The organism is Silvimonas iriomotensis (genome assembly GCF_014645535.1).
Lineage (GTDB): Bacteria > Pseudomonadota > Gammaproteobacteria > Burkholderiales > Chitinibacteraceae > Silvimonas > Silvimonas iriomotensis.
Genome location: NZ_BMLX01000006.1, coordinates 57,010 through 113,715 on the forward strand (window position 1 = coordinate 57,010; position 56,706 = coordinate 113,715).

Sequence of the window (56,706 nt, forward strand, 5' to 3'; positions counted from 1 at the left end):
ACAACACTGTTTTGTTGTGTTCACGCACATCAACGCCATCCAGCCTGACCTGCAAGGTGAACGGATTGAATGCCATGCCGGCCACGGTGGTGGGCCGGTGCAAGGCGCTGCTGAGCGCTTTTTCAAGTTGCGGGCGTGCCAGCCACGGCAAGAGCAAAAAACCGATAATGGATATCGCGACCAGGAATACCGCCAGCCACGTAAGCCAGCGCATGATACGGCCCGGGGTCTTGAGAAAATGGGACATCCTTGCTGGCAGGGCGGGCATTCAGGGCAATTCCGTAGAGGGCTGGACAGAAATCCGGACTATGGTTATTAAACGGGCGCCCATCACGCGTCGCACCGTGTATATCTAAGGTATAGGCGTATTCTTACGACTGAGCCAGGTGAGGCACCGGGGGGATGAAATGTCGCTTGCAGACCGGCCTTGTACGCCGCTGATACAAATCAAACCGGCATTCTGGCAGTCCAGACTTGTAAGCAGGCTTCCCGCAGACGAGCCTTACCGCTTAAAATCATGATTATCAGAAAGATATGTGCCGCCCGTTCAGGTGCCCGCAACACGCACGGAACCCGGTCGGCATTGCAAATGTCATTAACGGGCGGCCATTATGGCGGCTCGAATATGCTTGTGCCATGTCGTATTTCACTTGATCGGGCTTAGCTCAAACCCGACCAGATTTTGAATTCAGACCCGGATTAATCAACGTGGTTTTTTCGTTTTTCAAGAAAAAAGAAGGTGATGGCAAGCCGGAGTCGCAAACCAGCGGCCCGGTCACGTCACCACGTGCGCCCGCGCCGGCCCCGGCAACGGGTGCGCCTGCGGCCGCGCCAGCCAGCGCGCCTGCGCCTACAGCGGCGGCCCCCAAGGCCCCTGCCGCACCTGGCAAAGCGCCTGCGCCCGCTGCTGCGGCACCGGCGCCAGAGCCTTCCAGCTACAACCTGCAGGAACTCACCATTGAAGTGGCCGATACCGGCACGCACCTGACGGCGGAAGAAGAAGAAGCCGTGGTGTTGTACGCCAATGGCCAGACTGCCGCTGCGGCCACCGGCCTGCGCAACGCATTGCAAGGCATTACCGGCCAGCGCCGGCACGAAAGCTGGGCCATGTTGTTTGAGCTTTATCAGCAACTGAACAAACGTGCCGAGTTTGATGAACTGGCGCTGATGTATGTGGTGGAGTTTGAATCGACACCGCCGCTGTGGCGTGAAGGTGTGGCTGCGGCCACCGCCGCGCCGCGTCCGGCTGCCGCTGGCGCCGCCGGCGGTGCTGGTTATATCTCTTTGCCTGCCTCGCTCAATGGCGACAACACCTCCAAAGAAGTCGATCGCCTGGTCAAAACCTGCAAGGCCGGCACCCAGGTCAAGCTGGATATGGCCAAGGTCACCGCGATTGACAGCATGGCCGCAGCCGAACTGCTGTTTGGCTGGCAAAGCGTGCGCAAGGTCGGTGGCGTGGTGCAGATTGCCGGCGCCGAAACCATGATCAAGCTTTTGAGCAGCAAGATTGAAACCGGCCGCACCGCCCCGGCAGAAGCGCCCTACTGGCTGCTGCTGCTGGAAACCACCCAGGCCACCGGCAATCAGGAAGCCTTTGAAAACCTGGCCATTGATTACGCCGTGACCTACGAAGTGTCGCCGCCGTCGTGGGATGGCTCTGCCGTGTTTACCGCGCCAGCCCCAAAAGTGGCCGCGCCCAAACCGGACACCGCTGCCACCCCCACGCCGTCGGCCCATTCGCCTGATCGCCTTGTGCTGACCGGCGCCTTGTTGCAAGGGGCTGCGGCGCAAATCCAGAGCATTCGCGACTTTGCCAGCAAGCAAGGCAAGCCGGTGCTCGATTTCCGTGATGTCACCCGCGTGGACTTTGAAACCGCCGGCCAGTTGCTGAACCTGGCCATGGAACTGGTGCAGACCGGTGCCGTAGTCCGCATTGCCAGCGCCAACGCACTGGTGGCCGGCATGCTGCATTTGATGGGTGTTGGCGAGCTGATCGAGATCGGCGGCAACTAAACGCGCGCACTGATCGCCCCCGCAAGCCCGGCCCTTATGCCGGGCTTGTTGCTTTGTGCCGCTTGAACAGACCCGCAAACGTCCCCACTTGCTCTTCAACAACCTTTGATGGCAGGAAGCATTCATGGAGCAATTTGACGGAACAACCATCGTCTCGGTCCGCCGGGGCAGTGATGTAGCGGTCGGTGGCGATGGCCAGGTGACCCTGGGCAATGTGGTTATCAAGGGCACCGCGCGCAAGGTCCGCAAGCTGTACAACGACAAGGTGATTGTCGGTTTTGCTGGCGGCACGGCCGATGCGTTCACGCTGTTTGAGCGGTTTGAATCCAAGCTGGAAAAACACCAGGGCAACCTGACCCGCGCCGCGGTGGAACTGGCCAAAGACTGGCGGACCGACCGCATGCTGCGCCGGCTGGAAGCCATGCTGATCGTGGCTGATCCGACCGCAACGCTGGTCATTACCGGTAATGGCGATGTACTTGAACCTGAGCAAGGTATTGCGGCGATTGGTTCTGGCGGCGCCTACGCCCAGGCCGCCGCACGGGCCTTGCTGGAACACACCGACCTGCCACCCGCGACCATCGTCAAAAAGGCGCTGGAAATCGCCGGCGATATTTGTATCTATACCAACCAGAACCACGTGGTTGAGACGTTTGAAGCTGCACGCTGACCCGCAGACAGCGTGGACTGGACAGCCGGCGCAAGCCGGCTTTTTTACGCCTGGCGCCATCGGGCAAGGAAACAACACCGCCCGCCGCACCAATATCAGCACCTCCGCACATTGTGCGGCGGCTGCGCTAAAATCTGCGCCATGAACCATACCCTTGCCTGTTTGCGGCACTTGAATGCCGAAAGCTACGTGTCTGGCGCCTTGATTGCCCAGCAACTGGATTTGTCCCGTGCCAGCGTATCCACCGCGCTGGCGCTGGCAGAAAACTATGGCGTCACGCTGGAACGCAAACATGGCGTGGGCTATCGCCTCTCTGAACCGATCGACTGGCTTGATGCGCGCGAAATCCAGCGCTTGTTGCCGCGCCACGGCGTCTTGCATGTCGATGTGGCTGACCGGACTGACTCGACCAACCGCCAGTTGCTGGCTGCACCGGCACATGGTCTGGCGCTGGCGGCAGAATGGCAGGAACAAGGCCGTGGCCGCATGGGTCGCCGCTGGCAAGGGCGGCTGGGCGCCAGCCTGATGTTCTCGCTGGCCTGGTCTTTTCCGGGCGGTGCCACCACGCTGGCCGGCCTGCCGCTGGCGGTGGGCAGCATCGTGGCCGAAACGCTGGCCGAATGCGGCGTGAATGACATCGCGCTCAAATGGCCCAATGACCTGCTGATTGGCAACGCCAAAACCGGCGGTATCCTGATCGAACTGACTGGCGATGCCCTTGGGCCCGCCTGGGCGGTGATCGGCATTGGCCTGAACCTGCTGCCGCCCGCCGTGGAGGTCAACCAGGTGGCCACCGGCCTGCTGGCACATGGCCTGAGCGTAACGCGCAACGATTTGCTGGCGCGTTTGCTGGAAAAACTGGAACACGGTCTGGAACGCTTTGCCCGCAACGGCTTTGGCGATTTTCGCCAGGCCTGGGAGAACCGCCACGCCTGGCAAGGCCTGCCCGTCACCCTCAGCCGCCCGGACGGGCAGCACCAGGCGGGTATCGCCACGGGCGTCACGGCAGACGGCGCGCTGCGTCTGGCAGATGCGGCCGGCACTGAAACGCTGATCCACGCGGGTGATGTCAGCCTGCGCCTGGCGGGCAACTGACCATGGTCCTGCTGCTTGATCTGGGCAATACCCGCCTGAAATGGGTGCACGCACACACGCGCAATGACTGGCGCGACCTGGTTGAAGTCGAAGCCGCCGAGAACACCGCCTGGCACCAGACTTTCTACGCCCTGCCCCGCCCTGAACGCGTGCTGGCCTGCAGTGTCGGCCAGCCCCATATCCGTGATTTCCTGGACCGCGCCGTGCTTGATCTGTGGGGTTTGCAGATTGAATGGCTGAGCGTCACTCGCGAAGCACTGGGCATTGAAAACCGTTACCGCGTACTGACCCAGCAAGGGCCGGACCGTTGGGCATCAGTGCTGGGCGCGCGCAGCCTGTTTCCGGATGAAGCGCTGGTGGTCGCCAACGCCGGCACCGCACTGACCGTTGAAGCCGTCACGGCTGACGGCGTTTATCTGGGTGGCAGCATCCAGCCCGGCTACCGCCTGATGAAGCAATCCCTGTTTCAGGGCACCGCCCGGCTGCCACTGGCCGATGGCCATGTGCACGACTATCCGACCTCAACCGAAGACGCGATCGAAAGCGGTTGCATCAGCGCGCTGACCGGCAGCATCGACGCCATGTTCAAACGCCTGACCGGCCGCGCTGAAGAACCGCGCCTGTTGCTCACCGGCGGGGATGCCGAGCGGCTGTCCGGCTATATCAGCACGCCGCATCAACGCGTAGAGAATCTGGTCCTGCACGGCCTTGCCGCGCTGGCATTCAGCGCCCACCCTATCCGCACGGAACCTGACGCATGAAATGGATTCTGGCCATTCTGGTCCTCGCCAACGTCGCTTTTTTTGCGCTGGACCGGGCCTTGCCCAATGCCTTGCCGCCCAGCCTGCCCCTGCATGAAGTCAATGCCGACAAAGTCCATATCGTGACCGGGAATGCCGGCTTTGCCAGCCAGCCCGCGGCCACACCGACGCCGGCTGCAGATACGGCATCCAGCGCCAGCACCGCGACGCCCGTGCCCACGCCCACCGCAACGCCGGTCGCGACACCCGCACCGACGCCAACACCGACCCCGGTCAAGGCCACGCCAGCGCCGACGTCGACGCCTGTGCCGCAAACCCAGGCCAGCACCGCGCCACAGGCGTGCCTGCGCTGGACCGGGCTGACCGGCGATCAAGCCGATACCGCCCGTTCACGACTGAAGACCCTGAAGATTGCCGCCAGCGAGCAAAACCTGGGCGCCAACGCCAAGGTGTGGGTGTATATCCCGCCGCAACCAGATCTGGATGCCGCCAAGCGCAAGGCCGAGCAACTGGCTGAGCTGGAAATTGATGATTACTTTGTGGTCAACAACGGCAGCAAGTGGCAGAACGCGATTTCACTGGGCGTCTATTCAACGCATGAAGCGGGCGAGCGACGCCTGGCTGATCTGCGTGCCAAGGGTGTGAAGTCGGCCGTGCTGCGCGACAAGGACGACACGCTGCGCCACACCAGCTTTGTCTTCAAATCCGTAACGGATGCCCAGCGAGACGCCCTGCAAAAAGCCAGCGCCACGCTCAAGGGCACCGTCCTGGAACCCACGCCCTGCACCTAAGCACGCGCCAGTCAGGGCTCAGGGGTTGAGCTTTCTGACTTCCACCCCGTTGGGATCAGGTTGCGGCGCCGTATCAGCCGCAGTCTGATCCGGTGCGGCCGGCTGGCTGAGTGGTTTGGGCGCATAACGCACAAAGTCGCCAGGTTGCGCCTGGTTTTTATCGATGGCGATCGCTGAAAACTGCGCCTGCACTTGCCGCACGGTCACCGTGCCGGCGCGGTCTTCCGGCAGGCCAAAGCCGTAACCGGGATTGGAACCGGGCGGCTCGATAAACTGCATCCCGGCTTTCTGGCGATAGAACTGGAAGCGGTCGCCCGCCGCAATGCCGCTGAGCGCGCCGGCATCGACATACGCAATGCCGTTGTCGACCCGCGTCACGCGCGCGGAGAACGGCACGCAAGCCGCATCGGCCTGCATGGCGGCCACCAGCTGGTCTGCCACCTTGCCCAGCGCCTTGCCGAAATCCGTCTTCATGAACCCGGCCGAGCCCACGGGCTGGCTGTCCCGCGCCAGAATTTCGCCAGTGACTTCGGCCTGCACCCGGCGCTGGGTAATCAGCGAGCCAGAGATCGCATCAAACAGGAAGACCTCGATATCGGCGTGGCGCAAAGACGGTGTGGATTTGAGCCCCAGCCCGAAAAAACCAATGATCGGGCCGTCTGCTTCCAGCTTGCGCTCCCCCGGCCGCGTGTCGGTGCCGTGGGTGAAGCGATAGGTTTCGCCTTCGGTGGAAATATCATGCACGATGCCGCCGAGCACCATCTGCGTGCCAAACTGGCGCCCCAGCAAACGCACCTGGTTGGGCAGGAACACCGGCGCATCGTAACGCGGCAGCAGATCAAACGGGACTTCCTGCTTGCTGGCACTGGTGAGCCAGCCGCCGGCCCGCGTCAGCCGCTGCTGGAAGATATCCTGCATGCCGCCCTGCATTTGCCGCAGATCAACCGCCTGTGAAGGCTGGCTCAGCCAGAACGGCGTCACCAGTACCTTGCGCTTGTACGGCATGGCGGCACAACGCGGTGGTGCCACCTGATCGCCCGCCATGGCCATGGCGTCGTCCTGGCTGGCCGCACCGGCTGCTGCCGCCCCACTCCCACCCGCCGCGCTGGCTGTGCTGGCAGCACTGGCGGGGCGCCCTGGATAACCGGAATAACCCGGCCCGGGCGATTGGGCATCGGCCAGACTGGCTGTCGGCAACGCGCAAGCAAGCATGCCCAGCGTCAACAGGCAGCGACAGATCGGACTCAAGTTCAAAGGCATGTGCAGCATCCGCAATGGGCGACATCGCCATGATATATCGATAAACGCAGCCCGGCCGATCCGGCGTACAGCGTGATCAGCGAACCTTGAACACCAGATCCCACACGCCGTGGCCCAGGTTGATACCGCGCTGCTCAAACTTGGTCAGCGGACGGTATTCAGGGCGCGGCGCGTAACCTTCTGCCGTGTTCTGCAGCGCGCTTTCCGCGCTCAGCACTTCCAGCATCTGGATGGCGTAGTCTTCCCAGTCCGTCGCCAGATGCACGTAGCCGCCTTGTTTGATGCGGCTGACCAGCAGCTTGAGGAAGCCAGGCTGGATCAGGCGGCGCTTGTTATGGCGCTTTTTGTGCCACGGGTCCGGGAAGAACACGTGCACGCCATCCAGCGCGGCCGGGGCGATCATGTGTTCCAGAACGTCGACCACGTCATGCTGCACGATGCGGATATTGGTCAGGTTTTGCTCGCCCACAAACTTGAGCAGACTGCCCACGCCCGGGGTGTGCACTTCGCAACCCAGAAAATCCTGTTCCGGCGCGTTGCCGGCAATCTGCGCCGTGGCCTGGCCCATGCCAAAGCCGATCTCCAGAATACGCGGCGCATGGCGGCCAAAGGCGGCGTCCAGATCCAGCGGCTCTGGCTTGTATTCAATCAGGTACTTGGGGCCGAACTCGGCAATGGCGCGTTCCTGGCCAGTCGACAAATGCCCTTGCCGCAGCACAAAGCTGCGGATGCGGCGCATGTAATGAGGGTTATCCATAAAAACTCGGTGTACTCGGAATCAACATCAATCAGGTATTCAAATATCGTAGCCCGTCTGCGCCAGCCAGGCACGGCCAGGTGGCGCGGGGCAAACAAAACGCCGCACAAACCGTGCGGCGTTTTGATCAACTGGCGGGCATGTTAAAGCCTGCACCCGCTTTGCGCCACACTTGGGGATCAGCGGGCCAGCGGCAAGCTGTAATAGCGGTAGGTCTGGTCCAGCTGATAACCCAGCGACTCATACAACGCCTGCGCCGTGGTATTGGTGTGGGCAGTCGATAAATCCAGCCGGTCCGCACCGGTTGCGATCGCATGCTCGCGCGCTTTGTCCATCAAGGCCCGCGCCACACCGTGGCCACGCGCGGCCGGGCTCACATACAGATCATTGAGCAACCAGTACGGCGCGGCCGCCAGCGAACAAAATCCCGGGTAAAGCTGGATAAACCCCACGGCCACGCCATCAAGTTCAGCCAGCAAAACCACGCTTTGCAAGTTGGCCAGCCGCTCGGCCAGATAGGTCCGCGCCAGCGCCGGGTCAGAGGCCAGCTGGTAAAACACCCGGTAGTCGTTGAACAGCGGCGCAACAGCGTCCAGATCATCCAGCGCGGCGTAACGGATCACCAGCGCCATGCTTATTTGGCCCCGATCAGGCCAGAGATCGGGCTGGACGGATCAGCGCTGTACAGCTTGCGCGGCATGCGGCCCGCCAGGAAGGATTCGCGGCCGGCTTCTACCGCCAGCTTCATGGCGCGCGCCATGCGCACCGGGTCTTTGGCGCCGGCAATGGCGGTGTTCATCAGCACGCCGTCGCAACCCAGTTCCATGGCAATAGCGGCATCGCTGGCCGTGCCGACGCCGGCATCCACCAGTACCGGTACGTTAGCGTTTTCAATGATCAGGCGCAGGTTCCACGGGTTCAGAATGCCCATGCCCGAGCCAATCAGTGACGCCAGCGGCATGACCGCCACGCAGCCAATCTGTTCCAGTTCTTTGGCAATGATCGGGTCGTCCGAGGTGTACACCATGACATCAAACCCGTCCTTGACCAGCGTTTCCGCGGCTTTGAGGGTTTCGCGCACGTTGGGGTACAGCGTGGAGGAATCACCCAGCACTTCCAGCTTGACCAGCTTGTGGCCATCAAGCAGCTCACGCGCCAGGCGCAGCGTGCGCACGGCATCGTCCGCGCTGTAGCAACCGGCGGTATTGGGCAGATAGGTGTATTTGCTGGGCGGCACGGCATCAAGCAAGGACGGCTGGCTTGGGTCCTGGCCGATGTTCACGCGGCGGATGGCCACGGTGATGATCTCTGCGCCCGAGGCTTCAATGGCCAGCCGCGTCTCTTCAAAGTCCTTGTATTTACCCGTGCCCACCAGCAGACGCGATGAATAGGTTTTGCCGGCAATCTGGAAAATATCGGACATGAGCGACCTCGCAAAGAAATGAAAACAGATAAAGCGGGAAAGAAAGTCAGACAGAACGCGGTTTAACCGCCACCGACAGCCACAACGATTTCTAGCGCATCGCCAGTGGCCAGCGACGTATCGGCAAAAGTGCTGCGCGGCACGATCTCGCCATTGCGTTCGATCGCGACACGCTTGCCGGCCAAAGCGAGTTCCTGCACCAGATCAGCCACTGTCAGCACGGCAGCAAATTCGCGCGGCTGGCCGTTGATGGAAAGCTTGAGCATAAAAAATATCCGTGGCCGAACAGAAAGATGCGCAGTTTAACATGGGCCAACCGGCGGATTGCCGTCAGGCTTTGCATTGTTTGCCTGGAACAAGGGGTTGGTGGGGGCATAACAGCTTCGTCTTTTCGGTGTCGGCCGGAATCCCGTTCTGAACAACTGAGCCGCAGACGCTAACGCTCAGGTGCTTGCCCAGGAAAGCCCACCTGCAGTGGGCGGGCTGGATTCCTGCCTGCGCAGGAATGACGAGCCGGGGGTATGCACGTTTTTTCCGTCCCTCACGCCTCACGCCTCACGCCTCACGCCTCACGCCTCACGCCTCACGCCTCACGCCTCACGCCTCACGCCTCACGCCTCACGCCTCACGCCTCACGCCTCACGCCTCACGCCTCACGCCTNNNGCCTCACGCCTCACGCCTCACGCCTCACGCCGCCTCAATCCGTCAGCCTGAACTCCACCGGCTGCACAATCTCCCCTGCCACCTTGCGTCCGTCCCGCGTGGCCGGGACGAAGCGCCAGGTTTGCTGGGCAGTGCTACGCGCCGATTCGTCCAGCCTGGCTGATCCGCTGGACTGCAACACACCGACGTCCGCCACACCTTGTTCATTCACCCGGATGCGCAACACCACGGTCCCTGTTTCGCCCCGGCGGCGCGCAGCGTCGGGCAATGGGGGTTTGGGGGAATACACGATACGGGCCGATTCGGTCGGGCCTGTCGGGGCGGTTTCTCCGGGTGCCTCAGCATTGCCATGCGCGCTGCCAGCGGTGGCCGTTTGCGCCGTCACGGCTTCTGCGGCAGTTGTCTGGCCGCCCTGGGGGATTGCCGGGGTGGCTTGCGGCTGCGGTCTGCTCTGCGGCGCGGCTTGCACTAGCGGGGCGGACTGGTTTTTGGGCGATGGTTTTGGCGGTGCCGGTTTTGCGGGTGGCATCGCCGGGGCTGCGGTGGGCGCGGCTGAGGGTGCGACGGCAGGTTTGCCTGGTGCCTGCGCCAGGTGCACGGTCATCCGTTCTGCCGGCACCACGCCCTGCCCGACAAGGCCGCGCCAGAGCAGCAGGCAGCCGTGCGCCAGCAAGGCGCAAAGCAGCGCCAGCAGCAAGGTTCGACGGGACGAGAGTGGGGTTTTCACAAGCCAGATTATACGGGCGACCACAAAGAAAAACGGGCACCCGCGGGCGCCCGTTTTTTCATGACCACATGCATGTGATCAAAGAACTTCAACTTACTTGATGATCGCCTTGGCCTTGGCCACAGCGTTTTCAACGGTAAAGCCGAATTCCTTGAACAGCAGCGGTGCCGGTGCGGATTCGCCGAAGCGGTCCATACCCAGCACGTCGCCTTCCAGGCCCACGTACTTGCGCCAGAAGTCGGACACGCCCACTTCGATCGCCAGACGCGGCACGCCAGCCGGCAGGACGCTGGCTTGATAAGCCTTGTCTTGCTTGTCGAACACGTTGGTCGACGGCATGGAGACCACGCGCGATGCAACGCCTTCAGCGGCCAGGGCTTCGTGTGCCTTCACAGCCAGGTCCAGTTCGGAACCGGTAGCGATGAACACAACCTTCGGGTTGGCTGCATCACGCAGGACGTAACCGCCCTTGGCGATGTTGGCGATCTGCTCGTCAGAACGGGTCTGGAATTGCAGGTTCTGGCGGGTGAAGATCAGGGTCGACGGAGTCTTGGTCTGCTCGATGGAGTGAGCCCACGCCACCATGCTTTCCACGGTGTCGGCCGGACGCCATACGTTCATGTTCGGGATGTAACGCAGGGTGGCGGTCTGTTCCACCGGCTGGTGGGTCGGGCCGTCTTCGCCTACGCCGATCGAGTCATGGGTGAACACGAACAGTTGCGGGATCTTCATCAGGGCAGCCATACGCAGCGCATTGCGGGCGTATTCGCTGAACATCAGGAAGGTTGCGCCGTACGGACGGAAACCGCCGTGCAGCAAGATACCGTTCATGATGGCGCTCATACCGAACTCGCGCACACCGTAGCTGATGTAGTTACCCGACAGCGTGTTGTCGCTTTCGCGGGTCAGTTGCACGCTGGCCTTGACGTTGGTCAGGTTGGAACCGGTCAAGTCAGCAGAGCCGCCCAGCATTTCCGGCAGGGCCGGCACGAAGGCGTTCAGGGCGTTTTGCGAGGCCTTGCGGGTCGCGATGGTTTCAGCCTTGCCGTTGGCATCAGCCACGGCAGTCTTCACCACTTGCGCCCAGTCAGCGGTCAGGCGACCTGCGTTACGGCGTTCGAACTCGGCAGCCAGTTCCGGGTGGGTCTTGGCGTATTCGCGGTACAGCTGGTTCCAGGAGGATTCCCACTTTTCGCCAGCTTCTTTCTTGTCCCAGCCAGCGTACACGTCGGCCGGAATTTCGAACGGGCCGTGGTTCCAGCCAATGGCAGCGCGGGTAGCCGCGATTTCAGCGTCGCCCAGCGGGGAGCCGTGGCTGTCGTGGCTGTCGGCCTTGTTCGGGGAGCCCTTGCCGATGATGGTCTTGCAGCAGATCAGCGTCGGACGGTCGGTGATGGTCTTGGCTTCTTCGATGGCTTTCAGGACAGCTTCAACGCTGTGGCCGTCGATCGGGCGGATCACGTGCCAGCCGTAGGCTTCAAAGCGGCCCGGGATGTCTTCGGTGAACCACTTGTCGGTGTGGCCGTCGATGGAGATGTTGTTGTCATCCCAGAAGGCAACCAGCTTGTTCAGGCCCCAGGTAGCGGCCAGTGCGCAAGCTTCGTGGCTGACGCCTTCCATCATGCAACCGTCGCCCAGGAAAACCCAGGTGCGGTGGTTCACGACGTCAAAACCCGGACGGTTGAATTCTTGACCCAGCAGCTTTTCAGCCAGGGCAAAACCGACGGCGTTGGCAATACCCTGACCCAGCGGACCCGTGGTGGTTTCAATGCCTTCGGTGTAGCCGTATTCCGGGTGGCCCGGGGTCTGGCTGTGCAGTTGGCGGAACTGCTTGAGTTGTTCGATCGGCAGGTTGTAGCCGGTCAGGTGCAGCAGTGCGTACTGCAGCATGGAACCGTGGCCGTTAGAGAGGATAAAGCGATCGCGGTTAGCCCAATGCGGGTTCTGCGGGTTGTGGCGATAGTTGCCTTCGCCCCACAACGCTACAGCGATTTCCGCCATGCCCATCGGCATGCCCGGGTGACCGGAGTTGGCTTTTTGAACAGCATCCATCGCCAGGGCGCGGATGGCATTAGCGAGATCGGCACGCGTTGCCATATTGAGAATTCCTCTCGTAAATGATTCGAAACAACTTCGAGTTGTGGAAATGAAATGAGCGCGAACGGTTCGGAACGCGCCTTCGCACTGGCCGACATTATCCCCGAGTCATGCCCCTGGGGACAACCCGTAGCCATAGCAATTCTCGTTACGTTTTAAACACAAAGGCCCAAACCGGCAAATCAGGCGGCCAGACGCACCAGAACAGGTCGTTTTACGGCGTTTTCACAGCCGGTTGAACGGTGTTTCCAGGGCCTGGCCGCCTAAAAGGTAAGGTCATTCCATTACATATTGACCTGGCGCAGACATGATCCGCGCATATTGCCGGTTGGAAAGTTTGGGTTTGACCTTGTTGCCGCTCTGAGGTTGCAGCCATTGTGACCAGGAGGGCCACCAGGAACCTGCCACCTTCTGTAGAGGTTCAACCCAGTCTTCCGGCGCCTGACCGCGCGTCACCGTGGCCTGGCGATAGGTGCGCTTGGAGGTGGGCGTGGGCGGGTTGACGATGCCCAGGATATGCCCGGAACTGGACAGGGTGAACGTCACCGGCCCCTTGGCCAGCCGGGTGAGCGCCCAGGTTTGTTGCCACGGGGCAATGTGGTCTTCTTCGGTCGAGACCATAAACAGCGGCGTTTCAATGCGCGACAGATCAATCGTCTGCCCGGCAATGGTCAGCACGTCAGATTTGATCAGCCGGTTGTGGAAATAGAACTCGCGCAGGTAATAGCAATGCATTTTCTGCGGCATGCGGGTGGTGTCCATATTCCAGAACAGCACGTCGAACGCCATGGGCGTCTCACCCAGCAGGTAGTTGCTGACCCAGTAATTCCACACCAGGCTGTTGGGCCGCAGCATGCGAAAACTCGACGCCATCTCGCGACCATCCAGATACCCTTTTTGCGCGATGGTGCGCTCGACAAACGCCAGCCCTTCTTCATCCAGGAAAATGTCGATATCGCCGGGCTTGGAGAAATCCGTCAGCGAAGTCAGCAAGGTGGCACTGTTGACCTTGCCGGCTTCACCACGTCTGGCCAGCCACGCCAGGTAAGTGGCCACCAGGGTGCCGCCGATACAGTAACCGGTCAGGTTGACGGTATCGCTGCCGGAAATCGACTGCGCAACTTCAACAATCTTGTCGATGCCATCGGTGATGTAATCATCAAAGCTGACGTCGGCAGCCTCCGGGCCGGGGTTGACCCAACTGGCGATGAACACCGAAAACCCTTGCTCGGTCAGGTATTTGACCATGCTCTTTTTGGCGTCCAGATCCAGCACGTAGTACTTGTTGATCCACGGCGGCACGATCACCAGCGGGATTTTGTACACGTCCAGCGTGACTGCATCGTAATGTATGACTTCCAGCAACGGCCCGCGATACACCACCGATCCTGGCGTCAGCGCCAGGTTTTCGCCGACCTTGAAGGCATCCGGGTCGGTCATGGAAATCTCGCCGCGCTGGGCGTCCCGCGCCAGGTTTTGCAAACCCTTGACCAGCGATTCGCCGCGGGTTTCCAGCGCACGGCTCATGGCCACGGGGTTGAGGAAGAAATAATTGTTGGGCGCCACCGCGTTAAGCCATTGCCGCAACCAGAAGGCGGAGCGATTGCGCTCGCTCTGGGTCAGGCCGGGCGTGGCAAACAATGAATCTTGCAGCCAGCGGGTATTGAAGAGATACCACTCTTTCAGACTGTCCCAGGCGGGGTGCTCGGTCCAGTCCGGCGCGGCAAAGCGGGCGTCATCGGGATGCGCTTCGAAAACATCACCGACCGGCTGCCCCAGCCAGCGCCGCCAGGTGTAGTCGCCCCACTGTTTGAAATCGTCGTACCAGAAGGCCAGCGCGCCGGCCAGTTCCGTCGGGTGCGTCAACCAGGCATTTTGTGCCTTGAGCGTGGTCGCCACGAGTCCGAACGGGTCGAAAGCGTGTCGCAGATCGCGTTGCAGTGTGTTCAGACGGGCTGTCTGGTCCTGCAACAATGCACGTGTATTCATGATAACTCCGTGATCTGACAGGTCTTTCAGATTACGGTGCGCTGCAGCAAAAAACAATGCAGGATTTGGCGGGGAACTGACGAAGCGCGATCCGGTCGGCGCAGACAACAACAGCGCACGGCCATCGCCAGTGCGCTGTGCAGGGGAGGTGTGCGCCGATCAGGCGCTGGTATTGAGTACGCTGCCCGGTGCATAAGGCAGTGTTTGCGACTGGCCGTTGGCACCCGGGATGATGATGTTGAGGTTGTTGCTGGCGTCCGGTTGCAGAGTCCAGGTGGTGCTGCCCGTGGTTTCGGCGGTTTGGTCTGCCGCCACGGCCATATAAATCTTCATGCTGGTTTCGGCGGTTTTGCCCAGGTACAGCGTGCTGGCGATATCTTTTTGCGTATCGGAGAGCTTGTTCTGCGTCTGGCCAGAAATATCGCCATTTGCCGGCGGCTGCGTGGCACCGTTGGTGGTATCGGCAGGCAGTTGTGTCGGGCTATTGGCACTGTCTGCCGGCAACTGGGTGGCGCTATTGCCACCTGCGGGCAACTGGTTTGCGCTACGCGCTTGTTGCAGTGATTGCAGGCTTGCTGCCTGATTTACTGAGCCGACTTGCATGACACACCTCCACCTGAATGCTTTCGATAGCCATCAGAATACCAATGGCATTAAAGCATGCTAAGTGAATAATGCTCAGTAAAATCAGGCAGTTTTACCGACGACCTGTCGATTGCGACTTAACGCCCGGCCACCCGCACCAATTCATTTGCCGTCGTCAGCCGCTCCACCGTCCCGACGTCCAGCCACTGGCCAGAAAAGACCTCGGCCGTCATGTGCTGCGCGCTCATGGCATGCAGGAAATGCGGCAACAATGGCGAGGGCGCGTTACGCGGTACGTCGGCAAAAAACGCCGGGGCATACGCCGCCACCCCGGCAAACGTCATGGGGACATCACCCGCTTCGCTGACTTTGGCAAAGCCGGCCGGATCAATCGCCAGATCACGCCCAGTCGGGTAATCGGCTTTGGGCATCAGCACCAGGTGGCCGGTACGCTGCGGATTGCGCGCCATATCGGCCAGCACCGGTTGCAGGCGGCCAAAATCGTAATCCGTAAAGATATCGCCATTGACCACCAAGAACGGCGCGTTGCCCAGCAAGGGCAAGGCATGGGCGATACCGCCCGCCGTTTCCAGCGCCATGGTTTCCGGCGAGTACTGAATCCGTACGCCCCACTGGCTGCCATCGCCCAGGCGCTGTTCGACCAGATGGCCCAGCCACGCATGATTGATGACCAGATCAGTGACGCCGGCCGCAGCCAGGCGCTCGATATGCCAGACGATCAACGGTTTGCCGCCGACTTCCAGCAAGGGTTTGGGACAAGCATCGGTCAGCGGCCGCATGCGCTCGCCGCGCCCGGCCGCCAGGATCATGGCATGCATAGATGTGTGAGGAGTCTGGTACAAGAGGTAAGGAGCAAAACAGGAGTGAGGTGCGGGTTTTGAATCTTCACCGCCCCCTCTCCCATTACGCTAGAACGTAAAGCCGCTTTCGATTTTCTCGCCCTGGGCGTTGAGCAGGATGCGATACAGCCCGGTCAGCTCATCGTAACGCTGGCACACCTTGCGCATGTAACCCAGTACGCGCGGCAGATCATCCAGATACCGGTCTTTGCCATCGCGCAGGTGCAGACGGGCAAACAGACCCAGCACTTTCAGGTGTCGTTGCAGGCCTTGCCACTCGAACGCTTTGTAGAAGTCGCCAAAGTCCGGGTTGACCGGCACACCGGCAGCGCGGGCCTTTTCCCAGTAGCGGATTACCAGATCGAGCACGAAACCTTCATCCCACTCGACATACGCATCGCGGAACAGACTGACCACGTCGTAACAGAGCGGGCCTTTGACGGCGTCCTGGAAGTCGATGACATAGAGATCATCGTTTTTGAGCATCAGATTGCGCGAGTGATAGTCGCGCAGCATGAAGCCCATGGGTTGCGACATGCACTGGGCGACGATCAGCGCGGTGCTGCGCTCCCAGACCTGCAGCGCCTTGCCTTCCAGTTCAACGCCCAGATACTTGCCCAGATACCACTCACGGCCAATGTCCATCTCGCGGCGCAGGAACGCAGCGTCGAACACCGGCAGGTGGTCAAACGTCATGTTTTTCTGGATATCCACCAGGGTGTCGATCGCGCGCAGATACCAGGCTTTGGCTGCGGCTTCGCTCGTCAGCAGGTCGGCCAGCAGCACATCACCCAGATCATCCAGCAAGGTCAGACCCAGCGCTTCATCATGGGCGATCACGGCCGGCACATGAATGCCGCCTGCCGCCAGTTGTTGCCCGATGGCCAGGAACGGTTGCACGTTGAACGCTTGCGGATCGGCATCCATCACGATCAGCGTGCGATCAGGCCAGGTGGCGCGCCAGTACACGCGTACGCTGGCATCAGAGCCGCCGGGCCTGAGGGTTTGCGGCTCGGTCAGCGTGACTGTCCTGAGCCAGGATTTGATTTGATCAGCGCGTTCCGGCGTTCCGGGCGCTGCAATGTGAACGGTTTGCTGCATGATAGGCACTGCATTGCGGTAGAATCCGGCAATTCTATCAGCACGTCGCCCCGGCCCGCATGTTTGCCACTCCTCCCTTTCGCTGCTCAGTCTTGATGTTTGCACTCTTCAGCGCGCTTGCACACGCTGCTGATGACGCTTCGACCCAAGAGGTGCCGATCTCGATCGAGGCCGATCACGTCGAGGGTCAGCAACCGGATAACGCCAAAGCCACGGGCGATGTGCAGATCACCAAGGGTGACGAGTACTACTACGCCGACTGGGCCACCTACGATCAGAACGACCAGCATCTGAAAGCCGGCGACAACGTGCGCATGGAGCATCAGGGCGATGTCATGAAGGGTCACGAGCTTGACTACTACATGGATCGCAAGGAAGGCTCGATGTCCGATCCGGACTATCAGATCGCCCAGGGTCTGGGACGTGGCGATGCGGTGACCCTGCTGTTTGAAGGCGACAAGCAGTACCACCTGCAAAAGAGTCGCTTCACCACCTGCCCGGTGGGCAATGATGACTGGTTTATCCACGCCAACAATATGTGGCTGGACTACAACACGAACAAAGGCGAGGCGACCAACGCCTGGATCACGTTCTACGACACGCCGATCCTGTACATGCCGTACATCAATTTCCCGTTGAGCGACGCGCGCCAATCCGGCTTCCTGGCCCCGGCGCTGGCGTTGAACAACCGGAACGGTCTTGACCTGACCCTCCCGTATTACTGGAATATCGCGCCCAACATGGACGCCACCTTCTACCCGCGCTATTTCAGCCGCCGGGGTCTGATGGTTGGCGCCGAGTTCCGTTATCTGGAACCTACTTACAACGGCATCCTGCGCACCGACGCGTTGCAGGATAAAGAAGCCGACATGACGCGCTACGATATTTTCTGGAAACACTCGCAGAACCTGACCGATCGCCTGCATCTGTCGCTGGATATCGAAAAGGTCTCGGACGACAACTACTTCAACGACTTTGGCGACCGTGCCGCAGTCGCCTCGCAGACCAACCTGCCCCGCCAGGGTGTGCTGAGCTACGGCGGCGACGGCTGGGGCGCGTCGGTCAACTGGTTGCACTATCAGACGCTGCAAAGCACCGTCAATCCGATTGCCATTCCGTATGCCTTGTCGCCGCAGGTTTCGTTTGGCACATCGCCCACGTTCATGGACGGCCGGATCCAGACCAACGTCCAGGCCGAATTCACCAACTTCACGCATCCAAGCGAAACCAACGGGTATCGCACCTGGGTTTACCCCAGCGTGTCCGTGCCGTTCCTGACGTCGTACAGCTTTATCACGCCCAAGATTGGCGTGCATGCGACCAACTATCAGTTGTCTGACCCGGACGGCACCAGCCTTGGCAGCGAAAACCGCGTGCTGCCGATCATGAGTCTTGATAGCGGCCTTGTGTTCGAGCGTGATCTGGATATCCAGGGCGACAGCTTTACCCAGACGCTGGAACCGCGCGCCTACTATCTGTATATCCCGTACAAAGACCAGTCCAACCTGCCTAATTTCGATTCGGCACTGACGGACTTCTCGTACTCGCAGATGTTCTCGGAAAACCGCTACACCGGTAACGACCGGATCAACGATGCCAACCAGATCACGGTGGCGCTGACCTCGCGGATTTTTGAATCCGATACGGGTATTGAGCGCTTGAACGCCACCATCGGCCAGCGCTTTTATTTCCAGAGCCCGCGCGTCTCGCTGGATAACAGTGAACTGCCCAACAGCAGCAAGTCTGACCTTCTGGTCTCGCTGGGTGGCGAAGTCATCCGCAAGCTCAATGCGCAGTACGAAATCCAGTACAACCTGCAGGATCACACCACCTCGTACAATTCGTTCGGCCTGCAATGGCGCCCGGATACGGCCAAGGTGTTCAACCTGCGTTACATCTACAGCACGTATACCAACCCGCTGACCAAACAGATTGATCTGTCCGGCCAGTGGCCGCTGGGTGCCGGCTGGTACGGCATCGGCCACGTCAACTATTCACTCATCCAGTCTGACCCGAACCGTTTTCTGGATACGCTGGCCGGGGTTGAATACAATGCGGGCTGCTGGGCGCTGCGACTGGCAGCGCAACGTTATGTCACGACTGACGGCGGCACCAGCAACACGTACTATGTCCTGCTTCAACTGGGCGCGCTGGGCGGGCTGGGCACCAACCCGACTTCTGCGCTGCGGACGGCTATTCCGGGTTATTCCGATATCTTTAGTAGTTCTAACAAGTGATCGACTTTATGAAGCTGAGCTCTATTTTCGCGCTGGTTGCTCTGGTGTTCTCTGTTGCAGCACCGGTCTCCCGCGCGGTCGAGGTCCAGACCGTGGACCGCATCGTCGCAGTGGTCAATCACGATGTCATTACGGCGAACGAACTCTCTGCCCGGGTCGCCCAGGTCAAACAGAATCTGAAGCAACAGAACATTCCGGAACCGCCGACCGACATCCTGCAACACCAGGTGCTCGAACGGATGGTCAACGAACAGGTGCAAGTGCAGTTTGCCGCCTCGACCGGCATGAAGGTCGACGACGCCCAGCTCGATCAGGCGACCGCCGCACTGGCCAAACAGAACAAGATGAGCCTGCCGGAATTCCGTACCGCACTGACAGGTCAAGGCATTCCCTGGGCGCAGTTCCGCAAGGAAATCCGTACCGAGATGATCCTGCAGCGTCTGCGTCAGCGTGAAGTGGACAACCGTGTGTCGGTGTCGGATGCCGAGGTCAACGAATACCTCAAGCTGAACGCCAACAAGCCGCAAATGGATTATCGTCTGGCCCATATCCAGATTTCCGTGCCGGAAAACGCCACGCCCGATGAAGTCCAGGCCCGTCGCAACAAGATTGTTGCCGCCCGCCAGGCCGTTAATTCCGGTCAGGATTTCGGTACCGTTGCCGCGCAATACTCCACCGCCAAAGACGCCACCGAAGGTGGTCAACTGGGCTGGTATGCCGCAGGTAGCCTGCCGGAGCAAATGGTCGCCCTGTTGCAACAAATGCAACCGGGCCAGATTACCGACATCATCCGCAGCCCGTCCGGGTTCGAGCTTGTGAAACTGATGGAAGTGCGCAAGCAGGAAAACCATCAAGTGGTGCAACAAACCCACGTGCGCCACATCCTGATCCGCCCGACCGAACTGGTGTCTGAAGGCGAAGCCCAGGCCAAGCTCAAGCAGATTCGTGACCGCATCATGCAAGGCGCCAAGTTTGAAGACATGGCCCGTGCGTTCTCTGAAGACGGCAGCGCCAGCAAGGGTGGTGATCTGGGCTGGATCAACCCGGGCGAGACCGTACCCGAGTTTGAACAAGTCATGAACGCACTCAAGCCGGGCGAACTGAGCCAGGTGGTGCATACCCAGTTTGGCTACCACCTGATCCAGGTGATCGAACGCCGTGATCAGGATGTCACCGAAGATCGTGAACGCCTGTCCGTGCGCAACGAGTTGCGCAAGCGCAAGGCCGACGAACAGTACGAAAACTGGGCTCGTCAGATGCGTGATAGCGCGTATGTCGATATCCGCCTGAAAGACGAATAAACCCAAGCCGGGATTGACGCCACGCATGTCTAATCTGCCCCGCATTGCCGTCACCAGTGGCGAGCCCGCCGGCATTGGCCCGGAGTTGCTCGCCGCGCTGGGGCAGATGAACCTGCCGGCGCAACTGGTACTGCTGGGCGACCGGGACCTGCTGCAAGCGCGCGCGGCCTGCGTGGGTAGCGCGGGCCAATGGCCGGCCTACACGCCAGAAGGCAACGCGCCGGTCTCGGTACTGCATGTACCGGTGGCCGCTCCGGTTACTGCCGGCCAGCTTGATACCCGCAATGCCCAGCATGTGCTTGATCTGCTGGATCGCGCGGTCGATGGCTGCATGGCGGGCGAGTTCGCCGCCATCGTGACTGCGCCGCTGCACAAGGGCGTGATCAACGAGGGGCAAACCAGCCAGAGTGGCAAGTTCTTCTACGGCCACACCGAATACCTGGCCGAGCGCACCCACACGCCGCGCGTGGTCATGATGCTCACGTGCGAGCAAATGCGCGTCGCGCTGGCGACAACGCATCTGCCACTCAAGGACGTGCCAGCGGCCATTACGGCACAAAGCCTGACCGAAACGCTGCGCATCCTGCACGCGGATCTGACCCACAAATTCGGCATTGCCCAGCCGCGCATCCTGGTCGCCGGCCTGAACCCGCACGCGGGTGAGTCCGGGCATCTGGGCCATGAAGAAATCGACATCATCACGCCGACGCTGGAAAAACTGCGGGCCGAGGGCATGCTGCTGATCGGCCCCCTGCCCGCCGACACCCTGTTCAACCCGGCGCAGCTGCAACGCGGCGATGCCGTGCTGGCCATGTATCACGACCAGGGCTTGCCGGTGCTCAAGTTCGCCAGTTTCGGCAGCGGCATCAACGTCACGCTGGGTCTGCCCATCATTCGTACTTCGGTCGATCACGGCACTGCGCTGGATCTGGCCGGGACCGGCAAGGCCGATGCGGGCAGCCTCGTGGCCGCAACGCAACTGGCCATCGAACTGGCCCACGCAAAGAGCCGGGCTGCCCCATAATCACTGAGCAGACACCCCTGACGCATGCTGGCCGCGCCAGTCATGCCGGATCGGGTATTTGCCTTTTTCACGCTTTCAGGTAACCGCATGGGCCATATTCCACGCAAACGCTTTGGGCAGAATTTTCTGCAAGACCAGGGCGTGATCTACGACATCGTCAACTGTATTGATCCCAAACCGGGCGAGCCCCTGGTGGAGATCGGCCCCGGTCTGGCCGCGCTGACCGAGCCCCTGATGGCGCGCGCCGGTCATTTGCATGTGGTGGAAATCGACCGCGATATCGTCAGCCACCTGCAGCAGCGCTTCAAGCCCGAACAACTGACCATCCATAATGTGGATGCCTTGCAGTTCGACTTCGGCACCCTGGCGCGGGAAATCGCACCGGGTTCACGCATCCGGCTGGCCGGCAACCTGCCGTACAACATTTCGACGCCGCTGCTGTTTCACCTGGCCGAGTTTGGCGATGCCATTGCCGACATGCACTTCATGCTGCAAAAAGAAGTGGTTGAACGCATCGCCGCCGAGCCTGGCACGGCCGATTACGGTCGTCTTTCGATCATGCTGCAAGTGCGCTTTGCCACCGAATACATGCTGGATGTGCCCCCGGGCGCGTTCTACCCGCCGCCCAAGGTTGACTCCGCTGTCATCCGCATGATCCCGTGGCCGACACCGCCCTGGCCGGTTGACGATATGCCGACGCTGGAAAAACTGGTGCAGACCGCCTTTGCCGCGCGCCGCAAAACCCTGCGCAATAACCTGCGCGGTGTGGTCGATGACGCCCAGTTGCTGGCGCTTGAACTTGATCCGGCCCAGCGCCCGGAACAGATCACGGTGGAGCAATATGTGCGTCTGGCCAACTGGCTGTTTGCCCAGCGCGGCAACACTGCTGCGTAAGCGATAACCCGCGTGGTCAAAGCGTCTGGATTGCCGTAAATTCAGTCACTTCCAGTCATGAACCGGCCGGTGCTTCCGGCCACTGAACCCAATATCAACCGGGCATCGCCAATGAACGCTGAAGACAGCACCATGATCCGCTTCAACCAGGTCAACAAGTGGTATGGCCGCGATCACCATGTGCTCAAGAACATCAGCCTTGAAGTGAAAAAGGGCGAAGTCGTGGTGGTGTGCGGCCCGTCGGGTTCGGGCAAGTCCACGCTGATCCGCACCATCAACCAGCTCGAAGCCATCAACGATGGCGAAATCTGGGTTGACGGCGTTCAGGTCAACAGCCCGAAGACCGATATCAACCGCCTGCGCGAAGAAGTCGGCTTCGTCTTCCAGCATTTCAATCTTTACCCGCACTTGTCAGTGCTGGAAAACATCACGCTGGCGCCGATCCGTGTCCGCAAGATGAGCAAAAGCGATGCCGACCAGCGCGCCATGGAGTTGCTCGAACGCGTGGGCCTGGCGAACAAACGCGATGCCTACCCCAGCCAGTTGTCCGGCGGCCAGCAACAGCGCGTGGCCATTGCCCGCGGCCTGGCCATGCAACCCAAGGTCATGTTGTTTGATGAACCGACCAGCGCGCTGGACCCGGAAATGATCGGTGAAGTGCTCAAAGTGATGCAGGGTCTGGCCGAATCAGGCATGACCATGATGGTTGTGACACACGAAATGGGCTTTGCCCGCGAAGTCGCCGACCGGGTGATTTTTCTGGATCACGGCGAGATGCTCGAACAAGGTGCGCCAGAAACTTTCTTCCAGCATCCGCAACACGAGCGCACGCGCCAGTTCCTGCGACAGATCCTGGCCCCCATGCACGGATAAGGTGCGCTCATGCACTTTCAGGGGGCCGGCCAACCGCTGGCCCTTCGCTTTTTCATTAGTAAAATCCGCAAGTTGCAGCTATATCAAGACCAAAAGAAACTGTGTCCACGCAACGCTGCAAACCCCCTTTGCAATTCAGGGATATCACCAAGGGCGTTTGAAACAATGCGTCCCTATACTGCCGTCATAACCCGTCACAGTCAGTGGAGAATAAAATGTTCAAACTTGTGCCCGCCGCGCTTGCCCTTGCTGCTCTCTGTAGCATGTCCCTCGCTCATGCCGAAGAACTGAACGGCACACTGAAGAAGGTCAAGGAGAGCGGCGAGATCGTCGTCGGTGTCCGTGATTCTTCCATTCCGTTTGCGTACTACGACAACCAGCAAAAACCGGTTGGTTACGCGATGGACCTGGCCGCCAAGATTGTGGACAACGTCAAGAAGACGTTGAACATGCCCAACCTGAACGTGCGTTATAACCTGGTGACCTCCCAGACCCGTATTCCGCTGGTGACCAACGGCACCGTCGATTTCGAATGCGGCTCCACCACCAACAACATTGAACGCCAGAAGCAAGTCGCTTTCTCGGTAGGCATGTTTGAAATCGGTACCCGTATCCTGGTAAGCAAGAAGTCCGGCATCAAGGATTTCTCTGACCTGACGGGCAAGAACGTGGTGACCACTGCCGGTACCACTTCCGAGCGTCTGCTGAAGGCCATGAACGTCGACAAGAAGATGAACATGAACATCATCAGCGCCAAGGATCACGGCGAGTCCTTCCTGATGCTTGAATCCGGCCGCGCTGTGGCCTTCATGATGGACGACGCGCTGCTGGCCGGCGAAATGGCCAAGGCCAAGACCCCGTCTGACTGGACCATCGTGGGCAAGCCGCAATCGTATGAAATCTATGGTTGCTCCATGCGCCGTGAAGATCCGCAGTTCAAGAAGGTGGTGGACGATGCCCTGAAGGCCACCTACAAGTCTGGCGAGATCAACAAGATCTACACCAAGTGGTTCCAGCAACCCATCCCGCCGAAGGGCCTGAACCTGAACTTCCAGATGAGCGATGAGCTCAAGCAACTGATTGCCAACCCGACTGACAAGTCGGCGGAGCAGATGTAACAGCTGCACTCCCGCACAAAGGGGGCGAACCGCCCCCTTTTTTGTCATAAAGAAATCAGTATGCACAGCAACGGCCTGAACCCTCGGGCCGTTGTTCCGCACAGAGCGGCTGACAAAAACCCGCGCAGTCAGAACCTGGCATGAGGCCAGCCGGTTTTTGTCAGCCGCTCAGGCTTGAAAAGGGGGAACAACATGCATTACCACTGGGACTGGGGCGTCTTTTTCAAGCCCACTGGTGTCGGCAGCGAAATCTATCTGAACTGGTTTGTGTCCGGTTTGATGATGACGCTGGGCGTGGCACTGTCGGCGTGGGTTATCGCGCTCATTCTGGGGACCGTGCTGGGCGTCATGCGTACTGTGCCGGGCAAGATCGTGTCGCGCGTTGCTGGCGCCTATGTCGATCTGTTTCGTAACGTGCCGCTGCTGGTGCAGCTGTTTGTCTGGTACTACGTGATTCCAGACTGGTTGCCGGACAATCTTTCCAACTGGCTCAAACAGGATATTTCGCCCGTCACCAACGCCTTTATCACGGTGACGGTCTGTCTGGGGCTGTTTACCGCCGCCCGCGTCTGTGAACAGGTGCGTACCGGTATTCAGGCCCTGCCCAAGGGTCAGACCAACGCCGCATTGGCACTGGGTCTGGCCTTGCCGCAGGTTTATCGCCAGGTGCTGCTGCCGCAGGCTTTCCGGATCATCATTCCGCCGCTTACTTCCGAGTTCCTGAACATCATCAAGAACTCCTCCGTGGCCTCGCTCGTCGCCTTGCCCGAACTGCTGGCGCAAACCAAACAACTGGTGGACTTCACGGCCAACCAGTTTGAGGCCTACACGCTGGGCACCCTGATTTACTTTGCGGTGAACATGCTGCTGATGTTCTTCATGCGCTGGGTGGAAAAACGCCTGCGCGTGCCGGGCCTGATCGCACTGGGAGGCAAATAAGATGCTGCATTTTTCTGATTTGCAAGGCTCCTTGCCCGGTCTGTGGGAAGGCATGAAAGTCACGTTGCAGATGCTGGTCATGGCCGTCGTCGGCGGCATGTTGCTGGGCACCTTGCTGGCGCTGGCACGCCTGTCGCACAACAAGACGCTGGCCGCCCTGGGTGGCGCGTACGTCACGTATTTCCGCTCGATCCCCCTTTTGATGGTGATCTCGTGGTTCTACTTTGCCGTACCGCTGATCATTGGCTGGGTCACCGGCACCAACCGCCCGATCGGCGCGTTTACCTCTTGCCTCGTGGCTTTCACCATGTTCGAGGCCGCCTATTACGCCGAGATCGTGCGGGCGGGTATCCAGTCGATCTCTCGCGGCCAGATGAACGCGGCCTACGCGCTGGGCATGACCTATGGCCAGACCATGCGTCTGGTGGTGCTGCCACAGGCGTTCCGCAAAATGACGCCGCTGCTGCTGCAACAGTCGATCATCCTGTTCCAGGATACCTCGCTGGTGTACGCAGTGGGCGTGCTCGACTTCTTTAACGTGGCCTATTCCAAAGGCAACATCACCGGTGAATTGCAGCAGTACATCCTGCTGGCCGGTGTCGTGTATTTCGTGATCAGCTTTTCCGCTTCGCGCCTGGTGAAGCATCTGCAAAAAAGGATGACCGTATGATCTCCATCAAGAACGTCAGTAAGTGGTACGGCGACTTCCAGGTGCTGACCGATTGCTCTACCGAAGTGCAAAAAGGCGAAGTGGTCGTGGTGTGCGGTCCGTCCGGCTCGGGTAAATCCACCCTGATCAAGTGCGTCAATGGTCTGGAAGCGTTCCAGCAAGGCACCATTGCCGTGGATGGCACCTCAGTGGGCGATCCGAAAACCAATCTGCCCAAGCTGCGCAGCCGCGTTGGCATGGTGTTCCAGCACTTTGAACTGTTCCCGCACCTGACCATTACCGAGAACCTGGCGCTGGCGCAGATCAAGGTACTGGGTCGCAACAAGGATGCCGCGATCGAGAAAGGCCTGAAGCTGCTGGATCGCGTTGGTCTGAAAGCGCATGCGCACAAGCACCCGGGCCAGTTGTCCGGTGGTCAGCAGCAGCGTGTGGCCATCGCCCGCGCGCTGGCCATGGACCCGATCGCCATGCTGTTTGACGAGCCGACCTCCGCGCTGGACCCGGAAATGATCAACGAAGTGCTGGATGTCATGGTCGAACTGGCCCGCGAAGGCATGACCATGATGTGCGTGACCCACGAAATGGGCTTTGCCCGTAAAGTGGCCAACCGCGTGATCTTCATGGATCGCGGCCAGATCATTGAAGACGCCAACAAGGATGAATTCTTTGGCAGCCCGCGCTCTGAACGTGCGCAGGCGTTTTTGTCCAAGATTCTGGCGCATTAAGCACACCGGGGATCAGGGCAGGCTGCAATGCCCGCCCCGGGTGCCCAAAAAAAAAGCCACGGCAACTGCCGTGGCTTTTTTTGTACCCGGGAGCCTGAGCGGGCGCCCTGGTTTACTGCTTACTGTTGCGGAGCATCGCCCTTCTGGTCGTGCTTGGCGCGCCATTGTTCCATCTTGGCTTCACGCTCTTTTTGCTTGGCCTGCAGTTGTTGCTGCTGGGCCGGGGTCAGCACGGCGTAGAGCTGATGCTGGAACTTGATGCGGGCAGCACGGGCAGCCACCATTTGCTGCGCATCGGCCTGGGCCAGTTGATCTGCCTTGGCATCGCTGTAGTCTGCCGAGAAGAGCAGCTCCTGCTCTTGCTGACGCGAAGCACGCATGGTGTCCATTTCCTGCTTCATGTTCTGACGGTTAGCCTGCATCAATTGCTTGATCTGGGCCTTTTGCGCGTCAGTCAGGTTCAGGTCCTTGAAGAAGAAACCATCATGCGGGCCGTGCGGGCCACCGCGCATGTGATGGCCCGGAGGCGGAGGCGGGTTGCCGCCGGCAGCATCATCAGCAAACGCGGCTGTCATGGCACCACCCAAAGCAACAGCAGCTACAACAGCGGTCAACAGATTACGAGTCTTGAACATGGTTCGCTCCTTTGTATACAACCTGGTTTTATCGGGTCTGGCAGGGGTCTGCCGGCGATGTTTGCATTATCCGGCCCCCTTTTGTTAAGTGGTGTTAACCGATTGAAAAGGTGAAGTAAAGTTAAGTATCAAGCCTTTTCAGTCGGCGTTTTGCCGTATCAGCCGCGCCAGTCGTTGCGGCCGTTATGCCAGCCGTTGTCGTGGTGGTTGTCCCAACGCTGCGGGGCCGGACGGTAATAAACCGGGCGCGGCGCCACGTACACAGGACGCGGGGCGTAATAAACAGGGCGCGGTGCCACGTAGACCGGGCGGGGTGCCACCACCACCGGTGCCGGCGGGGCGTAATAGACCGGGGCCGGGGCGACCACAACAGGTGCAACCGGTATCGGCAGCCCCAGACCGATGCTGACCGATACATGCCCACCGGCCATGGCAGGCGCAGCGGCGAAGCCAGCAGCGACTACGGCAGCGCCAATCAGGTATTTAATCTTCAACATGGTGATCTCCCAAAAAGTGGAATCGCCGTTTACGGCCGGTGGGGCGGTGTGCCTTGCCGTTGCCGTCTGGCGTGATTCCACTATGCGCGGCCCGTTGGTAAAGGTGGGTTATCAAAGTGCAAAGATTGCGTAAAGCGGGGCCTTGCAGACTGGTTTATGGGGGCTTTTTCGGTGAAGATGTGAACCGGATCACGCCAGAAGCACGGCGGCGAACATGTTGATCCGCTTGCGTTTATTCTCTCGGGCCAGGTTTGCGCAAGAGAACGGACCAACCCGTCGGGCTGCTGTGACAAAGAAAGAAATCAAGGGAGAACATCATGCGCATTTTGCTGGTGGACGATGACACCGAGCTCTGCACCATGCTCAAGGAATATCTTGGCACGGAGGGTTTTGAAGCCGATGCCGTACACGACGGTGAGGCCGGCGTGAGCGCTGCGCTGTCGGGCAAATACGCCATCATGGTGCTCGACGTGATGATGCCGCGCATGGGTGGCATCGAAACATTGCGACAGATTCGCGAAAAAAGCCGCATTCCGGTCATCATGCTGACTGCCAAAGGCGACGATATCGACCGCATTATCGGCCTGGAACTGGGCGCGGACGATTACGTCCCCAAACCTTGCCAGCCGCGCGAACTCGTGGCCCGGCTGCGCGCCATCCTGCGCCGCACCGGCAGTGTGGAAACGCCGGAAGAAGACCCCAACATCCCGCTGGTATCGGGCCGTTTGCAATTGCATCCGGCGTATCGGCGGGCCGAACTGGATGGCCAGGCGCTGGATCTGACGAGTTCTGAATTCAACCTGCTGGAAATGCTCTTGCGCGCGCAGGGCAAGGTGCTGAACAAGAACGAATTGTGCGAACAAGCGCTGGGCCGGCCGTTTACCCGGTTTGACCGCAGCGTGGACGTGCACATGAGCAATCTGCGGCAAAAGCTGGGCAACTACCCCGATGGCCGCACCCCGATCCAGACCGTGCGCGGGATCGGTTATCAATGGCAAACCGAATAACCACTGCGTTGCGTTCTTTCATTTCCGAGTCTGAATGAATATGCCCAAAGGTCGTCTGTTCTGGAAAATCCTGATCGGATTCTGGCTCACGCTCATTTGCGTGTTCTTTGGCGTTGCCGCCATTTTTGCCATTTACGATGAACAGCGCGCCGGCATGCAAGATGCGCTGGCTACCAACCCGCGCATGTCGGTACTGACCAGTTCTACCGCCAGCGTGCTGCATTACGGTGGCGTCGAAGCCCTGCGTGAGGTCTCGCGCAGCTGGCCGCATTTTGCAAAAACCAACCTGCTGGCCGTCGATGCCGATGGCAAAGACGTGTTCGACCGCCCCGTGCCCGCGCGGGCGCTGGCCATGGCGCGTGATTATCTGCTGCACAATCCGCCCCCGGCCGCCGGCGAACCCGATCAGAACATGCCCAGCGTGTTGCAGACCGAAACGCCGGATCACCGCCAGTTGATGATCTTTGCCGTGCTGGACGAAAACTTTGTGCGCCGCACGCCACCACGGCAGTGGCTACCGCCGCAAATGTTGTGGCTGGGCGCCTTTGGCAGCCTGATTTTCAGCGCGCTGCTGGCCTGGTATCTGACCCGCCCTATCCGCCTGCTGCAGCGTGCGTTTGACCGGGTGGCCAATGGCGATCTGGATGAGCGCATCGCCCCGCGCATGGGCCGCCGTCGCGATGAAATTGCCGATCTGGGCCATGACTTTGACCGCATGGCCGAACGCCTTAAGCAACTGGTGCATTCACAGCGCCAGTTGCTGCACGACGTCTCGCACGAGTTGCGCTCACCGCTGGCACGCCTGCAGGTGTCAGTGGGTCTGGCGCGCAAGCAGCCCGATAACCTGATGACGAGTCTGGACCGCATTGAACGCGAGTCCAAACGGCTGGATGAACTGGTGGGCGAACTGCTGACCTTGTCGCGCCTTGAAGCCGCAGGCGCAGGCGATCCGGATCATTATTTCGACATGATCGAACTGCTGGATGCCATTGTCTCTGATGCACGTTTTGAAGCGGAAAACGCCGGTGTCGATATCGCGCTCAGCATGGACCCGGCGCTGGACAATCAGGAAGCCATTTTGCGTGGCCGGGCAGAGCCGCTGTACCGCGCGGTGGAAAACGTCGTGCGCAACGCGCTTAAATACTCACGACCGGGCCAGCGCATCGATATGGCCGTGCAGTTGGCCGATGCCGGTCACACCCTGCAGATCAGCGTGGCCGATCAGGGCCCGGGCGCGCCGGAAGAGCAGCTTGAGTTGATGTTCCAGCCCTTTGTGCAACTGGATGGCGAGAACCGCCAGCCTGGTTATGGCCTGGGCCTGGCCATTGCCCAGCGCGCGGTACAGGCGCATGGCGGCACCATCACCGCCACCAACCGGGCCGAAGGCGGCCTGGCCATGATCATCCGCCTGCCGCTGCAAGCGGGCCTGACCGCCGCCGCCTGAGGCTGGCTCAGGGCGCGGCCACGGTTTCCGTGGCATGCACCGGGCTCTGGGCCGGTGCCGAGGTCGACGTGGCTTTATCGACCGCCCAGGCCGCGCCATTCACCCCCGCCTTGCCCACATCCCAGGCTACGCCGGCGGTGGTGGTAGCAACGTTGACGGTGGTCGCCGCCACGTTCACCGCCGCGGCCCCCACCGCGACCGTCGTCGTGACGACACTGCACGCCGACAAGGAGACCGCGATCAGCATCGCGGTCAGTAACTGCAATTTCATTGTTCTTTTGCTCATCTGGTGGTGCTCAGGTGCGATTGCGCCTGATCTCATTACATCCGGGCCTTCATCGGGCCTTGGGTCTTAAACCCGCCCAGGGGCATCGCCCCGGATCCATCTTGCGTACCAGCTTCCTGCCGCGCAGGAATGACGACATGGTGTGCTGAGCGCGCAGTGCCGGCTACCAGCCACGCGCCTCTCCCCGCAACCTAGCGCCCCATCCCGCCGACTTGCTGTGCCAGGTAGGTCGCATAGTTGTCTGTCATGCCACCGATGAAATCCAGCACCCGCCGGTAGGTCTGATAGATCGGCCATTCTTTCTTCGGCGCGTTGTATTCCATCAGGTCCAGAATGCGCTTCATGCGAAACGGCAGCTCCGGCGAAATCTTCAGCTGGTAAGCGGCGTTGCAGAATGCATCAAGCAAGATATCCAGACAAGTGAAGGAGCCGACTTCGATCTCCACTTTGCGCCGGGCGTTGAAAATCCGCTCCCGGGCGAGCTGTTTGGACTCGGCAATGCCGTGGCGCACGCTGGCCGGGCAATCGTTGATCAGATCACCCTGATAACTGCCTTCCATCAAGCGCGGGTACACCTTGATAAAGGCCTCGGCCACTTCCTGTACGCAACGGCCAATGGCCTTGCCCCGCAGCAGCGAAATCTTGCGCCGGGTAGAAGGCGCGGCGGCCACTTCCAGCCGCAGCAGTTCATGATCGCCGCCGCAAATCTTCAGCAACATGGGCTCGACCACTTCGTAGGGCAGCATGCCGATCTCGATGCCGTCTTCCAGATCAAGAATGGCGTAGCAAATATCGTCGGCCGCCTCCATCAGGTAAGAGAGCGGATGGCGGGCCCACTTGCCCGGCGCGATCAGCGGCAAACCCAGCGTGTGCGCCACTTCGTCCAGCAAGGACTGTTCTGACTGGTAGCAACTGAACTTGCCTTTTTCGCCCGCGTGCTCGCTGGTCCACGGGTATTTGAGCGTGGCGCCCAGCGTGGCAAACGTCAGTCGCATGCCACCTTCAAACCGGTGGTTTTCCAGTTGCGTCACCACCCGGAAACCCTGGGCATTGCCTTCAAACGTCTGCAGGTCACGGCGCTCGTCGGCGGTCAGGTTTTGCAACAGGTACGCGTGCTCGTCGCGACGGAACCAGTCGCGGATGGCGTATTCACCTGCGTGGCCGAATGGCGGGTTGCCAATGTCATGGGCCAGGCAAGCCGCCTGGATGATCGCGCCCAGATCGTAGGGCGAAATGTGTCCGGGCAAGCGATCCTTGAGTTTTTCACCCACCAGAATGCCCAGACTGCGGCCGACGCAGCCCACTTCAATGGAATGCGTCAGCCGGGTGTGCACGTGATCGTTTTCGGTCAGCGGGTGGACTTGCGTTTTGCGGCCAAGGCGGCGAAACGGCGAAGAAAACACGATGCGATCGTGATCCTTGTGAAAATCGCTGCGCGAGATTTCCGCGTCGTGCGCGGGCAGGCGTGACGCGCCCAGCCGGTCGGCACTCAGGAGGCGGTTCCAGTCCATCATGATCAGGTTTTCCAGGGGTAATCCGTGACAACAACAGAAGATCGGCCAGCCGCAGCCGCCAGGCGTTCATCATACCGTGCAGGGCCGCTGGCCGCGCGGGTTGTGGCGTTGTAAAAGGGCTTCTGACAGCCGGCCTTGCTGGCTACGCGGGAAAGGATTGTTGCAAGTCAATGAATTGGCACGAATTTCAATTTTGGGCAAACTGCGATAGACAGCAACAAATACATATTAAACAAAAACTTGTGCCCCTTTTAGCCGCTTCCTGGGTAAAATGGCCGCCGTTTTTTTTCCGGGAAAGATCATGGCTTTGCTTGAAATTCGGGACGTGGTCAAACGCTTCGGCGATTTCACCGCCGTCAACCATGTCAGCCTGAGTGTTGAGGCGGGCGAATTCTTTACCCTGCTGGGCCCGTCGGGCTGCGGCAAAACCACGCTGCTGCGCATGCTGGCCGGGTTTGAAGAACCCGATGAAGGCCAGTTGCTGCTGGATGGTCAGCCGCTCAATGGCGTGCCGCCGGAAAAGCGCCCGGTTCACACCGTGTTCCAGAGCTACGCCCTGTTCCCGCATATGACGGTTGAACATAACGTGGCGTTTCCGCTGAAGATGGCCAAGGTGCCGGCAGACCAGATCAAGGCCCGCGTGGCCGAAGTACTGGAAGACGTGCGCCTGACGCAGTTTGCCCGTCGTTTCCCGCATGAACTGTCTGGCGGCCAGCGCCAGCGTGTGGCCATTGCCCGCGCCCTGGTGAACCGCCCGCGCGTGCTGCTGCTGGATGAACCGCTATCTGCGCTGGACGCCAAACTGCGCGAGCAGATGCAACTCGAACTGATCAACCTGCAAAAGGAAGTGGGCATCACGTTTATCTACGTGACGCATGATCAGGGCGAAGCACTGGCGCTGTCGCACCGCATTGCCGTAATGAGCCAGGGCAAGGTGGAACAACTGGATGCGCCAGAGAACATCTACAGCTACCCCAAGAGCCGCTTTGTGGCGGACTTCATCGGCCAGTGCAACCTGCTGGATGCCACCATTACCGAGATCGCTGCCGACCGCATGAAGGTGGAGATCGCCGGCGTGGGCACCGCTGAAGTGCTGCCAGTCGCCGGCGCCACCGTGGGCCAGCAAGGCACGCTGACGCTGCGGCCAGAGAAAATCAAGCTGGGCGCCACGCTGCCGACCGGTGTACCCGATGAGATCCACTTCAAGGGCACGGTGCATGATTGTCTGTATCTGGGCGACGTGACCGTGTACATCGTTGAACTGGAAAACGGCACGCGCATTGAAACCATGCTGCCCAACGCCGCACCGGGCCGAGCGCGGTTCTTTGACGACAACGATCAGGTAGAACTGGCATGGCGCTTTGATGCCGGCCACTTTTTGCTGGCTTGATTGAGGACGTAGACGAAAATGACACGTTCAAAGAACCTGGCAAAGTGGCTGATTTCCGGGCCACCGCTGCTGTATCTGATCTTCTTCTTTGCCATTCCCACGGCAATGATGGCGTTTGCCGCGTTCCGGTTCCCGGGCGATTACGGCGGCCTGATGCCGCTGTTTGGTGCCGATCCGCAAACCGGCAAGCAGGTGCTGCTGGTCAATAGCCATAACTGGCATGACTACCTGACGCTGGACAATTTCGCCCGCTTCTTCCAGGAAGCGGTGTACATCGAGTTGTTCATCAAGTCGTTTGGCTATGCGCTCCTGACCACGCTCTTGTGCCTGCTGGCCTCGTACCCGCTGGCCTGGCTGATTGCCCGCAGCCCGAAGAAATGGCGTGATCTGCTGGTGTTGCTGGTGATCTTGCCGTTCTGGAGCAACTTTTTGATCCGCGTGTACGCCTGGATGATCATCCTGGGCCCGCAGGGTTATTTCGCCAAACTGGTGAACACCGCGCTGGGTTTCATCGGCATTGCCCCGCAGCAGTTCCTGTTCACGCCGTTTGCCGTGATCATCGTGCTGGTTTACGTGCACTTGCCGTTCATGGTGTTGCCGCTGTACGCCAACCTGGAAAAGCACGACATGGCCTTGCTTGATGCCGCGCAGGATCTGGGCGCCAGCCGCTGGCAGCGGTTCTGGAAAGTCACCTGGCCGCTGTCTTTGCCGGGCGTGTATGCCGGCGCCGCGCTGGTGTTCATCCCCGCGCTGGGCATTTTTGCAGTGCCTGACCTCGTGGGCGGTACGGACGGCATCATGATCGGTAACCTCATCAAGCAGCAGTTCCTGGATTCGCGCGACTGGCCGTTTGGCTCGGTGCTCTCCATCATGTTGACCCTGTCCGTGCTGCTGATGGCCGGCTTGATGGCCGTGCTGGGCCGTGGAGGCAAGCGTAATGCACTCTAAGCAAAGTAAATGGCTGTGGGCCGCATCGCTGCTGGTTTACGCGTTTTTGTACCTGCCGCTGGTGATTGTGGTGGTGTACTCGTTCAATGATTCGCGCCTGAACGCAGAGTGGGTCGGCTTTACCACCAAGTGGTACGGCGTGCTGTTTGCCGATGACCAGATGCTGACGGCGGCGCGCAACTCGCTGCTGATTGGTCTGGTCTCGAGCATCTTTGCCACGTTCTTTGGCACGCTGGCCGGTCTGGCCATGTACAAGTACAAGCTCAGACTGCTGCCGATCCTGGTGCTGACGCCGATCGCCATTCCGGAAATCCTGATGGCGCTGTCGTTGCTGATGTTCTTTGTGGCGCTCAATTTCACCATGGGGTATCTCTCCATCGGTCTGGCGCACATTGCCTTCAGCATTGGCTTTGTGGCGATTGTGGTGCGTTCGCGCCTGCAAGGCATGGATGAATCTCTGGTCGAAGCCGCACGCGATCTGGGTGCCGGGCCGCTGCAAGCGTTCTGGCGGGTCACTTTCCCGCTGATCCTGCCGGGCATCATTGCCGGCGCGCTGATGGCGTTCACCTTGTCGATTGATGACTTTGTGATCACCTACTTTGTGGCCGGCGCGGGCGCGTCTACCCTGCCGTTGCAGATCTACTCCATGCTCAAGATCGCCGTAACGCCGGAAGTGAATGCGATTTCTTCACTTTTGATGTTATTGACATTGGCCTTGATCGTGATCGCCGCCAAAATTGCCCCCGGCGCTTTGCGCGCCAGTCACTGACGGGATTACCCGTTTTTGTACGGCATACCGTTGCCCGCCACCCGCAAGGGGGCGGGCAACGTCTTTGGGGGTTCCATGAAAAAACTTCTGATCGCTCTTTGTCTGATCACCGGCGTGGCCCGCGCCGATAACGTATTGCATGTGTTCAACTGGAACAACGCCATCAGCGACGATACCGTCAAGGCGTTCGAGGCCCAGTGCAAATGCAAGGTCGAGGCCACTTACTATGGCTCGGCCGAAGAAATGCTGGCCAAGCTCTCGGCCGGCGCCAAAGGGTTTGATGTGATCGGCCCGGCCAATTACGCCATCACGCCGCTGGTCAAACTCAACCTGTTGCAACCGCTGGACCACGGCAAGCTGTCCAACCTCAAGAATATCTCGCCCACGTTTGCCAACACGAAGATCGACCCGGGCAACCAGTATTCGGTGCCGTATGACTTCACCGTCACGCTGGTGGGTTACAACGCACAGAAGATGAAAGAACTGGGCGTGGACCCGACGTCCTGGTCGGCCGTGTTTGACCCGAAAATCCTGGCGAAGATGAAAGGCAAAGTCACCGTGCTGGACGACCCGCGTGAAGTGATTGGCGCGGCGCTCAGATACAACGGGTTCTCGGCCAATTCCACCAATCCGGCCGAGCTGAAAAAAGCCGTCGGGACCATCAAGGCGGCCAAGCCGTACTGGGCAGCGTTCAACAGCCAGAGCTACATCAAGGAATTGACGGTGGGTAACATCTGGCTGGCCCTGGGGTATTCCAACGACATGTACCAGGCCAGATCTGACGCACAAAAAGCCGGCCGGCCATTCCAGATTGACTACGCGCTGCAAAAAGAAGGCAACGGCATGACGGCAGACAGTTTTGTCATGGCCCGCAACGCGCCGCGACCCGATCTGGCGCATCAGTTCATCAACTTCATGCTGGATGGCAAAAACGCCGCGCAGACCACCAACCAGATCGGCTCGGGCACGCCCAACAGCGCCGCCCTGCCCTTTGTGCGGGCCGACCTCAAAACCGTCCCCGCCATTGCCCCCAACGCACAACAGGCGGCAAAGCTGGAGCAACTGACCGACCTTGACGCAAAGACGCGTCGCGCCTGGAACCAGGCCTGGACCGAAATCAAGATCAGCAAATAAACGACAAAGCCGGATCACGTGTTTTACTGACGCGTTGATCTGGCATAATCGCCGTTTTTCGGGCGTGCGACAGCGTATCGCGCGCCTTTTTCTTGTGGATTCAGACCCGGAGTAATCAACCGTGAAAAAACAGTTTCTGGCCCTGATGCTGGCTGCCGGTGCAGTCATGGGCAACGCGCAAGCTGAAGACGTGCTGCACATCTACAACTGGAACAACTACATCGCCCCGGAAACGGTCAAGCACTTTGAAGCCGACTGCAAGTGCAAGGTAGTCCAGGACTACTACGGCGCCATGGAAGAAATGCTGGCCAAGCTGGCTGCCGGCGCCAAGGGTTACGACATCGTGGTGCCCACCGGTTTTGCCCTGCCGCCGCTGATCAAGCAAGGCCTGGTGCAGCCGCTGGACAAGTCGAAGATCCCGAATCTGAAGAACATGAACCCGGCATTCATGAACAGCCAGTTCGACAAGGGCAATGTGTACTCCGTACCGTACGCCTTCACCACCACGCTGATTGGCTACAACGACAAGAAGATCAAGGAACTGGGCATTGACCCGACGTCCTGGTCCGCTATTTTTGATCCGAAAGTGCTGGAAAAGATCAAAGGCAAGGTCACCGTGCTGGATGACCCGAAAGAACTGTTCGCCGCCGCCATGATGTACAACGGTTTCAATCCGAACAGCACGGACATCAACCAGTGGCAAAAGGCCAAGGACACCATCATCAAGGCCAAGCCGTACTGGGCTGCGTTCAATAACCAGAGCTACATCAAGGAATTGACCGTCGGCAACATCTGGCTGGCCCATGGTTACTCCAACGACATGTTCCAGGCCAATACCGACGCCCACACCGCCAAGCGCCCGTTCAACATTGCCTACACGCTGCAAAAAGAAGGCAACACGTTGTCTGTGGACAACATGATGGTGATGAAGGGTGCGCCGCGCCCGGATCTGGCGTTCAAGTTCATCAACTTCATGCTTGATGGCAAGAACTCGTCCGAACTGACCAACATGATCGGTTCCGGCAACCCGAACGCCGCCGCCGCCCAGTTCGTGAACCCGGACATCAAGAAGGTCAACGCCGTGTTCCCGACTGCGGACAACATGAAAAAGCTGTACCAGCTCAACTCGCTGGAAGGCAAACCGCTGCGTGATCTGAACCGCCTCTGGACGGAAGTGAAGACCGCCCGGTAAGCTTTGAGGGGTAGCTGATCAGGCTACCCCTTTTTGTTTGCCTCATGCGCGCACTCCCACCCATCAGCTTCCTGGCCCGCCGTAACGCCCCCACCCGCGTGGCGAGCTACTTCTTCTGGTGCTACCTGCTGGTGGTACTGCTGGTCTCTTTTTACCCGTTTGCCGGCTGGCGTTTCACCGGCGAGCCGGTTTTCGCCTTCTATACCTACCCGCTGCCGTATTACTTCACGTTCTTCGACAACCTGATCAACGTGCTGGCCTATGTGCCGCTGGGGCTGTCAGCCGGCCTTGCCTTGCGCCGCTGGCGCTGGACCGGCCCCTTGCTGGCAATGCTGATCGGCATCGTCACCTCGTGCTTTGTCGAGTTCGTGCAGCAGTTCATCCCGTCGCGGGTGGCGTCCAATATGGACATCCTCTCCAATAGCGCAGGGGCCGTCATCGGCGCGGCGATCTCGATGGTGCTGGTACTGCGCCGCTCACAACGGCGCTGGCTGGTATTCCGCCATTCTTACCTGTTTCCTGGTGCTGGCGCGGAATGGGGCATGGTCTGGCTTGGCTTGTGGCTGATCACCCAGTTCGACCCCTCCGTCCCCTTCTTTGGCGTGGTCGACGAACCCCGCGGCATCCCCCAACCCATCGTCGCCCCGCTGAACAACCCCGCGCTGTTCCTGGATATCCTGGAAGGCAGCGGCATGATGCTCAACACCCTGGGCGTGTGCCTGTTTGTGTCCGTGCTGATGCGCCACAGCCGCCAGGCGCCATGGGCAGTGGCGACCTTGCTGTCTGCCGTACTGGCCAGCAAGGTCGTCTTTGCCGGGCTCATGCTCAAATGGTCCGACTTTTTCAGCTGGATCAACCATAACGTCGTACTGGGCGGCCTGGCCGCGCTGCCCTTGCTGGCGGTGCTGCTGCAACTCAAACGCCCCTGGCGGGCCCTTGTGGGCGCGCTATGCCTGTTCTGCACGGTGCTGGTGAGCTGGATGTGGCCACTGGCCCCGCAACTCTCCGCCATCCTGCCCTTGTTCCGCTGGAACTACGGGCATTTGATGCATTTCAGAGGGTTGGCTGCGTTGATCAGCGATCTGTGGCCTTACGGGACGATGCTGTTCTTGCTGGGGTTTGCGTTGAGGTGGCGGGGGGAGAATGAGCCGGACTGGTGATTGGGGGGTGCCAGGAATGTTTTAGCGCCTTCGGCGCGGGTTTAAAGGCATTTGATACCGGCGGTGGCCGGAGCACCCTACTTTCTTTGCTTCGCCAAAGAAAGTAGGCAAAGAAAGGCGACCCCAGCCCTGCGGCCCTCCGGGCTGCCCTCAGTCAGTCGGGAGCCTGGGTCTCCCTCCACTCCTTCGGCGCTTGGCTTTAACGGGGGAGGAAAGTCAAAGGCAACTGCAACTGCAACGACAACAGCAACAGCAACAACAACGGTAAAACCCAAACCACAGCAGTACCTGCCCATGGCAGTGGCAGTGGCAGTGGCAGCGGCAATCCAACCCGCACCCCACTGACTCGTCATTCCGGACCTCGGCGGCCACCTTGGCCGGAATCCAGCTGCGGTGCTTGCAAGCGCCACGGGATCAAGCGAGACATTGGTGGTAATCCGGCGAAGGCAGCCCATTGGGCTGCGGACTGGATTCCTGCCTGCGCAGGAATGACGAAGTGGTGGGCTAAACCCATCATTCTTGCGTGCGGATGGTTTGCAGTTGCTTCTGAAGTTGCTTCTGAAGTTGCTTTTGAAGTTGCCGTTGATGTTCGGGGTTGTCGTTGCTTTTGACTTGCCCTCCCCTTGACCGCGCCGAGCATCGCAGCAAGGCGCGGCGATCAAGGCGAAGCGGTAGGCCAAAGGCCGAACTCGCGAGCCAGCCGCGCCTTGCGAGAAGCACAGGGAACTCGCGCAGCGAGCGCCGTCGCAGGGGTCGCCTTTTCTTTGGGTACTTTCTTTTGGCGACCCAAAAGAAAGTGCCTTGCTGTCGGGCAACCCCCGACATGTAAAACACCCGCGCCGTCAGGCGCTAACAGCAGTTCAGGGGTTCAGGGTTTTCAAAACAGCCAGGCTGGATTGTCACCCTCGCTCCAAATCCACCCCACAAAGCCCCTCCCCCCTTCACCCGTTTTTCTTCAACCGCGCCACCCGCCGCCCCTCAGCATCCTGCCAGCGCTGCCGCTCAACCTCATCCGAAGGCACCATCTCCGGCACCATCGCCGGCTTGCCATCATCCCCCATCGCCACCATGGTGAAATAGCAACTATTGGTATGCCGCACCGTCCGCTCGCGGATGTTCTCGGCGATCACCTTGATGCCGATCTCCATCGAGGTCCGCCCGGTGTAGTTCACGCTGGCAAGAAAGGTCACCAGCTCGCCCACGTGAATCGGCTGCTTGAACATCACCTGATCCACCGACAAGGTCACGACATACGTGCCGGCGTAGCGGCTGGCGCAGGCGTAGGCCACTTCGTCCAGCAATTTCAGCAACTGCCCGCCATGGACATTGCCAGAGAAATTGGCCATCTCCGGCATCATCAGCACGGTCATGGTGAGTTTGTGGCGCGGCGTGTCAGTCATGAAAACTCCAGACAAGGAACGGATGAACAAAAAATAACGCCGGGACAGGCCCGGCGTCATCTGCAATCAGCAATCGTGCGCGTTTATGCGACGACGCCCGCGTGGTGGGCTTGCTGATCGGCGTGGTAGCTGGAACGCACCATGGCGCCCACGGCGGCGTGCTTGAAGCCCATCTTGTAGGCTTCTTCTTCGAACATCTTGAAGACATCCGGGTGCACGTAGCGCAGCACCGGCAGGTGGCCGTTGGAGGGCTGCAGATACTGGCCAATGGTCAGCATGTCGATGTCGTGATCACGCATGTCACGCATCACCTGCAGGATTTCCTCGTCCGTCTCACCCAGGCCGACCATGATGCCGGACTTGGTGTTCACATGCGGGTACTTTGCCTTGAAGTCCTTCAGAAGCTTGAGCGAGTGCAGGTAGTCCGCACCCGGGCGGGCTTGTTTGTACAGGCGCGGCACGGTTTCCAGGTTGTGGTTCATCACGTCCGGCAGACCTTCGCCAAAGATATCGACGGCGATCTCCAGACGGCCGCGGAAGTCGGGCACCAGCACTTCAATCTGGGTATCCGGGCTGGCCACGCGGGTTTTGTTGATGCATTCCACAAAATGGCGGGCACCACCGTCGCGCAGGTCGTCGCGGTCTACCGACGTCACCACCACGTAGCGCAGTTTGAGCGCGGCGATGGTTTCGGCCAGATGGGTCGGCTCGTTTTCGTCCAGCGGGTTCGGGCGGCCGTGGCCGACGTCGCAGAACGGGCAACGCCGGGTGCAGATGTCGCCCATGATCATGAAGGTGGCGGTGCCTTTACCAAAACACTCACCGATATTGGGACAGGACGCTTCTTCACACACGGTGTGCAGTTTCTGCGAGCGCAGGATGTCCTTGATCTCGTAAAAGCGGCTGTTCAGGCTGGGCGCCTGCACACGGATCCAGTCCGGCTTTTTGAGCTTTTGTTCCAGCGGAACAACCTTGATGGGAATGCGGGCGGTCTTGGATTCGCCCTTGTGCTTCACACCTGCGGCATTGGATGCGGCGGCGGTCTTGATCTCTTCGGTCATCGGCAGCTTCCCGGCTTTTGTCCGGTCAGGAACGGCTAACAAAACCCAGCGAAGCGGTGATGGCGAGGCGTGCGAAACGAAGACAGTACTTGTAGTACGGCAAGGAAGCACAACGCTGCCAGCAGGGTTTTGTTGACCGCTCGTTAGTCAGTTGATTTGTTGCAGAATTTTGTCGGCCATTCTACCCGCAAGCGACGCGGGTGTCTCGGCAAAGCCGTAATCATTAAGCTGCGCGACACGCAAACCGGCATAACCGCAAGGATTGATCCAGCCAAACGGCGCCAGATCCATGCCGACATTGAACGACAAGCCGTGAAACGCGCAGCCGTTACGGATGCGCAAACCCAGCGCGGCGATCTTGGCCTCGCCCAGCGCGTCCTGTACGTAGACGCCCGGCGCATCGACCTTGCCGTAGGCTTCAATGTCAAAATCCGCCAGCAGGTTGATCACGCTTTGCTCCAGCTTGCGTACCAGTTCACGCACACCCAGCTTGTTGCGGCGCAAGTCCAGCAAGGTATAGGCAATCAACTGGCCGGGGCCGTGGTAAGTCACCTGGCCGCCGCGATCAATCTTGACGATGGGAATATCGGTCTGCTGCAGGATGTGCTCCGGCTTGCCCGCCTGGCCCAGGGTGTAGACCGGCGGGTGTTCCAGCAGCCAGAGTTCATCTTGCGTGTCAGCAGTGCGGGCGTCGGTGAAGGCCTGCATGGCGTGCCAGGTGGGCTCGTAGTCTTGCACGCCCAAGGGCTTGACCAGCGTGCCATGCGCTGCAGATGACGGGACGTCCTGCCAGTTCACCGCCACAGGGGGCAGGCCATATTCCTCACGCCTCACACTTCACTCCTTGCCCGCTTACAGCACCATGCGCACCAGCGGGTGCGCTTTGAGGGCGGCATCCAGGGCGTGCACTTGTTCTACGTTATCGAAAGTCACCGACAGGGTGGCGGCAAAGTAATTGCCCTGGCTGCTGGGACGAATGGTCACCAGTTCGGCCACAAAACCAGGCACGTGCTGCGCGGTCAGGTCAACCAGCATGGCGTGGAATTCTTCTTGTGCGACTTGCTTGTGGCTCACGGCCTTGACCGGGATCAGTACCGGGAACTCAACCAGGTTTTCCAGCCGGGGCTGGTCCTGATTCAGATCAGTGATGTTAACTTGGGTCATGTCTGAACTCCTTGTTGCGCATGACGTCGCGCTTGAATTGCTGATAGTGGCGGTGCATCTCGCTAAACACCGGGCCGGGTTTGCCCTGCCCCACCACATGATCATCCAGCCGGATCACGGCTTGCACTTCCCTTGAAGAAGAAGTGAGCCAGATTTCGTCGGCATCACGGACTTGCTGCTCGGTGATTTCACACACCCGGTGCGGCATGCCGTGCTGCCGCGCCAGTTCCAGAATCAAGTCATAGGTGATTCCGGTAAGCATCAAATGTGAGGGTGGTGGCGCGAGAATTTCGCCTTGGCTGACCACAAAGATGTTGCTGGAGGAGCCTTCTATCAAGAGGCCATCCCTGAATAGTACCGTTTCAGCCACGCCGGCATCCACCGCCATCTGGCGGAGCAGCACATTGGCCAGCAACGCGGTGGCCTTGATATTGCAGCGTAACCAGCGGATATCCGACGCCGATACCGCCGTGACACCGGCTTCTATCAGCGCTGGCGGGGGCGGCGTGAGGGTATCGGCATAGATCAGCACGGTGGGGGTCACTGCGGCCGGCAGCACATGGTTGCGCGGCCAGGCCGGGCCACGGGTCACTTGCAGATACACCGACTGGTCTTCGAAATCCTGCGCTTGCACCACAGTCAGAATCAGTTCTGCCCAATGCGCCAGCGTGTAGGGGTTGGTCAGACTGATGGCCGCCAGGCTGTGCGCCAGTCGCTGCAGGTGCTCATCCAGCCTGAACGGCTGCCGGCTGTAGACCGGAATGACTTCGTACACACCGTCACCAAACAGAAAACCGCGATCCATCACAGACACCTGCAGTGTGTCGAGCGGGGCAAACTGGCCATTCAGATAAGCGGTACGCGCGGGGACGGACATGGATTTCCTTGCAGCGTTGCAGTCGGCAGATACCCGCATTATGACCGCGCAAGAACCGGGCTGCATTTGCAACGGCAATAAAAAAGCCCCGGAACGGGGCTTTGGGGTGCTGTGATGTCAGCTTGTGTGCGGTGTGACAACGCAGGTCAAAATCTGCGTCAGAGCGCCACGAAAACGTGGGTGAACAACATGGTGGTCGATACCGCAACCAGCACGGCCACGATACGACGGAACAGTCCGGACTTCATCTGTTGATTCCTCCTGGGCTAACAGCCGCATGCACGCGGTGACGCCTTGCTTTACCTGGAGCCAGGGCGCTTGCGCTGTCGATGCAGAAATCATATCCGGTGCAACATGATGATTAATGTCAACAATTGACCACATTGTTGTCAATCTTTAACAAAATCAGCGATCACGCGCAAAGCCAGGCCCAGCGCCAGTCCGCTCCTTTTCGGCCCGATATGCGGACTGCATATGGGGTCAGTTCGTAAACTTGTAATATTCTGTTCACATTTGAGCCTTAATCTCGCAACAATTTTCGGGCGCCCCCAGTCTTATATAAAGCGCAAGACCGGCCAGCAATGACCGGTTTCATCAGGAGATGAGCCACCCTCGGGATGGCAGCAAGCCGCGCCCTGAACGCTACCCCCGTGAGGTTATTTACCCAATGCCAGCCAACATCCTGCTTGTCGAAGACGAACCGGCCATCCAGGAACTGATTTCCTTCAACCTGACCCAGGCCGGCCACCATGTGATGCGTGCCGATTCTGCTGAATCTGCCGCCCATATCGTACGCAATGCGCTGCCTGACCTGATCCTGCTGGACTGGATGCTGCCAGGCATGACCGGTATTGAATTTGCCCGCAAGCTGCGTGGCGAAGAGCGTACCCGCCAGATCCCGCTGATCATGCTCACCGCCCGTTCGGACGAGCAAGACAAGATCATCGGCCTTGATACCGGCGCGGATGATTACATCACCAAGCCGTTCAGCCCGCGTGAACTGCAGGCGCGGATCAAATCCGTGCTGCGCCGCCGCTCGCCGCAAGTGACCGATGATCTGGTGGAAGTGCAAGGCCTGCGCCTTGACCCGACCACCCACCGCGTCACCGGCAATGGTGACCCGATTGATCTGGGGCCGACTGAATTCCGTCTGCTGCACTTCTTCATGACCCACCCGGAACGCGTGCATTCCCGCGCGCAACTGCTGGATCAGGTCTGGGGCGACCACGTGTTTGTGGAAGAGCGCACGGTGGACGTGCATATCCGCCGCCTGCGTTCGGCACTGGAAACCAGCGGCTACGATCGCCTGATCCAGACCGTGCGCGGCACCGGCTACCGCCTCTCTGCCCAGTAAGCAAGATGAAAATATTCCACTGGCCCGATGGGGGCCGGTGGAAGAATCGTAATAAAATCGTGCCAGTCTCGACCGCACAGGATGCGTGATCGAACCGGCCGGATGCCAGTACCCTGATCAGCCTGGTTTTGTCAGCGCCTCTAAACCTGCCCCGTTTTCCCGGATTTTTTCGATGATTTGGCTGCGCTCGACCATCTATTACCTCTGCATTTTGCTGTTCGCCCTGATTGTTTCTGCACTTGCCGGCCCGGTTTGGGGCTTGTCGATGGCTGCAGGCATTCTGGGTATCGCCACTGCATTTCACCTGTATAACCTTGCCCGTCTGCTGCGCTGGATGAAAAATCCGCGCGTCGATAACGTGCCGGGCAGCTTTTTGCTGTGGCAGGACGTGTTTGACCGGCTGTACGAACAGGTCCGCAACCAGCGCAAGACGCAAGACCGCCTGGCGCACATGCTGGAGCGCTTTACCAGCGCCGGCGAAGCCCTGCCCGATGGCGTGATCATGCTGGACGAACATGACCGCGTGGAATGGTGCAACCAGGCCGCCAGCCAGCATCTGGGCATCGATCGCGTCACCGACATCTGGCAGATCGTCACCAATATCGTGCGCCAGCCCAGCCTGCGCGAATACCTGCGCATGCAGGATTTTGCCCACCCGCTGATGCTGCGCACCACACGCCCGCAAGAGCAGGTCTTGTCGGTGCAGCTGGTGCCGTTCGACACCACGCGCAAGCTGCTGCTGTCGCGCGACATTACCCAGCTTGATCGCGTGCAGACCGTGCACCGCGACTTCATCGCCAACGTCTCGCATGAGCTGCGCACGCCGCTGACCGTGGTGGGCGGCTTTATCGAAACCATGATCGACATGCCCGATCTGGAAGAAGCCACCCGTCGCCAGCAACTGCAACTGATGTACGACCAGACCCAGCGCATGCAGCGTCTGGTGGATGATCTGCTGACCTTGTCGCGGCTGGAAAACGGCCAGCAGATGAAAGAAGAAGAAGTGGATGTGCCGCAACTGATGCGCCTGATGCATGACGAGGCCGTGGGCCTGTCGCAAGGGCGCCATGAAGTGCGCATCGGCACGCTGGCGCCGGCCCGGCTGATCGGCAATCATGACGAGCTGCACTCTGCCTTTGGCAACCTGGTTTCCAACGCCATCCGCTATACACCGCAAGGCGGCGTCATCACCATCAACTGGGTGGTCGATCACGAGCAGCCGGTCTTCAGTGTCCAGGATACCGGGATCGGCGTAGCGCCAGAACACGTGCCGCGCCTGACCGAGCGCTTTTACCGCGTCGACCGCGGTCGCTCCCGCTCGACGGGTGGTACCGGTCTGGGGCTAGCGATCGTCAAACACATTTTGCAGCGCCACCAGGCGCAACTGGCCGTCAAATCCCGTCTGGGTGAAGGCAGCGAGTTTTCGGTACGTTTTCCGCCGCATCGCTTGCTGGCGGACTGAAAACCCGGCGAAATTGCTCACTTGCCGGGTGCAAAATCGGTTCAGCAGTCGCCAATTTCGCTCAAAAACGCGCTTTCATCGGGAAAACCCGGACTTCACTGTTTTATTTCCAGGGCAGACCCCCATATACTGTTGGTCCGTCGGGCCTATCTGAAGCGCCGACGGGGCGAAATCTTCACAGTGATTGCATGTCAAACCGCTATACATGGCGGATAATGACAAATGAGTCTGGCGATCACGCCCTTTTATGACAACGTATGATTTTGAGGTGAATGCAATGAGTAGAATCGCTGCCATCAAGCCCTTCGGGCAACGTATCTGGCTGGATAACCTGTCCCGTGGCCTGCTGAAGTCGGGCGAACTGGCTCGTCTGATTCAAGAAGACGACATCGCAGGTGTGACATCCAACCCGGCGATCTTCTACAAGTCCATCAGCTCCGACCCGCTCTACACCGGCGACCTGGCTGAACTGAAGAAGCAAGACCTGACCGCAGAACAACGCTACGAAGCGCTGGTTGTGCCGGACATCCAGGCCACTTGCGACCTGACCGCGCCGCTGTACCGCGACACCAAGGGCCTGGACGGCTACGTCAGCCTGGAAGTTTCCCCGCACCTGGCCAACGACGCACAAGGCACCATCGACAACGCCAAGCGTCTGTGGGCAGCCATCAACCGTCCGAACGCCATGATCAAGGTTCCGGCTACGTCTGCCGGCGTGATCGCGTTCGAAGAACTGATCGCTTCGGGCATCAACGTCAACATCACCCTGATGTTCAACCTGGTTCACGTGGATGACGTGCTGAACGCCTACATCCGTGGCCTGGAAGCCCGTATCGCTGCTGGCCAGCCGGTTGACCACGTGCGCGCTGTAGCGTCTGTGTTCCTGTCCCGCGTTGACACCCTGATCGACAAGCAACTGGAAGCCATCGGCTCCGCTGAAGCCAAGGCCCTGCAAGGCAAGGTTGCGATCTCCTTCGTCAAGGTTGCCTACCAGCACTACAAGAAGCTGTTCCACGGCAGCCGCTTTGCTGATCTGAAGGCCAAGGGCGCGCACCCGCAACGCCTGCTGTGGGCTTCCACCGGCACCAAGAACGCCGCTTTCCGCGACACCATGTACGTGGAAGAGCTGATCGGCCCGGAAACCGTGAACACCGTGCCGGACGCTACCCTGGACGCATTCCGCGACCACGGCGTTGCTGCTGACAAGCTGGAAACCAACACCGAAGCCGCCGTTGAAGTGATGGCCCAACTGCGCAAGCTGGGTATCAACTACAACCTGGCTGGTGAGCAACTGCAGGTTGACGGTCTGAAGCTGTTTGACGAAGCGTTCGACAAGCTGCTGGACCTGACCAAGTAATCCGGGTCTCGCCCAATAAAAAACCGGCCTTCATGGCCGGTTTTTTTATGCGCTGATCACACCGGAAACCGGCATCAGACGCGGCGCAATGGCGTCACACGCGTCAGGTAAGCCAGCACCGTGTCTGTACGCTGGCGCCCGAAGAACACCGACGCCACTTGCGACAACAAAGAGCGTTGTTCTGTCGGCGCGCATTCATCCGCCGCATGGGCCACGCGGCACTCGCATCCGCTCATGCGGCCATCCGGCGTGACGGTAACGGTATTGGCGCCCAGCTTGCACCAGTCGGCATCACCAGCCAGCTGGATATGGTCCACGTCGTACAGATTGGAAGAAGTCATGCCGGCACGGATGGAATAGAAATCGTGCTCGCCATCCCAGGCTTTGACTTCCTGCATGCTGTGATTGATCACGCGCCCGTTGAACGGCCACGCGGTATACATGGCTTGCGCCGGTGCGGCGACAAGCAAGAGCAACCCGGCCACACCACTTGCCAATGCAATGCGATTCATTGTTGTCTTTGTCTGTATTGTTAGATTGGACGGGATATAGAGCAAGAATCGGGCCAGCAGGCAAAATACCTGTTTAATCAATCACATGGCTGGCATGCGCGGCTTGACGGCGTTAGTCCGATGGCATAGCGGGGGATTTTTGTCGCCACATGGCGACACTGATCGCGCGCCGTGACCGAAAAGCCCAACAATTCAGGCCACTTGCCTTGTCGCCACAGAGCGACACTGCATCGCCGCAGCGACAAATGCCGACAGACGGGGCGGAAAAACGCATGAAAAAAGGCGGGTCAGAGCGACCCGCCTTGTGTGTTTTGAGCGACTGGCAAACCGGTCAGACCGGTCTGCCGCGCGCTTCAACGCGCCTTACTTGAAGCCCACCGTCACATCCGGGTTCTCTTGCTGCAGGATGTACTTGTTGCCACCAATGGTGACCACATAGTTGGACGGACCGGAGATCGGCAGATAGTAGTTCAGTGCGACGGTCACGGTCTGGCCCGGAGCGATGCTTTGCCAGGTCGGGATGCTGAACTTCGCGTGGTTGTAGTTGTTCTTGAAACCACCGATGTTGTTCGGGCCGGTATAGCCTGCCGACGTGTTGGTCAGACCGAAACCGGACTGGTCTGCCATCGTCGCCGGTGCGGATACCGGGTAATCGAACTCAACCGTGCTGCCACCCGGAATGGTCTGGGCGGAGTTGTTGGTGATCTCCATCTTGGGCGTGATCGGGTAGTTGTTATCACCCATCGGCCACTGATCCAGCACGATACCTACCGCAGCCGAGGTGGTCGGCAGCGTGGTTTCTGCCTTCTTGTTGCCATACGGCGCGGCAGCAGTGAAGGCGTTGTAGATATCGGTAGTCAGGGTGTTGCCCATGTAGTACTCGCCCTTGCCGCCGTTCATGCTGGCGTTCCAGGCGTAGTCACCGGCCAGTTCCCAGATCATTGCGCCGCCAATGCCGTGATCGACAATGTATTGCGCCTTGGCCTGGATGGACTGCTCGGTTTCGGTGGAGATAAACACCTGCTTGGTGGCGTTCCACAACCACGGCGCAACCAGCGTCGAGTTGTAGTTCGGCGCGTAGGTCCCGGTGATGGTCTTGTCGGTCACCTTATAAGCATCAAGGTAATCCGGCACGATGCCGTTTTGCAGGTTCAGCGCATGCCACAGCGGGTTGCCGCCGCCCGGTACCGGATTGCCCTGGCTATCCAGGTCATACCAGACGTTGTCGATGCCGGTAGCGCCCTGGCCGCAAGTGGCAATGCCCTTGCAAGTCACGGTGCTGCTGACAGTCGGCGTGGTGCCCCACAGGCCATTGGTACCGCCGGTCACGCCCTTCCAGCCACGGGTGTAGTACGGCAGACCGATGTTGATCCGGCCAGACTGCAGTGCGCCGCGGTAGTAGTGGTAAGCCCAGTCGGTATTCAGATAGCCAATGCCACCGTATTGCGAAGCGCCGTACACGCCGCCTGCTTTCAGTTCAGCATCATTGCCATCGTCATAGAGCGCAGCATTCGGGCCGACATACTGGTTCCAGGCGCCGTGCAGGTCATACGACATCAGGCTGGCGTAGTCCAGATATTGCAGGGAAGACATGTTCTCTTCGCCACGCAAGATCCAGCCCGAAGCCGAACCGGCGATGGTCAGCATGTAGTACTTGTTGTCCGCTACCGCTGCGGTATCCAGTTTCTGGCGCAGGGTCTTGAGCAACAGGTTGTAGCTGGTCATCAGCCCCTTCAGACGCGGGGTAGAGATGCTGAAGTCGTCCGGGTTGCCGGCCTGGTTGTTGGTGGTGGGATGTTCGTAATCGATATCCACGCCATCAAAGAAGTTGTACTGACGCAGGAACGCCACCACAGAATCGGCAAACGTATTGATACCGGCCGTGTTGGTGCTGCCATCGGCATTGGTGGTCATGGTGTAGAAACCGGTACCGCCAGCCCAGCCACCGATCGACATGATGATCTTCACGCCAGGATTCTGCTTCTTGTACTGGGCCAGCAGGTTGAAGTGGCCTTTGTACGGCAGCGTGCTATCCATGGCCGCACCCGGGACATTCGGCCAGGTCAGGCTGATATCCGGGCTGGTGGCGCTGGTGTCGATGCTGATCTTGTAGGTGTTCTGGTCAACCATGGCGAATGCATAGTTGATGTGCGACACCTTGTTCCAGGGGATGTTGTTCACCAGGTAAGTCGGTGAGCCATCCACACCGGTACGCCAGCTGGCGAAGTAACCAACGATACGGCGATTCAGGCCATTGGCCAGCACTTCACGGCCGTTGGCGTCATACACCTTGCAGTACGGCACGTTGCTGGTGCCCGGGATCAGACCATCCGGACGGCAAGCATTGGCCGACGGGGTCGGTGCGGGCGTTGGCGTTGGCGTTGGCGTTGGCGTTGGCGTCGGCGTCGGCGTCGGCGTCGGCGTCGGCGTCGGTGTCGGTGTCGGTGTCGGTGTCGGCGTCGGTGTTGGCGTCGGTGTTGGCGTCGGTGTTGGCGTCGGTGTTGGCGTCGGTGTTGGCGTCGGTGTCGGTGTGGTGCTACCGCAGTTGCCGACGATGGTCCATGGCTGGCCGGTGCCCGTGGCGCCATTGCTGGTGCTTGGGTTGTTACCCTGTGTCCAGAAGTTGGCCTTGTAGTTCACGCCGTTGTAGCTGACGGTCGCGCCGGTGCTATACGCGGTGCCAGAATCCCAGGCGGTATAACAGCTACCCGACGGGGTCGGCGCTGGCGTGGGCGTGGGCGTCGGCGTAGGTGCTGGCGTCGGCGTGGGGGTCGGCGTGGGCGCCGGTGTTGGCGTAGCCGTCGGGGTCGGCGTGGGCGCCGGCGTCGGTGTCGCGGTTGGTGTAGGAGTCGGGGTCGGGGTCGGAGTGCCGCCGGTATCGGCGCCCAGATCCTTCCACAGGCTCGGGGTCGCTGCCGGGTTCCAGTTGGCACCCACATAATCAGTCTGGGTTACCAGTGCCTGATAGTCATGCCCGTTGTAATACACAATGGTGCCTGCGGTATAAGTACCGCCGTCTTGCCAGGTGGGGTATGCACCCAGTGCATATACCGCCGCCAGGGCAAAGGGCACGGCCGCGAGGGCCAGCCGCTTGCTTTTCATGGTTCAGTCTCCAATCCGTTGATTCTGTGTCGCGATGATCCGTTCTTGTGTTTGACGGATCTTGAAGGCGCCGTTTTTGTAAGAAAACTGCGGTGCGGCGCCGGTCCCGCCAAGGCATTTATGGCCATTTCGCGGGTGCGATATCGATTAGCGGTATGGGGCCTGAAGGTGTCAAGGCGCGCGCCTGTCGCCGGTTTTGCCTCATTTTTCAGCAACAAGACCAGTCGCCGGGCGTCATTTTGTTGCATTGCAGCACAAACAGGACCAGCGGAAGTATCTGGCCGATACATTGCTTGTTTTTGCCCTGATTGCGCATGTTGCAGTACAAAAAAAGCAGTCGCTGATATGCGGTCGGTCGATACCACTTGACCGTACATCACCGCTGGTCTGCGACAGCCGGATGTCAACCAGATGAAGTTTTGTTGAACGACGGGTCATGACATACAGCAAACTACTTACAAAACTTACATGCAAGCTTGAATCACCGGCAATCCGGATGCCGCCCGGAAGCGCGGTACCCGGCATGCTTGAGCAGACGGCCGGATTCTGATAAAACCCGAGTTCATTACTCAGGTTTTATCCATGCTGATCCGCAAGCTGTTCAAATTTGAAAGCGCGCATATCGTGCGCAACTGTTCGTCCGACCGTTGCCGGCGCTCCATCCACGGCCATAGCTACAAGGTGGAAGTGCTGCTGGAGGCGCACGCGCTCGATAACGGCCAGATGGTGTATGACTTTGGCTTGATGAAGAGCACCATCAAGGACGTGATCGACGCGTTTGATCACGCCATCTGTTTCTGGGACAAGGACGATCCCGAGTACATCCGGCTCTCGCGCGAGTTCTCTGCCCGCTGGATCAGCGTGCCGGTATCGCCTTCGGCCGAGCAGTTTGCCCGCATCTTCTTTGTGGTCATCGACGCCATCCTCAAGAACACCGTCATGAAGAATGGCGAGAGCGATGTCCGTCTGCATTCGGTGATCGCCCATGAAACGGAAACCGGCTACGCCCAGGCTTTCCGTGAAGATGCCGAAAACGCGCGCATGGGGCTGATCAAGCTGGAAGACCTGGTGTTCTCTGATCAGGTCAAAGCGGAATGGCATGACCCGGACATGATGAACAAGCTGATCGCCGGCGAGCCCTTCGTCAACCCGGAAGTACCCCAGCAAGTGCAAGGCTGATCCCCGCCAGGCAGCGCGGTAACGCCCTTCCCTTGAACTATATTGATCAGAAGGGGGGCTACATCATGCTTGCGGATGAATCTGTGAGGTCACCAGAAGACGTCGTCCAGGCGCAACTGGATGCCTACAACGCCCACGATACCGATCGCTTCGTGGCCTGTTATGCCGAAGACGTGCGCGTTGCCGGCTGGCCATCGAACGAGACCCGCATGGAAGGCCGCTATGCACTGGCGGCGTTCTACCGGCTGCACCGGTTTAACCGGCCGGAACTCAAGGCTGATCTGCAGAACCGCATTGTGTTTGGCAATACGGTGATCGATCACGAAATCATTACCGGGCTGGAACACCACACCGTGACTGCGGTCGCGATCTATCGCGTCGACAACAACCTGATCAGCAGCGTGCATTTTGTCGAGCGCCCGCCCGTACCGGATCGCTAGACGCGGCCGGTTCTCACCTTGCCTTAAACGTGGCGATCACCCGCCAGCACATCGCGGATCAACGGCACAGTCACCGGCCGTTTGGTCGACAGCGCATAGCGATTGGCTTGTTCCAGCACCGCCCGCAGGCTGGCCAGATCACGCGCGGTGTGGCGCAACAGGTAATCGGCCACCTCGGTCGGCAACTCAAACCCGGCTTCGCGCGCCTGTGCCTTGAGTGCAGCGATCTTGTCTGCATCAGACAGCGCCTTGAGCTGATACACCAGCCCCCAGCCCAGCCGCGTGGTCAGGTCATCGCGCAAATCCAGCTGCATGGGTGGCAACGGCCCGGCGGCCAGCAGCCGGCCACTGCCCTCGCGCAGGGTGTTGTAATGGTCGAACAGGCGAATCTGCTGTTCCGGATCAAGTGCCTCGACATTATCGACAATCAGCGCGGCGGCCGGGTCGATAAAGTCGGGCAGCCGCTCGCGTGCGGCGTTGATATACAACGCGCCCGCCAAGCGGCTGGCGGCGGCATCCAGCAAATAAGATTTGCCCACGCCATCACCGCCCCACAGGTACAAAAAGCGGATATCGGCCGCGCCGGCAGCCCATTCAGCCAGCATGAACAAGGGCTCTGCGTTCTCGCCCGGCACAAAGCCTTCAAAGCTGGGCGGCTGCGGCAGGTAGAGGTCCAGAATCAGCTGTTCGCTCATGCACGGGCCCCTTTTTGCCAGGCGCAAGCGTGCCCGTTCACCGGCTGCGTGGCGGCAACCAGGTGATTTTGCAGGGCAAACAGACGGGGAGTCGGGCGTTTCATCTAAAGATGCGGTAAAATACTGGCCTTTTGTAGACCGGGCTTTTTGGCAAAAAGGCTGTCAATTCTAGCCGCAACGAGGCAATCCCGCCACGAACGGGGTAATCGGCCCGTTTAAACGGCACCTTCAGCCGCCAACCTGCCCCGCAGCAGACCTGCCACCTGATCTGGACCACGAGGCCATACGCATGACCACCACCCCCACCGGCTTGAGCTACCGCGACGCAGGCGTTGATATCGACGCGGGCGATCAACTTGTTGAAAACATCAAACCGTATGCCAAGCGCACCATGCGTCCGGAAGTGCTGGGCGGCCTTGGCGGCTTTGGCGCCATGGTGGAAATCTCCAAGAAATACAAAGAACCTGTGCTGGTTTCCGGCACGGATGGCGTGGGCACCAAGCTCAAGCTGGCGTTCGAACTCAATCGCCATGACACCGTGGGCATCGATCTGGTGGCCATGAGCGTGAACGATATCCTGGTGCAAGGGGCAGAGCCGCTGTTCTTCCTGGATTACTTTGCCTGCGGCAAGCTGGATGTCGATGCCGCCACCGAAGTGATCCGCGGCATTGCCCATGGCTGTGAACAAGCCGGTTGCGCGCTGATTGGCGGTGAAACCGCTGAAATGCCAGGCATGTACCCGGTCGGCGAGTACGATCTGGCCGGCTTTGCGGTGGGTGTGGTCGAAAAAGCCAACATCATCACTGGCAAGACCATCCAGCCGGGCGATGTGGTGCTGGGCCTGGCTTCCAACGGCGCGCACTCCAACGGTTACTCGCTGGTTCGCAAGATTCTGCATCTGTCGGAAGCCGATTACGCGGCCGAGTTCGAAAACGGCAAGTCGCTGGCCGATGTGGTCATGGCGCCGACGCGCATTTACGTCAAGCCGCTGCTCAAGCTGATGCAAACCCTGCCGGTGAAGGGCATGGCCCACATTACCGGTGGCGGCATCTCTGAAAACGTACCGCGTGTACTGCCGGAAAACACCGTCGCACAGATCGACTCCAAGAGCTGGACCATGCCCAAGCTGTTCCAGTGGCTGCAAGAGAAAGGCGGCGTGGCTTCGGCTGAAATGTACCGCACCTTCAACTGCGGGATCGGCATGGTGGTGATTGTTGGCGCAGATCAAGCTGACGCGGCCACCCGGTTGCTGCAGGCTGAAGGCGAAACCGTGTACCGCATCGGTGCCGTGCGCGAGCGCAACGGCGACGAACACCAGACGCAAGTCGCCTGACCGGGCGTGGGGTGGGAGGAACAAGGCGTGAGGTGAAAACCCCGACGCACTGGTCTTTGCACCTCACTCCGCACCCCTTACGCCTCACCCACTTATGAAGAACATCGTCATTCTGGTTTCCGGTCGCGGCAGCAATATGCGCAAGATCGTCGAAGCCGCCATTCCCGGTGCGCGCATTGCCGCTGTCATCTCTAACCGTCCGACAGCTGAAGGGCTGACCTGGGCGGCTGAGCGCGACATTGCCACGGCCGCGCTGGATCACCGCAGCTTTGACAGCCGGGAAGCGTTTGACGCGGCATTGGCCACCCTGATCGACGGCTATGCGCCGGATCTGCTGGTGCTGGCCGGCTTCATGCGGATTCTCACGCCGGGGTTCGTCAATCATTACACCGGGCGCCTGATCAACGTTCACCCCTCGCTGTTGCCGGCCTTTACCGGCCTGAACACGCATCAGCGCGCCATTGATGAAGGCGTGAAACTGGCCGGCTGCACCATTCACTTTGTCACCGCTGAACTCGATCACGGCCCGATCATCGCGCAGGCGGCGGTAGCTGTGCAGGAAGACGACACCGCCGAGCGGCTGGCTGAGCGCGTGCTGCAAGAAGAACATCAACTTTACCCGCTGGCTGTACGCTGGTTTGTGGAAGACCGTCTGACAATCGAGGGCCAGCGCGTACGCGTGGGCCCGGCGCGCGCATGACCAAACGCCGCTGGCGCGCTCCCCACCTTTTGCTGACCATCGCCTTTGTGCTGTCGCTGCTGACGCACATTTTTTCTGCAACCGGCGATCTGATTTACGACTATCTGACCAACACCTCCCCGGACAAGCCTGACGAAAAACTGCGCAAACCTACGCGCACGCTCAAAAGCCAGGACTGGGAAGACGAGAAAAAACTGCCGGACGAACTGAAGAACATCAAGCGTCCGGAGATCCAGACCGTATGGTTTGCGCCCAAAGCCCCGCCCAAACCCGCGGTTGTAGCCCAAGCCGCCCCGACACCCACGCCGACGCCCAGACCTGCCCCCAGACGCAAGCCGAAACCTGCGACCCAACTGGCCAGCGCCACTGCCAGTGCGCCTGTGGCCAGCGCGGTGCAAATAGCCAGCGGTGCCGCATCCGCCCCGCAATCCTGGTTTGGCAACGCCAGCGCCCCGGCGCAGGCCAGTGCGGTTGCGATCGCCTCGGCACCTGTTCGTCAGGCCAGCGCGGCCTCTGCCGTAGCAGTCGCCCGCGCCTCGGGCCCGGCTGCCGTGCCGTCAGTCAACGCGGCCTTCCCCAAGGTGGTTCATATCACCTATCGCTGGAAGGGCTTCCCCGCCAGACTGACCTGGACCGCGGGCGACGGGCGCTATGCACTCGACATCGGCGCGTCCATGTTGGGGCGCAGCCGCGTCTTTAGCAGCGTCGGCACCATCAGCAAGCGCGGGCTGGCGCCGGATCGCTTTAGCGACACCCGTGACGGCAAGTTGCAGAACGAAGCGCTGTTTGACTGGTCGGAACAAAAATTCGTGCTGCACGATGGCGACAAAACCATTGAAGGGCCGCTGCAACCGGGCGACCAGGATCTGTTCTCCGCCGCATTCCAGTTCGCCCTTCAAGGCGCCAGCATGCCTTCGTTTACGTTCTCGCTGGCCAGCGGCCGCAAGATCTATCCGAATGTGGCGTTCCAGATCATGGGCGAGAAAACGCTGCGTCTGTCCGGCAAGGATGTTGATGCCATTTTGCTGCGCGGCACGTTTGAAGACCGCGTGTTTGATTTCTGGCTGGCCCCGCAATGGCACAACCTGCCGGTGCGCATGATTCTGAACGCGGGCAAGGACACTTATGATGTGTTTGCCAGCGATATCGACGCCGACGGCAAAACGCTGCTGGAATCCCCCACGCCCGGCCTGGAACAACAGCGCGGCCCGCGTGGCTGAACAAGGATGAATTCATGAAGCGACACCTGTTTTCTGTATTGCTTGTGCTGTTTGCGCTGGTAACCCTGCCCGTGCAGGCGGCCGATGTGCCGGTGCGCCCGGCGAAGGATTTCCCGCATGATCTGGCGATCACCTATGTCTACCACGGTCTGCCGATCCCCATGCGGCTGAACTGGCAGGTGCAAGACGATCGGTACTCGCTCAAGCTCGGCGCCAACCTGTTTGGCCGCACCCGTGCGTTTACCAGCGATGGCCGGCTGACCAAAAACGGGCTGGCGCCAGAACATTTCACCGACGTGC

Annotated in this window: 55 protein-coding genes (2 of these 55 cut by a window edge); 31 read left to right on the forward strand and 24 right to left on the reverse strand. The window is 60.0% G+C overall.

Features of this window, described 5'->3' with window-relative positions:
• A protein-coding gene (locus IEX57_RS17295; protein ID WP_444544643.1) for a DUF748 domain-containing protein crosses the window boundary here: on the reverse strand, positions 1-268 show its beginning. 3,428 nt of this gene lie to the left of the window's left edge; the window shows 268 of its 3,696 coding nt (coding positions 1-268); its start codon is at positions 266-268; its stop codon lies off the left edge, out of view.
• Positions 269-708: 440 nt separating this feature from the next.
• Here IEX57_RS17295 and IEX57_RS17300 point away from each other — a divergent pair, with 440 nt between their 5' ends.
• From IEX57_RS17300 to IEX57_RS17320, 5 genes are all read left to right on the forward strand, one after another.
• Positions 709-2,013: an STAS domain-containing protein gene (locus IEX57_RS17300; RefSeq protein WP_188705878.1), complete on the forward strand. Its 1,305-nt coding sequence runs from the start codon at positions 709-711 to the stop codon at positions 2,011-2,013.
• A 124-nt stretch (positions 2,014-2,137) separates the two neighbouring features.
• Entirely contained in the window at positions 2,138-2,683 is a 546-nt protein-coding gene (gene hslV, locus IEX57_RS17305; protein ID WP_188705880.1) for an ATP-dependent protease subunit HslV, read from the forward strand.
• 141 nt (positions 2,684-2,824) lie between these two features.
• Complete coding sequence (locus IEX57_RS17310) at positions 2,825-3,778, forward strand: biotin--[acetyl-CoA-carboxylase] ligase (protein ID WP_188705883.1); 954 nt, start codon at positions 2,825-2,827, stop codon at positions 3,776-3,778.
• Positions 3,779-3,780: 2 nt separating this feature from the next.
• On the forward strand, positions 3,781-4,539 hold the full coding sequence (locus IEX57_RS17315) for a type III pantothenate kinase (RefSeq protein ID WP_188705885.1): 759 nt from the start codon (positions 3,781-3,783) through the stop codon (positions 4,537-4,539).
• Positions 4,536-5,330: a hypothetical protein gene (locus IEX57_RS17320; protein WP_188705888.1), complete on the forward strand. Its 795-nt coding sequence runs from the start codon at positions 4,536-4,538 to the stop codon at positions 5,328-5,330. The genes IEX57_RS17315 and IEX57_RS17320 overlap by 4 nt, the downstream gene beginning before the upstream one ends.
• Positions 5,331-5,348: 18 nt before the next feature.
• Here IEX57_RS17320 and IEX57_RS17325 read toward each other — a convergent pair whose 3' ends face one another.
• The 11 genes from IEX57_RS17325 to IEX57_RS17375 all read right to left on the reverse strand — a co-directional run bounded on the left by IEX57_RS17325 (position 5,349) and on the right by IEX57_RS17375 (position 16,793).
• Positions 5,349-6,590: a flagella assembly protein FlgT middle domain-containing protein gene (locus tag IEX57_RS17325; RefSeq protein WP_188705889.1), complete on the reverse strand. Its 1,242-nt coding sequence runs from the start codon at positions 6,588-6,590 to the stop codon at positions 5,349-5,351.
• 76 nt (positions 6,591-6,666) lie between these two features.
• Positions 6,667-7,347 (reverse strand): tRNA (guanosine(46)-N7)-methyltransferase TrmB, encoded by a 681-nt coding sequence (trmB, locus tag IEX57_RS17330; RefSeq protein WP_188705891.1) that lies wholly within the window; start codon positions 7,345-7,347, stop codon positions 6,667-6,669.
• A gap of 179 nt (positions 7,348-7,526) precedes the next feature.
• Positions 7,527-7,979: a GNAT family N-acetyltransferase gene (locus IEX57_RS17335; RefSeq protein WP_188705894.1), complete on the reverse strand. Its 453-nt coding sequence runs from the start codon at positions 7,977-7,979 to the stop codon at positions 7,527-7,529.
• 2 nt (positions 7,980-7,981) lie between these two features.
• A complete protein-coding gene (locus IEX57_RS17340; RefSeq protein WP_188705895.1) occupies positions 7,982-8,770 on the reverse strand; it encodes a thiazole synthase in 789 nt (262 codons plus the stop codon).
• Positions 8,771-8,832: 62 nt separating this feature from the next.
• Positions 8,833-9,036: a sulfur carrier protein ThiS gene (gene thiS, locus IEX57_RS17345; protein ID WP_188705897.1), complete on the reverse strand. Its 204-nt coding sequence runs from the start codon at positions 9,034-9,036 to the stop codon at positions 8,833-8,835.
• Between the two features lie 432 nt (positions 9,037-9,468).
• A complete protein-coding gene (locus IEX57_RS17350) occupies positions 9,469-10,161 on the reverse strand; it encodes an energy transducer TonB (RefSeq protein ID WP_188705899.1) in 693 nt (230 codons plus the stop codon).
• Positions 10,162-10,254: 93 nt separating this feature from the next.
• A complete protein-coding gene (gene tkt, locus IEX57_RS17355; RefSeq protein ID WP_188705901.1) occupies positions 10,255-12,258 on the reverse strand; it encodes a transketolase in 2,004 nt (667 codons plus the stop codon).
• Between the two features lie 276 nt (positions 12,259-12,534).
• Positions 12,535-14,247, reverse strand: a complete 1,713-nt coding sequence (locus IEX57_RS17360) for a PHA/PHB synthase family protein (protein ID WP_188705902.1) — start codon at positions 14,245-14,247, stop codon at positions 12,535-12,537.
• Between the two features lie 159 nt (positions 14,248-14,406).
• Entirely contained in the window at positions 14,407-14,850 is a 444-nt protein-coding gene (locus IEX57_RS17365; protein ID WP_188705905.1) for a hypothetical protein, read from the reverse strand.
• Between the two features lie 119 nt (positions 14,851-14,969).
• Positions 14,970-15,671: an N-acetylmuramate alpha-1-phosphate uridylyltransferase MurU gene (murU, locus tag IEX57_RS17370; RefSeq protein ID WP_188705907.1), complete on the reverse strand. Its 702-nt coding sequence runs from the start codon at positions 15,669-15,671 to the stop codon at positions 14,970-14,972.
• 90 nt (positions 15,672-15,761) lie between these two features.
• Positions 15,762-16,793: an aminoglycoside phosphotransferase family protein gene (locus tag IEX57_RS17375; protein ID WP_188705909.1), complete on the reverse strand. Its 1,032-nt coding sequence runs from the start codon at positions 16,791-16,793 to the stop codon at positions 15,762-15,764.
• Between the two features lie 95 nt (positions 16,794-16,888).
• On the opposite strand from IEX57_RS17375, the gene IEX57_RS17380 reads away from it, so the two are divergent.
• From IEX57_RS17380 to IEX57_RS17420, 9 genes are all read left to right on the forward strand, one after another.
• Positions 16,889-19,030, forward strand: a complete 2,142-nt coding sequence (locus IEX57_RS17380) for an LPS-assembly protein LptD (RefSeq protein ID WP_188705911.1) — start codon at positions 16,889-16,891, stop codon at positions 19,028-19,030.
• 8 nt (positions 19,031-19,038) lie between these two features.
• Entirely contained in the window at positions 19,039-20,331 is a 1,293-nt protein-coding gene (locus tag IEX57_RS17385; protein WP_188705913.1) for a peptidylprolyl isomerase, read from the forward strand.
• 25 nt (positions 20,332-20,356) lie between these two features.
• Positions 20,357-21,355: a 4-hydroxythreonine-4-phosphate dehydrogenase PdxA gene (gene pdxA, locus IEX57_RS17390; protein WP_188705914.1), complete on the forward strand. Its 999-nt coding sequence runs from the start codon at positions 20,357-20,359 to the stop codon at positions 21,353-21,355.
• 87 nt (positions 21,356-21,442) lie between these two features.
• Positions 21,443-22,249, forward strand: a complete 807-nt coding sequence (rsmA, locus tag IEX57_RS17395; protein WP_188705916.1) for a 16S rRNA (adenine(1518)-N(6)/adenine(1519)-N(6))-dimethyltransferase RsmA — start codon at positions 21,443-21,445, stop codon at positions 22,247-22,249.
• 132 nt (positions 22,250-22,381) lie between these two features.
• Entirely contained in the window at positions 22,382-23,122 is a 741-nt protein-coding gene (locus tag IEX57_RS17400) for an amino acid ABC transporter ATP-binding protein (RefSeq protein ID WP_188706189.1), read from the forward strand.
• 215 nt (positions 23,123-23,337) lie between these two features.
• Complete coding sequence (locus tag IEX57_RS17405) at positions 23,338-24,240, forward strand: glutamate/aspartate ABC transporter substrate-binding protein (protein ID WP_188705918.1); 903 nt, start codon at positions 23,338-23,340, stop codon at positions 24,238-24,240.
• A 192-nt stretch (positions 24,241-24,432) separates the two neighbouring features.
• The gene (locus tag IEX57_RS17410) at positions 24,433-25,179 is read left to right on the forward strand and encodes an amino acid ABC transporter permease (RefSeq protein ID WP_188705920.1); all 747 of its coding nucleotides are present in this window, start codon (positions 24,433-24,435) and stop codon (positions 25,177-25,179) included.
• Position 25,180: 1 nt separating this feature from the next.
• Positions 25,181-25,849, forward strand: coding sequence for an amino acid ABC transporter permease (locus IEX57_RS17415; protein WP_188705922.1), 669 nt, complete (start codon positions 25,181-25,183; stop codon positions 25,847-25,849).
• A complete protein-coding gene (locus IEX57_RS17420; RefSeq protein ID WP_188705924.1) occupies positions 25,846-26,574 on the forward strand; it encodes an amino acid ABC transporter ATP-binding protein in 729 nt (242 codons plus the stop codon). Before IEX57_RS17415 ends, IEX57_RS17420 begins: the two co-directional genes overlap by 4 nt.
• Positions 26,575-26,693: 119 nt before the next feature.
• Here IEX57_RS17420 and IEX57_RS17425 read toward each other — a convergent pair whose 3' ends face one another.
• Positions 26,694-27,209, reverse strand: coding sequence for a Spy/CpxP family protein refolding chaperone (locus IEX57_RS17425; protein ID WP_188705926.1), 516 nt, complete (start codon positions 27,207-27,209; stop codon positions 26,694-26,696).
• 158 nt (positions 27,210-27,367) lie between these two features.
• Positions 27,368-27,706: a PXPV repeat protein gene (locus IEX57_RS17430; RefSeq protein WP_188705927.1), complete on the reverse strand. Its 339-nt coding sequence runs from the start codon at positions 27,704-27,706 to the stop codon at positions 27,368-27,370.
• Between the two features lie 314 nt (positions 27,707-28,020).
• On the opposite strand from IEX57_RS17430, the gene IEX57_RS17435 reads away from it, so the two are divergent.
• Both IEX57_RS17435 and IEX57_RS17440 read left to right on the forward strand, forming a co-directional pair.
• A complete protein-coding gene (locus IEX57_RS17435; protein ID WP_188706191.1) occupies positions 28,021-28,713 on the forward strand; it encodes a response regulator transcription factor in 693 nt (230 codons plus the stop codon).
• A gap of 34 nt (positions 28,714-28,747) precedes the next feature.
• Positions 28,748-30,157 carry an ATP-binding protein gene (locus tag IEX57_RS17440; RefSeq protein WP_188705929.1) on the forward strand — a complete coding sequence of 470 codons (1,410 nt, stop codon included), beginning with the start codon at positions 28,748-28,750 and terminating at the stop codon, positions 30,155-30,157.
• Between the two features lie 7 nt (positions 30,158-30,164).
• On the opposite strand, the gene IEX57_RS17445 is transcribed toward IEX57_RS17440, so the two are convergent.
• Both IEX57_RS17445 and IEX57_RS17450 read right to left on the reverse strand, forming a co-directional pair.
• Positions 30,165-30,443 carry a hypothetical protein gene (locus IEX57_RS17445; RefSeq protein WP_188705931.1) on the reverse strand — a complete coding sequence of 93 codons (279 nt, stop codon included), beginning with the start codon at positions 30,441-30,443 and terminating at the stop codon, positions 30,165-30,167.
• 191 nt (positions 30,444-30,634) lie between these two features.
• Positions 30,635-31,957: a deoxyguanosinetriphosphate triphosphohydrolase gene (locus IEX57_RS17450; RefSeq protein ID WP_188705933.1), complete on the reverse strand. Its 1,323-nt coding sequence runs from the start codon at positions 31,955-31,957 to the stop codon at positions 30,635-30,637.
• A 301-nt stretch (positions 31,958-32,258) separates the two neighbouring features.
• Here IEX57_RS17450 and IEX57_RS17455 point away from each other — a divergent pair, with 301 nt between their 5' ends.
• The 6 genes from IEX57_RS17455 to IEX57_RS17480 all read left to right on the forward strand — a co-directional run bounded on the left by IEX57_RS17455 (position 32,259) and on the right by IEX57_RS17480 (position 38,550).
• Positions 32,259-33,347 carry an ABC transporter ATP-binding protein gene (locus IEX57_RS17455; RefSeq protein WP_188705936.1) on the forward strand — a complete coding sequence of 363 codons (1,089 nt, stop codon included), beginning with the start codon at positions 32,259-32,261 and terminating at the stop codon, positions 33,345-33,347.
• Between the two features lie 18 nt (positions 33,348-33,365).
• Entirely contained in the window at positions 33,366-34,295 is a 930-nt protein-coding gene (locus tag IEX57_RS17460; protein WP_188705938.1) for an ABC transporter permease, read from the forward strand.
• Positions 34,285-35,064 (forward strand): ABC transporter permease, encoded by a 780-nt coding sequence (locus IEX57_RS17465; protein WP_188705940.1) that lies wholly within the window; start codon positions 34,285-34,287, stop codon positions 35,062-35,064. Before IEX57_RS17460 ends, IEX57_RS17465 begins: the two co-directional genes overlap by 11 nt.
• A gap of 75 nt (positions 35,065-35,139) precedes the next feature.
• Positions 35,140-36,198 carry an ABC transporter substrate-binding protein gene (locus IEX57_RS17470; RefSeq protein ID WP_188705942.1) on the forward strand — a complete coding sequence of 353 codons (1,059 nt, stop codon included), beginning with the start codon at positions 35,140-35,142 and terminating at the stop codon, positions 36,196-36,198.
• Positions 36,199-36,319: 121 nt separating this feature from the next.
• Positions 36,320-37,390 carry an ABC transporter substrate-binding protein gene (locus IEX57_RS17475; protein WP_229709089.1) on the forward strand — a complete coding sequence of 357 codons (1,071 nt, stop codon included), beginning with the start codon at positions 36,320-36,322 and terminating at the stop codon, positions 37,388-37,390.
• A 44-nt stretch (positions 37,391-37,434) separates the two neighbouring features.
• Positions 37,435-38,550 (forward strand): VanZ family protein, encoded by a 1,116-nt coding sequence (locus IEX57_RS17480; protein ID WP_188705944.1) that lies wholly within the window; start codon positions 37,435-37,437, stop codon positions 38,548-38,550.
• 941 nt (positions 38,551-39,491) lie between these two features.
• On the opposite strand, the gene IEX57_RS17485 is transcribed toward IEX57_RS17480, so the two are convergent.
• The 5 genes from IEX57_RS17485 to IEX57_RS17505 all read right to left on the reverse strand — a co-directional run bounded on the left by IEX57_RS17485 (position 39,492) and on the right by IEX57_RS17505 (position 43,052).
• Entirely contained in the window at positions 39,492-39,950 is a 459-nt protein-coding gene (locus IEX57_RS17485; RefSeq protein ID WP_188705946.1) for an acyl-CoA thioesterase, read from the reverse strand.
• Positions 39,951-40,033: 83 nt separating this feature from the next.
• On the reverse strand, positions 40,034-41,011 hold the full coding sequence (lipA, locus tag IEX57_RS17490) for a lipoyl synthase (RefSeq protein WP_188705949.1): 978 nt from the start codon (positions 41,009-41,011) through the stop codon (positions 40,034-40,036).
• Positions 41,012-41,158: 147 nt separating this feature from the next.
• Entirely contained in the window at positions 41,159-41,809 is a 651-nt protein-coding gene (gene lipB, locus IEX57_RS17495) for a lipoyl(octanoyl) transferase LipB (RefSeq protein WP_188706195.1), read from the reverse strand.
• Positions 41,810-41,863: 54 nt separating this feature from the next.
• Entirely contained in the window at positions 41,864-42,175 is a 312-nt protein-coding gene (locus tag IEX57_RS17500; RefSeq protein ID WP_188705951.1) for a YbeD family protein, read from the reverse strand.
• The gene (locus IEX57_RS17505; protein ID WP_188705954.1) at positions 42,162-43,052 is read right to left on the reverse strand and encodes a D-amino acid aminotransferase; all 891 of its coding nucleotides are present in this window, start codon (positions 43,050-43,052) and stop codon (positions 42,162-42,164) included. The genes IEX57_RS17500 and IEX57_RS17505 overlap by 14 nt, the downstream gene beginning before the upstream one ends.
• A 667-nt stretch (positions 43,053-43,719) precedes the next feature.
• Here IEX57_RS17505 and phoB point away from each other — a divergent pair.
• The 3 genes from phoB to tal all read left to right on the forward strand — a co-directional run bounded on the left by phoB (position 43,720) and on the right by tal (position 47,225).
• Entirely contained in the window at positions 43,720-44,406 is a 687-nt protein-coding gene (gene phoB / locus IEX57_RS17510) for a phosphate regulon transcriptional regulator PhoB (RefSeq protein ID WP_188697166.1), read from the forward strand.
• A 172-nt stretch (positions 44,407-44,578) separates the two neighbouring features.
• Positions 44,579-45,868 (forward strand): phosphate regulon sensor histidine kinase PhoR, encoded by a 1,290-nt coding sequence (gene phoR / locus IEX57_RS17515; protein ID WP_188705956.1) that lies wholly within the window; start codon positions 44,579-44,581, stop codon positions 45,866-45,868.
• 277 nt (positions 45,869-46,145) lie between these two features.
• Positions 46,146-47,225, forward strand: a complete 1,080-nt coding sequence (gene tal, locus IEX57_RS17520) for a transaldolase (RefSeq protein WP_188705957.1) — start codon at positions 46,146-46,148, stop codon at positions 47,223-47,225.
• A gap of 74 nt (positions 47,226-47,299) precedes the next feature.
• Here tal and IEX57_RS17525 read toward each other — a convergent pair whose 3' ends face one another.
• Positions 47,300-47,737 (reverse strand): hypothetical protein, encoded by a 438-nt coding sequence (locus IEX57_RS17525; protein ID WP_188705959.1) that lies wholly within the window; start codon positions 47,735-47,737, stop codon positions 47,300-47,302.
• Positions 47,738-48,100: 363 nt separating this feature from the next.
• On the reverse strand, positions 48,101-50,839 hold the full coding sequence (locus IEX57_RS17530; protein WP_188705961.1) for a chitinase C-terminal domain-containing protein: 2,739 nt from the start codon (positions 50,837-50,839) through the stop codon (positions 48,101-48,103).
• A gap of 582 nt (positions 50,840-51,421) precedes the next feature.
• On the opposite strand from IEX57_RS17530, the gene IEX57_RS17535 reads away from it, so the two are divergent.
• Together IEX57_RS17535 and IEX57_RS17540 are read left to right on the forward strand one after the other, a co-directional pair.
• Entirely contained in the window at positions 51,422-52,018 is a 597-nt protein-coding gene (locus IEX57_RS17535) for a 6-pyruvoyl trahydropterin synthase family protein (protein ID WP_188705963.1), read from the forward strand.
• Positions 52,019-52,083: 65 nt separating this feature from the next.
• Positions 52,084-52,458 carry a nuclear transport factor 2 family protein gene (locus IEX57_RS17540; RefSeq protein ID WP_188705964.1) on the forward strand — a complete coding sequence of 125 codons (375 nt, stop codon included), beginning with the start codon at positions 52,084-52,086 and terminating at the stop codon, positions 52,456-52,458.
• A 23-nt stretch (positions 52,459-52,481) separates the two neighbouring features.
• Here IEX57_RS17540 and hda read toward each other — a convergent pair whose 3' ends face one another.
• Positions 52,482-53,153 (reverse strand): DnaA regulatory inactivator Hda, encoded by a 672-nt coding sequence (gene hda / locus IEX57_RS17545; protein ID WP_188705966.1) that lies wholly within the window; start codon positions 53,151-53,153, stop codon positions 52,482-52,484.
• A gap of 289 nt (positions 53,154-53,442) precedes the next feature.
• Between hda and purM the strand changes: the two genes are divergently transcribed.
• The 4 genes from purM to IEX57_RS17565 form a co-directional block, all read left to right on the forward strand.
• The gene (purM, locus tag IEX57_RS17550; RefSeq protein ID WP_188705968.1) at positions 53,443-54,486 is read left to right on the forward strand and encodes a phosphoribosylformylglycinamidine cyclo-ligase; all 1,044 of its coding nucleotides are present in this window, start codon (positions 53,443-53,445) and stop codon (positions 54,484-54,486) included.
• 94 nt (positions 54,487-54,580) lie between these two features.
• On the forward strand, positions 54,581-55,186 hold the full coding sequence (purN, locus tag IEX57_RS17555; protein WP_188705970.1) for a phosphoribosylglycinamide formyltransferase: 606 nt from the start codon (positions 54,581-54,583) through the stop codon (positions 55,184-55,186).
• Entirely contained in the window at positions 55,183-56,406 is a 1,224-nt protein-coding gene (locus IEX57_RS17560) for a DUF3108 domain-containing protein (RefSeq protein WP_188705972.1), read from the forward strand. Before purN ends, IEX57_RS17560 begins: the two co-directional genes overlap by 4 nt.
• Positions 56,407-56,420: 14 nt before the next feature.
• Positions 56,421-56,706, forward strand: partial view of a DUF3108 domain-containing protein gene (locus tag IEX57_RS17565; protein ID WP_188705974.1) — the 5' end (the start) only. Its footprint extends 458 nt past the window's final position; the window shows 286 of its 744 coding nt (coding positions 1-286); its start codon is at positions 56,421-56,423; the stop codon falls past the right edge of the window.

What these genes read in the sequence shown, in the direction of transcription:
- hslV (WP_188705880.1), top strand. Translation starts at nt 2,138, where the DNA reads ATGGAGCAATTTGACGGAACAACCATCGTCTCGGTCCGCCGGGGCAGT.
- IEX57_RS17310 (WP_188705883.1), top strand. Translation starts at nt 2,825, where the DNA reads ATGAACCATACCCTTGCCTGTTTGCGGCACTTGAATGCCGAAAGCTAC.
- IEX57_RS17315 (WP_188705885.1), top strand. Translation starts at nt 3,781, where the DNA reads ATGGTCCTGCTGCTTGATCTGGGCAATACCCGCCTGAAATGGGTGCAC.
- IEX57_RS17320 (WP_188705888.1), top strand. Translation starts at nt 4,536, where the DNA reads ATGAAATGGATTCTGGCCATTCTGGTCCTCGCCAACGTCGCTTTTTTT.
- IEX57_RS17325 (WP_188705889.1), bottom strand. Translation starts at nt 6,590, where the DNA reads ATGCCTTTGAACTTGAGTCCGATCTGTCGCTGCCTGTTGACGCTGGGC.
- trmB (WP_188705891.1), bottom strand. Translation starts at nt 7,347, where the DNA reads ATGGATAACCCTCATTACATGCGCCGCATCCGCAGCTTTGTGCTGCGG.
- IEX57_RS17335 (WP_188705894.1), bottom strand. Translation starts at nt 7,979, where the DNA reads ATGGCGCTGGTGATCCGTTACGCCGCGCTGGATGATCTGGACGCTGTT.
- IEX57_RS17340 (WP_188705895.1), bottom strand. Translation starts at nt 8,770, where the DNA reads ATGTCCGATATTTTCCAGATTGCCGGCAAAACCTATTCATCGCGTCTG.
- thiS (WP_188705897.1), bottom strand. Translation starts at nt 9,036, where the DNA reads ATGCTCAAGCTTTCCATCAACGGCCAGCCGCGCGAATTTGCTGCCGTG.
- tkt (WP_188705901.1), bottom strand. Translation starts at nt 12,258, where the DNA reads ATGGCAACGCGTGCCGATCTCGCTAATGCCATCCGCGCCCTGGCGATG.
- IEX57_RS17360 (WP_188705902.1), bottom strand. Translation starts at nt 14,247, where the DNA reads ATGAATACACGTGCATTGTTGCAGGACCAGACAGCCCGTCTGAACACA.
- IEX57_RS17365 (WP_188705905.1), bottom strand. Translation starts at nt 14,850, where the DNA reads ATGCAAGTCGGCTCAGTAAATCAGGCAGCAAGCCTGCAATCACTGCAA.
- murU (WP_188705907.1), bottom strand. Translation starts at nt 15,671, where the DNA reads ATGCATGCCATGATCCTGGCGGCCGGGCGCGGCGAGCGCATGCGGCCG.
- IEX57_RS17375 (WP_188705909.1), bottom strand. Translation starts at nt 16,793, where the DNA reads ATGCAGCAAACCGTTCACATTGCAGCGCCCGGAACGCCGGAACGCGCT.
- IEX57_RS17380 (WP_188705911.1), top strand. Translation starts at nt 16,889, where the DNA reads ATGTTTGCACTCTTCAGCGCGCTTGCACACGCTGCTGATGACGCTTCG.
- IEX57_RS17385 (WP_188705913.1), top strand. Translation starts at nt 19,039, where the DNA reads ATGAAGCTGAGCTCTATTTTCGCGCTGGTTGCTCTGGTGTTCTCTGTT.
- pdxA (WP_188705914.1), top strand. Translation starts at nt 20,357, where the DNA reads ATGTCTAATCTGCCCCGCATTGCCGTCACCAGTGGCGAGCCCGCCGGC.
- rsmA (WP_188705916.1), top strand. Translation starts at nt 21,443, where the DNA reads ATGGGCCATATTCCACGCAAACGCTTTGGGCAGAATTTTCTGCAAGAC.
- IEX57_RS17400 (WP_188706189.1), top strand. Translation starts at nt 22,382, where the DNA reads ATGATCCGCTTCAACCAGGTCAACAAGTGGTATGGCCGCGATCACCAT.
- IEX57_RS17405 (WP_188705918.1), top strand. Translation starts at nt 23,338, where the DNA reads ATGTTCAAACTTGTGCCCGCCGCGCTTGCCCTTGCTGCTCTCTGTAGC.
- IEX57_RS17410 (WP_188705920.1), top strand. Translation starts at nt 24,433, where the DNA reads ATGCATTACCACTGGGACTGGGGCGTCTTTTTCAAGCCCACTGGTGTC.
- IEX57_RS17415 (WP_188705922.1), top strand. Translation starts at nt 25,181, where the DNA reads ATGCTGCATTTTTCTGATTTGCAAGGCTCCTTGCCCGGTCTGTGGGAA.
- IEX57_RS17420 (WP_188705924.1), top strand. Translation starts at nt 25,846, where the DNA reads ATGATCTCCATCAAGAACGTCAGTAAGTGGTACGGCGACTTCCAGGTG.
- IEX57_RS17425 (WP_188705926.1), bottom strand. Translation starts at nt 27,209, where the DNA reads ATGTTCAAGACTCGTAATCTGTTGACCGCTGTTGTAGCTGCTGTTGCT.
- IEX57_RS17430 (WP_188705927.1), bottom strand. Translation starts at nt 27,706, where the DNA reads ATGTTGAAGATTAAATACCTGATTGGCGCTGCCGTAGTCGCTGCTGGC.
- IEX57_RS17440 (WP_188705929.1), top strand. Translation starts at nt 28,748, where the DNA reads ATGAATATGCCCAAAGGTCGTCTGTTCTGGAAAATCCTGATCGGATTC.
- IEX57_RS17445 (WP_188705931.1), bottom strand. Translation starts at nt 30,443, where the DNA reads ATGAGCAAAAGAACAATGAAATTGCAGTTACTGACCGCGATGCTGATC.
- IEX57_RS17450 (WP_188705933.1), bottom strand. Translation starts at nt 31,957, where the DNA reads ATGATGGACTGGAACCGCCTCCTGAGTGCCGACCGGCTGGGCGCGTCA.
- IEX57_RS17455 (WP_188705936.1), top strand. Translation starts at nt 32,259, where the DNA reads ATGGCTTTGCTTGAAATTCGGGACGTGGTCAAACGCTTCGGCGATTTC.
- IEX57_RS17460 (WP_188705938.1), top strand. Translation starts at nt 33,366, where the DNA reads ATGACACGTTCAAAGAACCTGGCAAAGTGGCTGATTTCCGGGCCACCG.
- IEX57_RS17465 (WP_188705940.1), top strand. Translation starts at nt 34,285, where the DNA reads ATGCACTCTAAGCAAAGTAAATGGCTGTGGGCCGCATCGCTGCTGGTT.
- IEX57_RS17470 (WP_188705942.1), top strand. Translation starts at nt 35,140, where the DNA reads ATGAAAAAACTTCTGATCGCTCTTTGTCTGATCACCGGCGTGGCCCGC.
- IEX57_RS17480 (WP_188705944.1), top strand. Translation starts at nt 37,435, where the DNA reads ATGCGCGCACTCCCACCCATCAGCTTCCTGGCCCGCCGTAACGCCCCC.
- IEX57_RS17485 (WP_188705946.1), bottom strand. Translation starts at nt 39,950, where the DNA reads ATGACTGACACGCCGCGCCACAAACTCACCATGACCGTGCTGATGATG.
- lipA (WP_188705949.1), bottom strand. Translation starts at nt 41,011, where the DNA reads ATGACCGAAGAGATCAAGACCGCCGCCGCATCCAATGCCGCAGGTGTG.
- IEX57_RS17500 (WP_188705951.1), bottom strand. Translation starts at nt 42,175, where the DNA reads ATGACCCAAGTTAACATCACTGATCTGAATCAGGACCAGCCCCGGCTG.
- IEX57_RS17505 (WP_188705954.1), bottom strand. Translation starts at nt 43,052, where the DNA reads ATGTCCGTCCCCGCGCGTACCGCTTATCTGAATGGCCAGTTTGCCCCG.
- phoB (WP_188697166.1), top strand. Translation starts at nt 43,720, where the DNA reads ATGCCAGCCAACATCCTGCTTGTCGAAGACGAACCGGCCATCCAGGAA.
- phoR (WP_188705956.1), top strand. Translation starts at nt 44,579, where the DNA reads ATGATTTGGCTGCGCTCGACCATCTATTACCTCTGCATTTTGCTGTTC.
- tal (WP_188705957.1), top strand. Translation starts at nt 46,146, where the DNA reads ATGAGTAGAATCGCTGCCATCAAGCCCTTCGGGCAACGTATCTGGCTG.
- IEX57_RS17525 (WP_188705959.1), bottom strand. Translation starts at nt 47,737, where the DNA reads ATGAATCGCATTGCATTGGCAAGTGGTGTGGCCGGGTTGCTCTTGCTT.
- IEX57_RS17530 (WP_188705961.1), bottom strand. Translation starts at nt 50,839, where the DNA reads ATGAAAAGCAAGCGGCTGGCCCTCGCGGCCGTGCCCTTTGCCCTGGCG.
- IEX57_RS17535 (WP_188705963.1), top strand. Translation starts at nt 51,422, where the DNA reads ATGCTGATCCGCAAGCTGTTCAAATTTGAAAGCGCGCATATCGTGCGC.
- IEX57_RS17540 (WP_188705964.1), top strand. Translation starts at nt 52,084, where the DNA reads ATGCTTGCGGATGAATCTGTGAGGTCACCAGAAGACGTCGTCCAGGCG.
- hda (WP_188705966.1), bottom strand. Translation starts at nt 53,153, where the DNA reads ATGAGCGAACAGCTGATTCTGGACCTCTACCTGCCGCAGCCGCCCAGC.
- purM (WP_188705968.1), top strand. Translation starts at nt 53,443, where the DNA reads ATGACCACCACCCCCACCGGCTTGAGCTACCGCGACGCAGGCGTTGAT.
- purN (WP_188705970.1), top strand. Translation starts at nt 54,581, where the DNA reads ATGAAGAACATCGTCATTCTGGTTTCCGGTCGCGGCAGCAATATGCGC.
- IEX57_RS17560 (WP_188705972.1), top strand. Translation starts at nt 55,183, where the DNA reads ATGACCAAACGCCGCTGGCGCGCTCCCCACCTTTTGCTGACCATCGCC.